The 57671-nt window shown below is 41.2% G+C and carries 52 protein-coding genes and 1 tRNA gene (2 of these 53 cut by a window edge); 15 read left to right on the top strand and 38 right to left on the bottom strand.

Annotated features, from left to right (window positions below):
* From AB1401_01720 to AB1401_01740, 5 genes are all read right to left on the bottom strand, one after another.
* Window positions 1–133 carry the beginning of an HD-GYP domain-containing protein gene (locus AB1401_01720; protein ID MEW6614174.1) on the bottom strand. 950 nt of this gene lie to the left of the window's left edge, so 133 of the gene's 1083 nt are visible here — the first part of the coding sequence; its start codon is at window positions 131–133; its stop codon lies beyond the left edge, outside the window.
* 11 nt (window positions 134–144) lie between these two features.
* Window positions 145–849: an AAA family ATPase gene (locus AB1401_01725; protein ID MEW6614175.1), complete on the bottom strand. Its 705-nt coding sequence runs from the start codon at window positions 847–849 to the stop codon at window positions 145–147.
* 324 nt (window positions 850–1173) lie between these two features.
* Window positions 1174–3795, bottom strand: a complete 2622-nt coding sequence (mutS, locus tag AB1401_01730; protein MEW6614176.1) for a DNA mismatch repair protein MutS — start codon at window positions 3793–3795, stop codon at window positions 1174–1176.
* Between the two features lie 89 nt (window positions 3796–3884).
* On the bottom strand, window positions 3885–4145 hold the full coding sequence (locus AB1401_01735) for a type II toxin-antitoxin system RelE/ParE family toxin (GenBank protein MEW6614177.1): 261 nt from the start codon (window positions 4143–4145) through the stop codon (window positions 3885–3887).
* Window positions 4138–4329, bottom strand: a complete 192-nt coding sequence (locus AB1401_01740; GenBank protein ID MEW6614178.1) for a hypothetical protein — start codon at window positions 4327–4329, stop codon at window positions 4138–4140. The genes AB1401_01735 and AB1401_01740 overlap by 8 nt, the downstream gene beginning before the upstream one ends.
* Before the next feature lie 443 nt (window positions 4330–4772).
* Here AB1401_01740 and AB1401_01745 point away from each other — a divergent pair, with 443 nt between their 5' ends.
* On the top strand, window positions 4773–5282 hold the full coding sequence (locus tag AB1401_01745; protein MEW6614179.1) for an L-2-amino-thiazoline-4-carboxylic acid hydrolase: 510 nt from the start codon (window positions 4773–4775) through the stop codon (window positions 5280–5282).
* A 101-nt stretch (window positions 5283–5383) separates the two neighbouring features.
* Here the strand turns inward: AB1401_01745 and AB1401_01750 are convergent, their stop codons facing one another.
* From AB1401_01750 to AB1401_01880, 27 genes are all read right to left on the bottom strand, one after another.
* Window positions 5384–6397, bottom strand: a complete 1014-nt coding sequence (locus tag AB1401_01750; GenBank protein ID MEW6614180.1) for an adenylate/guanylate cyclase domain-containing protein — start codon at window positions 6395–6397, stop codon at window positions 5384–5386.
* A 179-nt stretch (window positions 6398–6576) separates the two neighbouring features.
* Window positions 6577–8799 carry an ATP-binding protein gene (locus tag AB1401_01755; protein ID MEW6614181.1) on the bottom strand — a complete coding sequence of 741 codons (2223 nt, stop codon included), beginning with the start codon at window positions 8797–8799 and terminating at the stop codon, window positions 6577–6579.
* On the bottom strand, window positions 8799–9734 hold the full coding sequence (locus AB1401_01760) for a UDP-glucuronic acid decarboxylase family protein (protein ID MEW6614182.1): 936 nt from the start codon (window positions 9732–9734) through the stop codon (window positions 8799–8801). Before AB1401_01760 ends, AB1401_01755 begins: the two co-directional genes overlap by 1 nt.
* Window positions 9735–9784: 50 nt before the next feature.
* Entirely contained in the window at window positions 9785–10939 is a 1155-nt protein-coding gene (locus AB1401_01765; GenBank protein ID MEW6614183.1) for a transglutaminase domain-containing protein, read from the bottom strand.
* A 47-nt stretch (window positions 10940–10986) separates the two neighbouring features.
* Window positions 10987–12084, bottom strand: coding sequence for an LPP20 family lipoprotein (locus AB1401_01770; protein MEW6614184.1), 1098 nt, complete (start codon window positions 12082–12084; stop codon window positions 10987–10989).
* Between the two features lie 21 nt (window positions 12085–12105).
* Window positions 12106–13083: a lysylphosphatidylglycerol synthase transmembrane domain-containing protein gene (locus AB1401_01775; protein MEW6614185.1), complete on the bottom strand. Its 978-nt coding sequence runs from the start codon at window positions 13081–13083 to the stop codon at window positions 12106–12108.
* A gap of 42 nt (window positions 13084–13125) precedes the next feature.
* A complete protein-coding gene (rfaQ, locus tag AB1401_01780; protein ID MEW6614186.1) occupies window positions 13126–14250 on the bottom strand; it encodes a putative lipopolysaccharide heptosyltransferase III in 1125 nt (374 codons plus the stop codon).
* Between the two features lie 288 nt (window positions 14251–14538).
* Window positions 14539–15759: an ATP-binding protein gene (locus AB1401_01785; protein ID MEW6614187.1), complete on the bottom strand. Its 1221-nt coding sequence runs from the start codon at window positions 15757–15759 to the stop codon at window positions 14539–14541.
* 177 nt (window positions 15760–15936) lie between these two features.
* Window positions 15937–17091, bottom strand: a complete 1155-nt coding sequence (locus AB1401_01790) for an AAA family ATPase (GenBank protein ID MEW6614188.1) — start codon at window positions 17089–17091, stop codon at window positions 15937–15939.
* A gap of 179 nt (window positions 17092–17270) precedes the next feature.
* Window positions 17271–17483 (bottom strand): DUF2283 domain-containing protein, encoded by a 213-nt coding sequence (locus AB1401_01795; GenBank protein MEW6614189.1) that lies wholly within the window; start codon window positions 17481–17483, stop codon window positions 17271–17273.
* A gap of 322 nt (window positions 17484–17805) precedes the next feature.
* A complete protein-coding gene (locus AB1401_01800) occupies window positions 17806–18939 on the bottom strand; it encodes a Fic family protein (GenBank protein ID MEW6614190.1) in 1134 nt (377 codons plus the stop codon).
* A gap of 426 nt (window positions 18940–19365) precedes the next feature.
* Complete coding sequence (locus AB1401_01805) at window positions 19366–19581, bottom strand: DUF2283 domain-containing protein (protein MEW6614191.1); 216 nt, start codon at window positions 19579–19581, stop codon at window positions 19366–19368.
* A 125-nt stretch (window positions 19582–19706) separates the two neighbouring features.
* On the bottom strand, window positions 19707–20150 hold the full coding sequence (locus AB1401_01810; GenBank protein MEW6614192.1) for a HEPN domain-containing protein: 444 nt from the start codon (window positions 20148–20150) through the stop codon (window positions 19707–19709).
* Entirely contained in the window at window positions 20134–20673 is a 540-nt protein-coding gene (locus AB1401_01815; GenBank protein MEW6614193.1) for a nucleotidyltransferase domain-containing protein, read from the bottom strand. Before AB1401_01815 ends, AB1401_01810 begins: the two co-directional genes overlap by 17 nt.
* A 274-nt stretch (window positions 20674–20947) precedes the next feature.
* Window positions 20948–21187 (bottom strand): BrnA antitoxin family protein, encoded by a 240-nt coding sequence (locus AB1401_01820; GenBank protein ID MEW6614194.1) that lies wholly within the window; start codon window positions 21185–21187, stop codon window positions 20948–20950.
* The gene (locus AB1401_01825) at window positions 21184–21477 is read right to left on the bottom strand and encodes a BrnT family toxin (GenBank protein ID MEW6614195.1); all 294 of its coding nucleotides are present in this window, start codon (window positions 21475–21477) and stop codon (window positions 21184–21186) included. Before AB1401_01825 ends, AB1401_01820 begins: the two co-directional genes overlap by 4 nt.
* Before the next feature lie 465 nt (window positions 21478–21942).
* Complete coding sequence (locus AB1401_01830) at window positions 21943–23022, bottom strand: Fic family protein (protein ID MEW6614196.1); 1080 nt, start codon at window positions 23020–23022, stop codon at window positions 21943–21945.
* A gap of 336 nt (window positions 23023–23358) precedes the next feature.
* Entirely contained in the window at window positions 23359–23892 is a 534-nt protein-coding gene (locus AB1401_01835) for a nucleotidyltransferase domain-containing protein (GenBank protein MEW6614197.1), read from the bottom strand.
* 271 nt (window positions 23893–24163) lie between these two features.
* Window positions 24164–27076 (bottom strand): TrlF family AAA-like ATPase, encoded by a 2913-nt coding sequence (locus AB1401_01840; GenBank protein ID MEW6614198.1) that lies wholly within the window; start codon window positions 27074–27076, stop codon window positions 24164–24166.
* 252 nt (window positions 27077–27328) lie between these two features.
* Window positions 27329–30682, bottom strand: coding sequence for a TaqI-like C-terminal specificity domain-containing protein (locus tag AB1401_01845; protein MEW6614199.1), 3354 nt, complete (start codon window positions 30680–30682; stop codon window positions 27329–27331).
* Window positions 30683–30739: 57 nt separating this feature from the next.
* A complete protein-coding gene (locus AB1401_01850; protein ID MEW6614200.1) occupies window positions 30740–33937 on the bottom strand; it encodes a helicase-related protein in 3198 nt (1065 codons plus the stop codon).
* Between the two features lie 239 nt (window positions 33938–34176).
* A complete protein-coding gene (locus AB1401_01855) occupies window positions 34177–35088 on the bottom strand; it encodes a glycosyltransferase (protein MEW6614201.1) in 912 nt (303 codons plus the stop codon).
* Window positions 35088–35933, bottom strand: coding sequence for a glycosyltransferase (locus tag AB1401_01860; GenBank protein ID MEW6614202.1), 846 nt, complete (start codon window positions 35931–35933; stop codon window positions 35088–35090). The genes AB1401_01855 and AB1401_01860 overlap by 1 nt, the downstream gene beginning before the upstream one ends.
* Window positions 35933–37132, bottom strand: a complete 1200-nt coding sequence (locus AB1401_01865; protein MEW6614203.1) for a glycosyltransferase family 4 protein — start codon at window positions 37130–37132, stop codon at window positions 35933–35935. The genes AB1401_01860 and AB1401_01865 overlap by 1 nt, the downstream gene beginning before the upstream one ends.
* A gap of 97 nt (window positions 37133–37229) precedes the next feature.
* Entirely contained in the window at window positions 37230–37982 is a 753-nt protein-coding gene (locus AB1401_01870) for a glycosyltransferase family 2 protein (protein MEW6614204.1), read from the bottom strand.
* A gap of 1 nt (window position 37983) precedes the next feature.
* Window positions 37984–38787, bottom strand: coding sequence for a polysaccharide deacetylase family protein (locus AB1401_01875; GenBank protein ID MEW6614205.1), 804 nt, complete (start codon window positions 38785–38787; stop codon window positions 37984–37986).
* 12 nt (window positions 38788–38799) lie between these two features.
* Window positions 38800–38973: a Trm112 family protein gene (locus AB1401_01880; protein MEW6614206.1), complete on the bottom strand. Its 174-nt coding sequence runs from the start codon at window positions 38971–38973 to the stop codon at window positions 38800–38802.
* Between the two features lie 472 nt (window positions 38974–39445).
* On the opposite strand from AB1401_01880, the gene AB1401_01885 reads away from it, so the two are divergent.
* The 14 genes from AB1401_01885 (at window position 39446) to AB1401_01950 (ending at window position 51602) form a co-directional block, all read left to right on the top strand.
* Window positions 39446–39694, top strand: coding sequence for a glutaredoxin family protein (locus tag AB1401_01885; protein MEW6614207.1), 249 nt, complete (start codon window positions 39446–39448; stop codon window positions 39692–39694).
* Complete coding sequence (locus tag AB1401_01890; GenBank protein MEW6614208.1) at window positions 39694–40017, top strand: ferredoxin-thioredoxin reductase catalytic domain-containing protein; 324 nt, start codon at window positions 39694–39696, stop codon at window positions 40015–40017. The genes AB1401_01885 and AB1401_01890 overlap by 1 nt, the downstream gene beginning before the upstream one ends.
* A 6-nt stretch (window positions 40018–40023) precedes the next feature.
* Window positions 40024–40869 (top strand): purine-nucleoside phosphorylase, encoded by an 846-nt coding sequence (locus AB1401_01895; protein MEW6614209.1) that lies wholly within the window; start codon window positions 40024–40026, stop codon window positions 40867–40869.
* Between the two features lie 3 nt (window positions 40870–40872).
* Window positions 40873–42216, top strand: coding sequence for an amidohydrolase (locus AB1401_01900; GenBank protein ID MEW6614210.1), 1344 nt, complete (start codon window positions 40873–40875; stop codon window positions 42214–42216).
* A gap of 449 nt (window positions 42217–42665) precedes the next feature.
* Window positions 42666–43868: an ABC transporter substrate-binding protein gene (locus AB1401_01905; GenBank protein MEW6614211.1), complete on the top strand. Its 1203-nt coding sequence runs from the start codon at window positions 42666–42668 to the stop codon at window positions 43866–43868.
* Between the two features lie 181 nt (window positions 43869–44049).
* Complete coding sequence (locus tag AB1401_01910; protein ID MEW6614212.1) at window positions 44050–45258, top strand: ABC transporter substrate-binding protein; 1209 nt, start codon at window positions 44050–44052, stop codon at window positions 45256–45258.
* Window positions 45259–45408: 150 nt separating this feature from the next.
* Window positions 45409–45484, top strand: a tRNA-Arg gene (locus AB1401_01915).
* Window positions 45485–45563: 79 nt separating this feature from the next.
* The gene (locus AB1401_01920; protein ID MEW6614213.1) at window positions 45564–45890 is read left to right on the top strand and encodes a hypothetical protein; all 327 of its coding nucleotides are present in this window, start codon (window positions 45564–45566) and stop codon (window positions 45888–45890) included.
* A 179-nt stretch (window positions 45891–46069) separates the two neighbouring features.
* Entirely contained in the window at window positions 46070–47215 is a 1146-nt protein-coding gene (locus AB1401_01925; protein ID MEW6614214.1) for an acyl-CoA dehydrogenase family protein, read from the top strand.
* 27 nt (window positions 47216–47242) lie between these two features.
* On the top strand, window positions 47243–47986 hold the full coding sequence (locus tag AB1401_01930) for a nucleoside phosphorylase (protein MEW6614215.1): 744 nt from the start codon (window positions 47243–47245) through the stop codon (window positions 47984–47986).
* 207 nt (window positions 47987–48193) lie between these two features.
* The gene (locus AB1401_01935) at window positions 48194–49231 is read left to right on the top strand and encodes a DUF1786 domain-containing protein (protein MEW6614216.1); all 1038 of its coding nucleotides are present in this window, start codon (window positions 48194–48196) and stop codon (window positions 49229–49231) included.
* 16 nt (window positions 49232–49247) lie between these two features.
* The gene (locus AB1401_01940; GenBank protein ID MEW6614217.1) at window positions 49248–49526 is read left to right on the top strand and encodes an acylphosphatase; all 279 of its coding nucleotides are present in this window, start codon (window positions 49248–49250) and stop codon (window positions 49524–49526) included.
* Between the two features lie 325 nt (window positions 49527–49851).
* Window positions 49852–50508 (top strand): methyltransferase, encoded by a 657-nt coding sequence (locus tag AB1401_01945; protein ID MEW6614218.1) that lies wholly within the window; start codon window positions 49852–49854, stop codon window positions 50506–50508.
* 212 nt (window positions 50509–50720) lie between these two features.
* Entirely contained in the window at window positions 50721–51602 is an 882-nt protein-coding gene (locus AB1401_01950; GenBank protein MEW6614219.1) for an amidohydrolase family protein, read from the top strand.
* Between the two features lie 17 nt (window positions 51603–51619).
* Here AB1401_01950 and AB1401_01955 read toward each other — a convergent pair whose 3' ends face one another.
* The 6 genes from AB1401_01955 to lpxK form a co-directional block, all read right to left on the bottom strand.
* Window positions 51620–52558: an NAD-dependent epimerase/dehydratase family protein gene (locus tag AB1401_01955; protein ID MEW6614220.1), complete on the bottom strand. Its 939-nt coding sequence runs from the start codon at window positions 52556–52558 to the stop codon at window positions 51620–51622.
* 17 nt (window positions 52559–52575) lie between these two features.
* Window positions 52576–53694: a glycosyltransferase family 4 protein gene (locus AB1401_01960; GenBank protein ID MEW6614221.1), complete on the bottom strand. Its 1119-nt coding sequence runs from the start codon at window positions 53692–53694 to the stop codon at window positions 52576–52578.
* Between the two features lie 76 nt (window positions 53695–53770).
* On the bottom strand, window positions 53771–54829 hold the full coding sequence (locus AB1401_01965) for a glycosyltransferase family 9 protein (GenBank protein ID MEW6614222.1): 1059 nt from the start codon (window positions 54827–54829) through the stop codon (window positions 53771–53773).
* 173 nt (window positions 54830–55002) lie between these two features.
* Window positions 55003–55602 carry an HAD family hydrolase gene (locus tag AB1401_01970; protein ID MEW6614223.1) on the bottom strand — a complete coding sequence of 200 codons (600 nt, stop codon included), beginning with the start codon at window positions 55600–55602 and terminating at the stop codon, window positions 55003–55005.
* Window positions 55603–55612: 10 nt separating this feature from the next.
* On the bottom strand, window positions 55613–56749 hold the full coding sequence (gene waaF / locus AB1401_01975) for a lipopolysaccharide heptosyltransferase II (protein MEW6614224.1): 1137 nt from the start codon (window positions 56747–56749) through the stop codon (window positions 55613–55615).
* Window positions 56688–57671 carry the 3' portion of a tetraacyldisaccharide 4'-kinase gene (lpxK, locus tag AB1401_01980; GenBank protein MEW6614225.1) on the bottom strand. 189 nt of this gene lie beyond the right edge of the window, so the window shows 984 of its 1173 coding nt (coding positions 190–1173); its start codon lies beyond the right edge, outside the window; it ends in the stop codon at window positions 56688–56690. The genes waaF and lpxK overlap by 62 nt, the downstream gene beginning before the upstream one ends.

The raw sequence follows: 57671 nt of genomic DNA on the forward strand, positions 1-57671 counted from the left end.
CTGTTGTGAAAATAGCCATAGAATCATGGTCAGATTCAGGTTGGAAAGGAGGGGATTTTTTGGTTCTTTTCTTTTCCGGTTTTACCCCTTTCGATTCTATTTTCTCTTTAATAATGTCCTTGAATTCAACCATGATGTTACACCTCAGGTTTGTTCATTAATTGATTCCTGTACCACTATGGAATCAATTTCCTTCACCTTTGTGCTGTAACCTACCAGAAGGCTAAGATCGCAGATATTATTGATCTTTCTGGGGATTCCTTTACTATATTCATATATCTTGCTTATGGCTTCCTGGGTAAAGATGTTTTTGGATAGCCCTGCGGTCTTCAGGCGGAATTGTATATATTGCTCAGTCTCAGACGAACTAAGTGGTTTCAGGGTATATCTTATGGCAATCCTCTGTTCCAGTTGAGGTATTTGTGAGATCCCTTCTTTTAACTCTGGCTGGCCAATCAGGATTAGAGTCAACAAAAATCGGTCATCAAGTTGAAAATTAAGGAGAAGTCGAATCTCTTCAGAAATTGATTTGTTGCCAATAATCAGGTGTGCTTCATCAATGACCAGTATGGTATCCTTCCCTTTTTCTAAATTATTCAATATCTCATTATTTAAGAGATGCAGTAAATCTACCTTCAACCTGTGAGTGGTTTTAATTCCCAGTTGATAAACAATTTCCCGGAGAAAAGAAACAGGGGGCAGGGAAGGATTTGATATAAGGGCAACTTTAAACTTTTCATCTATCAACCTCTGGACAAAAACACGGCTCAAGAGTGTTTTACCACACCCTATCCCCCCGGTCAACATTGCTGCACCTTTTTGTCCGTTTGCTGCATAGAGCAGCCTCATCAGAGCTTCTTCATGTTTGGGCGACAGATATAAAAAGTGAGGATCAGGAACGTTTTCAAAGGGGGATAATTTCAATCCCCAGTATTCTTTGTACAACGCTTTATCCCTTATACTTTGTCATTTCGACTGGAAGGAGAAATCTTATAACTTATTGATAAATAATAAAATTGCCATGTCCCCTTCACTTCGCTCAGAGCTTCGGCTCACCCGCTCTTCGCAATGACAGTTTGTATAGACTTTCAAAGCTTCCAGTTGATATTAGACATAATAAGCTCTATTTAATTTGCTGTCAAGTATAAATATCTGGGTAACTATCTGAATAGATTACTCTTTCACAGCTTTTTCCCTTAATTCATTCAATTTATTCAACGCCTCCAGGGGAGTGAGTGTAGATATGTCCAGTCTTTTCAACTCTTCACACAGATAATCTGTACTTTGATCCAACAGACTCAATTGATAATTCTCCAGTTTGTTCCTATAGCGTTTTGAAAGGGCAATTTTGGGAATTCCAACCTCGTTTAATTCTCCCCTCTCAAGATTCACAAGGATTTCTTTGGCACGGTCAATAACTTCCCCTGGAAGCCCGGCCAGTCTTGCTACCTGAATACCATAGCTTCGGCTGGTTCCTCCCTCAACAAGCTTTCTTAGAAAGATAATCCTGTCATTCCACTCCTTGACAGCGATATTATAGTTTTTAACCCTTTCCTTTGTTAGAGCCAGCTCCGTAAGCTCATGGTAGTGGGTAGCGAATAGCGTCTTTGCCCGAAGATTTGGCTGATCATGTATATACTCAGCCACTGCCCACGCAATACTCAGGCCATCAAAAGTACTTGTACCCCTTCCGATTTCATCCAGAATCACCAGACTCTTATTTGAGGCATTGCGTAGTATGCTGGCAGTCTCGTTCATCTCTACCATAAATGTACTTTCACCTTTAGCCAGATTGTCTAATGCCCCGACACGGGTAAATATCCTATCAACCAGACCAATAGCAGCATCTTTTGCAGGAACAAAACTTCCTATATGTGCCATCAGAACAATAAGAGCCACCTGCCTCATTATGGTGGACTTTCCGGCCATATTGGGGCCGGTAATTATTATCAATTGATTCTCTTTACTGTCGAGGCTTATATCGTTGGGGACAAACCTGTCCCCCAGGTTCATCTGCTCGATAACCGGGTGCCTGCCATCGATGATATTTATGCGGTCTTCCTCATTGATTACAGGTTTAACATAATTGTATCTGTCGGCCACTTCAGCAAGGGCAAGCAATACATCAAGTTCAGCTACTAAAGAAGCTGTATGCTGTATTCGCCTAGTTTCCATAGCGATATGTTCTCTAATCTGGTTGAACAACTGGAGCTCCAATTCAACCTGCTTTTGTTCGGCTTCCAATACAGTCGATTCATACTCTTTCAGTTCTTGAGTAATGTACCTCTCTGCATTGACCAGAGTTTGTTTTCTTATATAATCTTTGGGCACCAACTCTAAATTCGTTCTGGTGACTTCTATGTAATAGCCGAAGACCTTGTTGAATCCAACCTTCAAAGAATTTATTCCGGTTTTTTTCCTCTCTTTAGCCTCCAGGCTTACAATCCAACCCTTCCCACCTTTGCTGATTTTTCTCAGCTCATCCAGATTCCTGTCGTACCCCTCTTTAATTACCCCCCCTTCCCTGATGGTAAAAGGTGGGTAGTCAGTGATGGATCTCTCTATCAGATTGTAGATGTCTGTCAGCTCATCGAGTTGTGAAAAGATTCCCTGAGCCAGATTGGAAGTCAATTTTCCAAGGTGTCCTTTAATCTCCGGAAGATATTTAATGGACGTCTTTAATTGAATCAGATCTCTGCCATTGACAGTAATCAAAGAGACTTTGCTATTGATTCTCTCAAGGTCACGGATTTCTTTCAGGAGATTCCTCATATCTGTCCGAAGTATAGTCTCATCTTTTAATTCTGATACTACATCAAGCCTTTCCCTTATTTTATCAACAGTTAATAGAGGATAATTCAACCAGCTTCTAATTTTTCTCCCCCCCATGGCTGTCATGGTTTCATCCAGTATGCCTATCAGTGAACCCTTTTTAGACCTATCCCGTATTGTACAAAAAAGTTCAAGATTCCTCTTGGTAGACTCATCCACAACCATATATTCATTAACCTGGTAGAAGGAGAGGTAGTTGATATGGCAGAGTTCTGCTTTTTGGGTAACTTTGATATAATGAATTATGCCGCCGGCAGCTTTAACTGCCTCTTTCATATTATCAGAATCGAGGTTCTTAAAGGACTCTCTGCTTATCTGCTTTGAAAGCAGCTTAAGGGATTTCTCATAGTCAAAGATATCATCATCTATGGGTGTCAGCACATATTTGTTCATGGATTTAAGAAGAGCCTGAAAGGAATCGTGCTCACTGAGAAATCTGGGGACGAGTATTTCTCTTGGACCAACTCTAGATATCTCTTCAGGCAACACACGATAATCTGTAATTTCTGTAGCACTGAATTCTCCTGTAGACATGTCCAGAAAGGCTATACCCCAACTCTCTTTGTTAAATGAGATACTCATCAAAAAATTGTTCTCATTAGCTTCCAGGGTATCTGTATCTACGACCAATCCAGGGGTGATAATTCTGGTAACTTCCCTCTTGACAATCCCAACAGCATTTTTCGGATCTTCCACCTGTTCACAGATGGCCACTTTGTATCCCCTGTCAATCAATTTTGAGATATAGGGCGAGACTGAATGATACGGAATACCACATAAAGGGACACTGTTCTCTTTGTTTTTATCTCTTGAGGTAAGGGTAATATCCAAAATTCCCGATGCTATCTCAGCATCTTCAAAGAACATTTCATAAAAATCACCCATCCGGAAAAAGAGTATAGCCTCTTTATGCGCTTCCTTTATCTCCAGATACTGTTTAATCATCGGTGTAAGATTTGACATTGGTGCTCGCTAATATCAATTTTTTCTGAATTTTGTCCAACTATACTTGAAACATTATTATCTGCCGTTGCGGGCAAGGCATATAGACTTCATTTATAAACATCTTTTCTGTGGCGTACAGCTATAATATCCACAATGTTTTTATCATCGTAAATAGCATAAACCACCCTGTAATCACCAATCCTAATCCGCCAAAGATGTCTTTCGCCAATCAGTTTGCGGCAACAAGATGGATAAGGGTATTTTGACAATGCTTCAATTTTAGGGAAAATCCGGTTCACAATCTTTTCCTCAAGTGCCTCAAGCTCTTTGCGAGCAGAACGTGCAAAGGTTATGGTGTAATTAGACATGCAATTTTCCTTGTTTTTTTAAGCGTTTTCTAACCGATTCAAGTGATTCTCTTGGCTCTTTAGCCCTTTGCTGTGCAAGCAGACTATCATAAAAGTCCTCCCAAAGCTCACCAAACTTTTTGAGGTTAATTTGTACTGCTACTCTTTGCCCTTTTTCATCTGTAACAAACTGAATACCCTCCATTTAAAAGCCTCCTTTCTTCCGCCTGTTAATTTCTACGGGCAGCTTTATTGCCTAATTATTCCAGCCGACCGTTACTACACAACAACTGTCCATCTTTCCTTTTATCCTGTGGAATATGTTTCTAAGTTTTACATAGTGAACATCTCTACTCGAGGGAGGAGAATAAGATATATAATCAGATTAAGTTCGTATAGTTTAATTATTGTTTAAATCTATAGTAGTGTCAAGGAGTTTCTAACACATGCCCCCTTCCCTCCTTCAAGGAAGGTTAAAGGTATCGCGGAAAATTGGAAACAGTCTTCTTTGAGATGTTATTGAGGAAAGGAAAAGGGAAGGCTTTATTTTTCTTGACACAAAACTCGATTCGATTAAGATGGCAGCGTGTCAAGAACAACAAAATTAGTTCAATCCGTCAGCAAAAATAATATCAAGGGGGAAATACAATGGTTAGTCAGGGGCAGAAAAGGGACATTTTTAAGGTGGATTTAAAAGAGCTTAACCAGGAAGAGCGGTTGGCCTTTGGTCAAACCATCTCATGGGAAATCCTTGGGCGGGTCTTCGACGCTGTTGAAGAGCGGTATGGAAAAGAGGGGAGAGAACTACTCAACAAGGTAGTGAGAGACTATATGCGTGAGATCACACCCCGCATAGCTCAATCCCTGGGTATTGTGGGAAATGATATGGCAAGTGTGCTAGAGGTTATCAACTGGCACGATGTCAACCTCTGGCCCCTTATGGATGAAGATATTGCTAAGAGCGAGGAACGGGAGGGGATGCTGCGAATCAATAATTGCTTCCTGAAGGACCGCTGGACTCCACATGAATGTAAGATCGGTATCCCCTATGTTGAAGGGATGCTGGAAGCCCTCAACCCCAAAATTAAGTATAAGGCTACCAAACTGCTCACCCTGGGGGATGACTGTTGCGAACTAGTGATGAAGCTGGAGGACTGAACGGGCAACACTTGCTGTGTTAACGGGAAATTGAGCCTTTTGGCTTAGCCTGGGGAAGCAAGGAGAGGGAAGCAGATAGAATCTATAGGCGGTCACATTACTTAAAGAGAATTATGGGACTTTATTCCTAACACATTGTATATATTTATATTTCTTCCAATTCCTTTCATGCTCACAGCATCCAGTTTCTCTACTTCTATTTTATGATGAACCTCCTGGAAGGTATCCTCTGCAATTAAAATCTGGCCCGCTTTGGCAATCTTTTCTAACCTGGCTGCAACGTTAACCGCTGATCCTATAACAGTGTATTCCTTCTTCCTGGTAGACCCAAAGATTCCTGCCACTACCTCACCAGTGTTAATGCCAATACCTATGGGTATTGACACCGGACCAGAAGCCCCCAACTTTACGCTTACCTCGACTATCCTTTTTTGCATTTCTATGGCTGTCAGGACTGCACGAAGAGGGTCGTCATCGTAGGAAATAGGTGCCCCGTAAATAACCATTATACTGTCCCCTATGTGTTTATCAAGGGTTCCGTTATGCTTAAATACAATATCACTTAATGGCGTGAAATAATAACGGCTTAAAAATGCCGCCAGTTCTTCTGGGTCTACCCCTTCTGAAATTGAAGAAAAGCCTCTTATATCTGCAAACAAGATAGTTGTCCGTTGCTTTCTGGGTTTAACCGTACTGGGGTCATTCTGTAATTCCTGCAGTATCTGGTCGGATACGAATTGTTTCAAGTGTTTCTTCAGGAAATACTCTCTTACCTTGGCCCTTATCTCAATGTTATCAAAGGGTTTTGTCAAAAATCCATCGATACCTTCGTTGGTAGCCTGAATAGCACTTTCCATTGTGCCATATCCTGTTAAAACAATGCGTGTTATCTCCGGATTAATATTGCCAATAGCCGATAGAGTCTCAATACCATCAATACCAGGCATTTTAAGGTCTGATATAATGATGCCAATCTTATCTATGTTTTCATCAACTATCCTTATAGCTTCATTTCCATCTTTCGCCATAAAAATAGAATAGCTCTCGTTTTGAAATGCCTTATTGAGAGCCCTCCTGATACCCTCTTCATCGTCAACTATTAGTAGCCCATTCATGGTATTACTCCTATAAGAAAGCTCCTATTTTGTTAATTCTAGATTATTCGCAACTATTCAGCCATAACTAGGCAAAGCTGTCATTTCGAGCGTAGCGAGAAATCTTATGGTATATTGACATTTTAGATTTCTCCCTTTGGTCGAAATGACAAAAAATGGGGTTTCCGTTCAGCCACTATTTATGAGTCAACAGGCAACTCAACCCGAAAGGTAGTCCCCTTGCCTGGCGTGCTAAAAACGAAGATATCTCCCCTGTGCCTTTTTACAATCTCGTGAGAAATATACAAACCAAGTCCAGTACCTGTACCCACCTCTTTTGTGGTAAAGAAGGGTTTAAATATATCTTTGATTGTTGACGGGGGTATCCCCTTACCTGTATCAGTACATTCAAAGATTACCCTGTTGCTCTTTTGGTCAAAACCTGTTCTTAAGGTTATATTCCCGGCGTTCCCTTTAACTTCCTGGATAGAGTTCTTTATTATATTCAGACATACCTGCCCCAGATTGGCAAAGTTCCCTTTAATCTCCGGGATGTCTTCATGGAACTCTTCCACTATTTCTACCTCGTATCTTTTATATTGATTATAAAGTACCCGCAATGCATCCTTAACAACCGTGTTTATATTCACTGGCTCTGTATACCCTTGGGTCTGACGTGATATATCCAGGAGACTGGCAATGATCTCCTTTGCACGCATTAACTCTTTTAATGTAAACCGAAGATCGTCTATAATCTCACCTTCATATTCCCTTTTAACATCCTTATCTTCCAAATATTGCACAGTAGATTGAATAAGGCTCGATACACTTGAGAGGGGATTATTCAGTTCATGTGCCACCCCGGCTACCAATTGTCCGACAGCCGCCAGACTCTCTGATCGGATAAGCTGTTCTTGTGTTTTTTCCTTCTCTAACAAAGCCCTCTCCAGCTCTTTTGTACGAGCCTGTATCTTCATCTCAAGGTTCTTATTTAAGTCCTCGATTATCCTGTACGACCTGGCATTTTCTATTGAAATACTGCTTTGATTTGCTAAGGTTTGCAGTAATTCCATGTCTTCCGAGGTATATAGATCGCCCGATTTTTTGTAACCAAGGCCGATAAAACCTTTTACAGAATTATTAAAGATCATAGGAACTATTAAACTTGCGTGCAGATACCCCAATTGCCTGAGGCACTCTCTTTTGTTAATTATCCACTCATTTCCTTCTTCAATATCATGCTTGGATAGTTCTCTTTTTTGGCTCATCAGCAGGGCAATCAATGGGCTTTCCGGCACTAACTCTATTTCTTTTACATTTTTTTCGAACTCTCCCTTTACACTGTGGACTCGAAAGGCTTTTTCTTCCTCACTCCACAAAACCACTGATACGCTGGTTACATGCATTGAATTTATGACTGTGTCAATAATGCGATTTACTATCTCATCTATATGAAGGATAGACCTCATAGCCTGACTAACATCTCTTAATGTTTTCTGATAATCGTATTTACCCTTAAAGAAGATTCTGTCGATAACCATTTGAACCTTTTCTTTCACGGGGATAAAAACAAACAGAATGATGAGGAAAAGGAAGACAGGAAAGAGAAAAGAATCAGAAATTTTGAAGCCCTTAAAAATCATATCAAATGCTACTATTAAAAAGGCATAAAACGCCATTAGGAAGGCAGTAATCGATGAATAAACCATGCCTTTTCTTATGAGAAATCCCATATCCAGAAGATCGTGCTTTAAAACTCCAAAAGCGAGGATTATCATGGATATAAAACCAAAATTGCCGAAGGGGTAGATTTCTATCCCGCTCATTGGAAGAACGTTTAGCAGTGCCAATATGGTATATGTTCCGAACCCCAGAAAGACGTACTTAATCTGATTACGTTTTACAGGGTTTATCTCTTCTTTTATCTGTTTGTAGGAGAGATACAGACAGTATAAAAGCACTAAAGAATTCACGGAGAAAAACAGATAAAAAAGTGGCCCGCCTTTAGCAAAAAAGCCGAAGTAATACCTATAACTGCCGATAAGATAGAATTGGGATTGGGTGAAAAACATCAATGAAAAACTGAACAGGTAGGCTACCGGGACCAGCCATCTTTTTTTGTTTATAGAAAAAAAGGTATGAACAAAGTGGAGGTATATGGGAATATTATAGACCAATAACAGGTGATCATATCTGCTGATTTTAAGGGCTATATCTCCTTTTGTTACGATAGTCATCAGTGCCACATCTATATTCAAAAAGACCCCAATAGTGCACAGACAGGCAAAGAGGAGATTTGACTTTCTGCCTTTTCCCTTTATAAAGGCCAGCAAAGCCAACCCCAGCGTTGTCAGGAGACCCAAAAAAGGGGGGATTATGTAAGGGGAAAACCCTTGATGGATGTTAAAAAGGTTATGTAACATCAAACCCTTTCTTTAAAATACTCCAGTGTCATCTTTAACCCTTCGTCAAGGGATATTTTGGGTTCCCAGTTAAGCAGCTTTTTAGCCTTGCTAATCTCAGGTTGTCTTACTTTAGGATCATCCTCAGGCAGGGTTGTAAAGGTTATTTTGCTTTTACTATCTGTTAATTCCAGTATCTTCTCCGCAAACTCCAGGATAGTTATCTCGCTGGGATTGCCCAAATTTACAGGTGGGATTTCATCAGACATCAGCAGTCTGTAAATACCCTCGACCAAATCTGAAACGTAGCAAAAGCTTCGGGTCTGTAGTCCGTCTCCAAATACAGTAAGTTCCTCCTTACGCAATGCCTGGCATATAAAGGTAGGTAAAGCTCTGCCGTCATCCAGCCTCATTTTAGGACCATAGGTATTAAATATTCTGGCAATCCTGGTTTCAATACCATGGTATCTGTGATATGCCATGGTTATGGCTTCAGCGAATCTCTTGGCTTCATCATAAACCCCACGGGGACCAACCGGGTTAACATTGCCCCAATAATCCTCCGACTGGGGGTGAACCAGAGGGTCACCGTAGCACTCTGAAGTTGAGGCCAATAAAAAAGTTGCCTTCTTTGCTTTAGCCAACCCTAAAGCCTTATGAGTCCCCAGGGAACCTACCTTTAAGGTCTGGATCGGCAACTTCAAGTAATCTATAGGGCTTGCAGGGGAAGCAAAATGTAGAATAAAATCTAATTCTCCTTCTACATATATATATTCGGTCACATCGTGTTTTATGAACCTGAAATGGTTATTACCAAAGAGATGGGCAATATTGTCCATGTTCCCGGTAATAAGGTTGTCCATGCAGATAACAAAATGACTCTCTGCAATCAAACGATCGCACATGTGGGAACCGAGAAATCCAGCTCCTCCGGTAATTAAGGTTCGCTTTACCATCTCTATGCACCTCGTCTTTAGCCCGTTAGATAGCAAGCATCTAACGTGATTTACCTTTTGTCATCCAGCTTTATGTTAACATTGACTATTTCTTTATCCTTAATTGTGATGTCCTTGTCAAGTCCACTATATCCATCTGCCTCAAAAGCAATCCTGTAGTTTCCTTCCTTAAGTCCGATTATCGAATATTTTCCTTGTTCAAATAGGAAAATACGACCCTTAGACCCTTTCCATAAGGTAACTTTCCCTTTAGGAATTATCTTTTCATCAGCACCGATTACAGAACCATAAATAGTCCCAAACTGTTGAGCTGCCCTTTGCCTGCCCAGGATTGCCTTTCCAGGGGATGGAAGCTGGTCTACCGGCAAAGTAGTATTTTCCTCTTTAAATATCGTATAAGTTGTTGCATTTTCCACATCCATCTCTCCACCTTTATAGTAACGAGGGGTATGTTCAACTCCATCAATGTACCTCAGGATATGGAAGGGATCAACAAAATCCTTAGAGTGTTCCAGGTCAGAAAACGTCCAGCCAATATCCGGGTAGTATACCTCTATCCAGGCATGGAATCCACCGCCGTTAATCTTAATTCCCCAATATTTCTTTGAAATTCCCCAATCATAACCTGGCGGCAAGTAACCATGGGCATACCTGGCTGGGATTCCGACACTCCTCAGCATAGCGATAGAAAGACAAGTAATGCCTACACAGGACCCTCGTTTCGTTGTCATTACTGATCTGGCATCCTGGCGCACACCGGGACCTGCATCATAACTAACAGTATCGATTAACCAATCGGCAATAGCAGCAAATGCTTCATGTACATATTTAGCCTCTCTAACCAGTTCTCTTGCCTTTTCTGAAATCATCGAATCGTTTGTTTGAATATTTTGCTCGGCGGTTAAAAATTTTTGCATATTGTTGGGAAGTTCCTTTAATGCTATGGGAAACCTGGCAGATGAGTTCAGAGGACTGAGGTCAATCTCAATTATTAGTCTTTTGCTGAATTCATCAGAAGCAAGTACTTCCTGCTTATAGAATTTATTCGAATAGTTTGGCAGGTACTCAACACCCAGAGGGTTTACAATATCGTATATAACAATATGCTTCCCCTTGAGTATCTTTGTTTCTGCCTTGAGGGAATTTTGAGGAATCAAAACTGAAATTAAGAGAAAAAAAAGGAAAAAAAAGTTTGGCCGTTTCAATTGATAATTACCTCCCTTTGAAAAGTGATGAAGCCGTAAAAAGTTCATCAATCATAGACTAAAAGTACTCTTCCATTTTTCAAATAGTTTGTGTATTTATCTGACCCCTGAATGATATTCGCGTCCCGATCGTTGATCACCACATCTGTCCTCTTCTGACCTGTAGCCTGGATTCCTTTTATGACAAAGGGATTTTCAGTAACCCGCTGGTTCTTTTTAGCTGCATCTACGTCTTTGGCATACCCTACTACTCCCATCTTTACAGCGTCTTTTTGTAGTAAATTTGCATCACTGTATATAAGTTCCCCCTTTTGATCCATAATCTTTGGTATCAGGGCAGGACGTATTTGAAGCTTCCTGGCATCGACTACCAACCCTGAGTAGTTGAGCTTGGTCAGATCTATATCTCCCGAAATTTCTTCCTTCCTGTCCTCCTTTTTAGCCTCCTTTACTTTTACTTCTAACGCGGGTTCGGGCGGCGGCTGTACAGGCTTTGTTTGTGGAGTTTCAACAGATGGTGGTTTAGGTGGTTCTTGTATTTTTGCTTCCAACAGCGGCTTGGAGGGAACTGGAGGCGTTGGAAGCTTTGTTTGTGGAGTTTCAACAGACGGTGGTTTAATAGTCGGAGGGACCTCCTTCCTTGGGATTAGCGCAGGGGCAAGAGCTTTTTTTTGCTCTCCGGTTTCTTCCAGCATCAACTTTAACAGATCCCCTCTCAGGTCCATTTCTACGGTAACCTCTACTGCACCGTCACTCATATACCTGGTATTTATAACCCTTGACAGCTTTACTATACCGCTTACCTTAGTTACCACAATGTCACTGGTTGTCATAAAATTCTGCACTGTTGTCTGTGCATCTACTGTAACCCCTTTAACCGTTTCCAGTAAGTTACGGCGGGCATCCAGGACCGCTGCGCGTTTAGCCATCAATCGGGCCTGAGCCGGATTGCCTACAGAAGAAGGAGGGGCACCACTTCCGGTAGCAGTTATAATGCCTCTACTCCAGTTGATTGTTCCGCTGGGAAGATTCTCTGTCAAATCATTGCCATTAGCGGCAAAAAGGAAACATGGAGAAAGAGACAACAGGAGCAGTAGCATAACAAATAAAGAAAAGGATTTCATATAAAATTTTGAAGTTAGCATCTTTAACCCTCCATTAAAAAATTAAATTTTTTCACTTCTGATTTCCTTAAAAGAAATATTGTCCTTCCAGAGGTAAAATAGTCCTAAGAAGGTTACAGGAAAATATTGGCTTGCATGATAAACCAGTGAGAAACCCAGAGCATCGCTCTCTTTGATACCCCAAAAAGCCAGTCCAGTTACACAGAAAAATTGGTAAGTACCAATAAAGCCAGGGGAAGAAGGGATCATTACACCAAAGGTCAGGATCACAACGAGAAGAAAAGGGGCATAAACCGGGAGATTAAAATTAAAAGATATGAAAACCAGTAATGTTAAAACAGCATATGTTATCCATATGGAAAAGGAATAAAACAAGATTAATGCTATCTGTTTTTTGCCCTTCAAGACATCAAAACCGGCTACAAAGGATATCAAAAATTCAGTGGTCTTTTGAGATAGCCGTTTGGAAAAAGGTGATAATAGATATGCAGAGAACTTCAGCATATTTTCTTTGTATCTCTTTAAGAGTACAAAAAAGGCAATAATCAATAGATAGAAGATAAATGCCGAGATCCCTGCCTTTTTTAGCCAGCCAGGCAAGGGGAAAAATATAAGTATCGCCAATAAAAATGCTAACAGGGTAAAACCATCCAATATCCTTTCAACAACAATAGTTGCAAATGACAAACTCTTGCTCAGATTCTCCTTTTTGCCAATAGCATATGCCCTGACAAACTCCCCTATCCTGGCAGGCAATACATTATTGGCCATAAATCCTATCATTACTGCGGAGAACAGACTATGATTTTTAATCCTTTTTATGGGCTCCAGCAAATAACGCCACCTTATAGCTCGAAGCCACATAGTAAGCAATCCTAGAAGAATGGCGGGGATTAAATAGAGGTAATTTGCCTTTTGCAGTGAAATCAGCAGGTTTTCATAACTCACATTGCGAAGGGCAAGATACAGAAAAACAAGGCTTATTACTATACCCACAAAGAGTTTTATTTTCATTTTCATAAATAGTTTGTTTGCCTTAACTTATTCAAACCCAGGGAGTTTCTATTCTGCCAGACACTCCTTAACAGCGTTAAAAACTGTGTTTACTTCAATACTTTCAATACATTCGCTTTTTTTGCTGCCTCCGCATCCATCCTGACCGCAGGGCCGACATGGATGAGAAGCCGATCTCAAAATCCTGTGCCCCTGTCCCCAGGGCCCCCAGTCCAGCTCACTTGTGGGACCGAAAAGTGCTATAATAGGAGTTTTAACAGCAGCCGATATATGCATTGGGGCTGAATCCACTCCAATAAACAACCTGGCTCTGCGAATCAGTGCCCCAAGTTCTCTCAAATTCAATATGCCTGAAAAATCTATCACATCATGCAGGGTTTTACTCAAAATATTTTTTGTATGTGCTATTTCTGAACTGTCAGGCCCTGATGTTATAATTACAGGAGTTTTAAGCTCTCCCTGAATTAAAGCTATCAAATCGGCAACCTTTTCATCAGGCCAACATTTAAACAACCATCTGGATGTCGGATGAACAACAGCATAGGGAACGCTATCTGAAATACCTGCTTTTCTGAGTAACTCATTGACACGAAACTTTGCCTGTTCCCCTTCAAAAAATGTTGGAGATTTTAAATTGCCGTAAGGGAATATACCAATCCTCCTTAAACAGTCAAGGTGTCTTTCAACATAGTGCCGATGTGCCGGGGCAAGTCGTACCGGGATAGTTAAAAACTTCCATTTCCCGCGTAACGGCTTTCTTTTTGAGTCAACGCCAACCCTTATTTCAGCCCCGGAGACAAATCCAAGGTATCTCCCTCTATCGCCTGTTCTTAAATTGATTGTCATGTCATATCTTTTAACACGAATTGCCCGAACAAGTCTGATTTCTTCTTTTATACGGTGAATTTTCCCGGCTTCCAGTGCTTGCCTGTTAAGGACATGAATGAAGTTGACATCGGGATTCTCTATCAAAACTTCTTCACTTCCGCTGTTTACCAAGGCATCCACCAATACTCCGGGAATTGTTTTCCTCAACACGCTGAATATAGGGGATGATAGAATTACATCACCGATATTTGCAAAGTTTATAACCAATATTTTTCTTACAGTAGAAAGATCAGGGTAACCACCATAATTCAATTCTTTTAAAGCCTGCTCAGTTGAATTATTCAATTCATTTTGTCCCATAACAACAAAGCTTATCTGCACCTTAGATTACAGCATAATAGTGGCAAGGGCAGTGTTAAATTATAAATAAAAAAGCCTATAACTTATAACAATAATTTCTTCCATGTTTAAAGGCTTTTTTAGGAGAAATTTATCTATGAATACCCACAACAATGGGCTTTAGTCCATTGTTCCCCTTCCCGTTGCTTCAGACAGACAGCTGAAGCTGTCTGTTGTATCCAAACGAGAGAATCGGTCATCTCCACAATCTTTATCCAGAAACCAACCCTTTGCTTAGGGTAAGCTCGAAAGCCACTGATATGCGGGAGCGATAAGTATATATCGGTCTCCGTTTGACATCATACGGTAACCTCTGCTTTCCTCGACAAGTTGAGTTGCGGGTATTTTCAAAACACCCTGGAACTTCTTAAGAGCACTGGAAGGCTCTGTATCTGAAAGTTTAGCCTCAATCAAAACAAGTGGCTCACCATCGTTTGCGATGAGAAAGTCTACTTCCTGTTGTTCCTTATTCTTAATAAAATGCAGGGAGAATGAACCATAACCCATATCATTCCATGCTGTAATCGCCCTGTACAACTCCAATGCCACCATATTTTCAAACCTGGCCGCTGGTTCTTTTATCCTGGGCGCATCCCATAGATACACCTTACGCTCTTTTTGGATTGCCCGTGCAACTTTCATTGTCCATGGGGGAATACTAAAAATCAGGAAAAATCTTTCAAAAACAGATAACCAACTCCTGACAGAATTATAGGATACTTTCAAATCACCTGCCAGTGAGGGTATTGAGATAGGATTCCCCACCTTAGATGGTAACAAAAGATAGAGCGTTTCCATATCCGCTACAGATTTCACGCCGGTCAGGTCACGAATATCCTCACGTATTAATTGCTGGGAATAAGTGTTTGACCATCGGCGGTAGGTCGTTGTTTTCCCTGCCAGGTACGGTTCTGGAAATCCACTTAATTCAGCCAGACCCGACCATATCTCTTTCAGTTCATCAGTACGCTCCATTTCTATTTGCAACGGGTCATCGAGAAAAGAACCAATCCTTTTATTCCTATTCCCCAACTCGGCAATCGTAAAAGGCCACAGGTGAAACAGAAAGTAGCGCCCGGCCAGCGAATCCCCCCTCTTCTGATAGAGATCCAGCCTTCCACTCCCTGAAACAAGAAACTGGTAATTATCATGAAACAGGTCATAGATGCCTTTGAGATAGTTTTTCCAGTCACTGTATTTATGGATTTCGTCAAGAACAATCAGTGGAGTGGATGAATTCCGGCGCTCTAAGGTTTCGAAAAAAATAGGATTTTGAATGAATTTTGTCCTGTGTCCGGCAATATCCCAATTGAAATAGAGACTATTTGCAAAAGAACCGGAAATGATTTGGGCAAGAGTGGTCTTTCCTGTTTGACGTGGCCCTACAAGGAATATCATGCTTTTATCAGCAGCAAGGTCCTGCCAGATTCTGATATACGGGGCTCTATTTTCCATATTGACCATTATTCACAATAATGAAAAATAGTCAAGACCATTTTGAAATAGGCTGAAAAATAGTCGAAGGGGCTCCCCTCCCCTTTTCTTCAGACAGACAGCTAAAGCTGTCTGTCGAGCATGGATGAGAGAATCAGTCATCTTCGTCAGGGCATGTAAGTAGTTCAAGAAGTTGAGTTAAATAATATCGCCATTCCAGAGCATTTCGCAAAAGGTTTTCCAGGGCAACACTGTTATATCTGAGGTTATTCTTCTCGGAACAGGGTCTCTTGAGATAATGAAAGCATTTTTACATTTGAATTCCTCTTTGAACAGATGGATACCCTTTGTTCTGTCACCTGCATTTTCAGATGATTTGATCTCTATAGCAACTTCTGCGTCGCCAAGTATAAGATCTACTTCCGATCCTCCGGCGGTCCTCCAATAATGAATAGGAAAATCCAAACGGCTGTAATGCCTGTATGCCCGGCATTCCTGGAATATAAAATGTTCAAAGGCGCGTCCGAAATTATCAGTGGCAGGATGGAGCGTCTTATAATGTAAAAGCGCAGCGACAATCCCTGTATCAAAAAAATAAAACTTAGAAGTCTCTATCAACCTTCTCTTTTTTGATTTATTCCATGATGGCAATTGATATCCTATAAGCGTGTCTTCGAGTATCTGGTAATATTCCCTTATGGTCTTGACAGAGACCCCCGCTTCCCGGGCAGCATTTGAATAGTTAAGCAGCATACCGTTCATGGCCGCAGCAGAATCCAGGAATCTGGAAAAGGCGGGTATATTACGGGTAAGTGCCTCTGCCTGTATTTCCTCTTTCAGATAATCAAAAACATAGGACTTTAAATCCATTTCACTGTCGGTTGAAAGGTAATGGGAAGGCAGAAGTCCATGAAGAAGGGCCTTTTCGAGATGAAATTTTTCCTTGAGTTCATGGGTGACAAGGGGATAAAGCTCAAAACGCCATGCCCTGCCGCCAAGTAGATTCGCTGTTGACCTTTTCAGTTTCCTTGCGCTGGAGCCTGAAAGTATGAACCGGTAGTCCCTGTTTTCTATAAGCCAGTGGATTTCATCCATGAGATTTGGGATCTTCTGCACCTCATCAATGACAGCAAGTCTGGAAGATTGCGCTTCCAGAACCTGACGCAGGCTGGTGGGTTTCCGGCTGAGGGCTAAAAAGATGTCGTGATCCAGAAGGTCTATCCAGCAGGCATCAGGAAACTTCTGTCTTAAAAGGGTGGTCTTACCTGTCTTTCTGGGACCCCAGAGGAAAGCCGATCTATCAGACGGCAATTTAATGTCTTGAATCCTTTCTATTATGAGGGTCTTTTCCATAGGTTTTCTTATATGACAATTTGGAGCATAAGTCAAGTTATTTGTGATAATTTGACCTGTAGTACAAATTTATTGTTACCAATGTCGGATACTTCAAAACCATCCATTGCTCATTTAGTCTTTGCTTCAGACAGACAGCTGAAGCTGTCTGTTGTATCTGAATGAGAGAGTCGGTCATGTTAAGCTACTACTAACTCGACAGGCAATGGTTGATTTATACCGACTGTTTTACTTACATAGAGCTTTTCAATACCAATGGTCTTTCCATTTTTATCTTTTTTCAGAATAATACCCTCTCCTGCCTCTTCACATATAACCTCATCTTCGGGATTTCCAAACCATATATCCATTGTGTCTGAATCCTTGTGATAGTAAACAACTACCTTGCCCATATTACATCTCCTTCCTTTACCTTATCGGTAGGAGATGCTCTCCTCTCTACAATCTTTATCTACAATGAAAATTTTGCTCCTCAAGAAAAGTGGTTATCTCGGTACGCCCCGGTTCACGGTTCGCAAATAGCCATGAACACCCACAACAATGGGCTTTAGCCCATTGGCCCCCTACCCTTTCCTTCAGGCAGACACTTGAAGCTGTATGTATTCAAAAGGTTAAGCATCTTCTTTACACTATCGGGATTTAATGTAAATAAAAGGGTATTAAGTTTACATAAATAGGTTTAAATGTAAAACAAGAAGCGGTATTTTACATGTGTCAATCTAAAAATAATGCGAAATAACGACCAAAAATATATGTCTGGCTTCGTCCTGTTTTTTCCCATTTTTTCAGGATATTGAGGGACTCGAAATCTCGTATTAATGAACTTGCAGACTGATGGGTTGTGCTGAGCATCTCAGCGACTTCTTTTGGCGTTATAATCGGTTTGCTGTAAAGATAATTTAGCAACAGGTTAGCGTTTCTAGCCTTTTTGCCTAAGGATAGAATTGCTTTTTCAACCTCATTACGAATCTCAAGTATTGACTGAAAGGTCTCTTTCCCCTTCTGAGCAGTATCCCGAACCGCTGTCAACATGAAACGTACCCAATGCCCAAGGTCATTGGATTCCCTAACATGATTCAAGGCATCATAATAAGCGGCTTTGTGCTTTTCGATATAAGCCGACAGATAGAGCGTAGGCTTTTTAAGGATACCTTTACTCACAAGATATAAAGTAATCAACAAACGTCCAATGCGTCCATTGCCGTCGAGGAACGGATGAATGGTTTCAAATTGGTAATGGGAAATGGCGATCCGAATCAGATGGGGAACATGGATGGTGTCATTGTGCAGAAATTTTTCCAAATCGCTCATCAAGTCCGGCACTTCCGTATGCTGGGGTGGAACAAAGGCGGCATTTGACGGGCCGCTGCCCCCGATCCAATTCTGGCTTTTACGAAATTCACCGGGGAGTTTCCCTTCACCGCGTACTCCCTCAAGGAGGGTTTTGTGTGTTGCTTTAAGCAGGCGGTTCGATAGCGGTATCTGTCCTAATTGTTCAATGGCCTGAGTCATAGCCTTGATATAGTTTTGGACCTCTTGCCAGTCATCCCGACGTTCCGGCGCGATCATTTCTTTTGGCTTAAGGGCTTCATCGATTTCTGTTTTCGTGCCCTCAATCCGGCTTGACGTGTTTGCCTCCTTTAGTACATGCATTTGTATAAAGAGATCAACATCGGGAACAATCAGGGAAAAGGCATTCAGTTCTCCGATGGCCTGCATGGCTTCTTCCAAAAGAGTGTTGATTTGGGGATCACTCCATGTCCATTCAATGTTTATATGCACAGGCAAGAAACTTTTATATTGATATTGCTGAATCCATTGTCCAGCTTTGAAGTCCTTTAAATTCATGTCAGAGTATCCTCCTATTCAACCTCTATTTCAAATTGCCGTTGATTCCCTTTCAGTTAGGAGTTCTTTTGCAAGAAATCCTTCTCCGGCTCCGTCCGCCTGCATATTATATCCCGAATTTCAAGCCTCTTATCATCAACAGTAAAAGACAACGGCTTTTCATTTGCTTTATATCCAGAGTATGAGGTAACCTCGTTGACGCGAATACTCACAACAATGGGCTTTAGCCCATTGCTTGCTCCCTTTTTCCTTGTTTCAGATAGGCAGCCTTCCTTCAGACAGACAACCTTGCCTTAGACAGACAACTAAAGCTGTTTGTTGTATCTGGATGAGAGAGGCGGTCATCTATTTTTTAAGGCCAAAATCAAGCCCGATCTAAAATCCCTTCATATTCTTTCCATACATTTAACTCGGTCCGATTCAGGTTCAGCCGCTAGTGGATATCTCCATAGCCTCAAATTCTATTTTTCGCGTCTGGGTCACTCGCTTTGAGGCATCCAGAATTTCAAGTGAAACGAGGTCACCTTCGTGGTCATAATCCAGGATCACACCCGGCTTATCCTCATCGCTTTCAGCGACCGTGCTTTCTTCTTTAAATATTACTGTAAGTGTGTCCGTTATTGGATCATAGAAAACTTTCATGGCTCATCCCTCCAATAACGTAGAGTTGATACACCATCCGGTCAATCTCCCGTTTCTTTGTTCAAAGGGTCGTTTTTTGCCCTGTAACACTCTCGGCTAAGAAACTATAGTGCCCCCTTTGTGACCTATTTCAGAATAGTCTTAAACAGACTTTCCATTGTCGCGAAGAAGTTCTTAGCAGATTTAAGGGCATTTTCCGCATCCTCTTTGGTCGAAAAGAAACTAAGGTCATACTGGTCATTATGCCTTATTTCCCTGCTATGGTCTAACAATTCTACCCATTTGTTATCCAGCTTACCGGTTTTAACGTACTTCTCTTCAAGATATCTTGCCACACAGGCATGGCTCTTTTCCCGGAAGCCATCAAAAAACAGGATAGTCCTGGCTGCATGAAACATTACCATATAAGAAGCTAGAATTGACGAGTTAAACGCATCTCCCATTAAAGAATTCTCCGCTTCCTTCAACCACTCTCGTGCCTTTTTTAAAGATTGCATGGCCTTACCTTTTGAAGGCGGGATTTTTCTAAGCAACCCTTCTCTCATACAATCATTATAATTGAATGGCATCTTTTTCACCGTAAATGACGATTGAACCAAATGCCAATGAGTGGTAGAAAAGCTCGTCGTCTTCTTTCATTTTCTCAATCTTCTTGGTAGTTAAGAATAGAGGCTTTACATTCTTTATTTTCTTATTCATTTGGGCACTTAAAGAAGCGACTTCCTCATCGCTTACGTCCTTAATCTTTATCCAGAGGTCCACGTCAGACTCATCTGCATTTTCGCCTTTGGCGCAGCTTCCATAAAGGCCAACGGCTTCCACAAAGTCAAACTTTTTAAAAATTTTTACATCAATACCAGTTATATTCAATAAAATTTTGGTGGCTTTTGTGACTGCCGAATTAGTAACAAGGTATTTACCATTCGACCTTCTGGCGATTCCCTCTTTAGCCAAAATATCAAGATATTTAGAAACCAGCCCTTTGCTTATATTAAGCCTGGCGGCAATGACATTGACACTGATAGACTGCTCGCTAAAGATAACAGACTTCAGTATCTTGATCCGTTCTTTTGTAGAAAAAATGCTTTCCACTCTTGCCTCCTGACAAATGTTCACAATATATGAACGATTTGTTCACATTTTATGAACATCTAAGCAGATTGTCAAGGAAAACTCACAAAATAGCTGTGAATACTCACAACAATGGGCTTTAGCCTATTGTTCTTCTAGCACAGACAGCTGAAGCTGTCTGTTGCGTCTGAATGGGAGGATCGGTCATGTTAAGCTTTTACATCTATTCATTATAGTGTCGTCCAATGCTTAGGTTAAGAGGCAGGAATGAAGCACAGAAAAATGAGTATCCTTCTCAAACCTGTTGCTCCCCATTTTCAGTCTGCCATTTCATGTGCAGTTTTCGGTGATTAACGGCACAATCACGAAGATAAAGGTTTATTAAGTTTTGGTAAGGAATACCCGATTCTTCCGACATAGACTTGAAATATGAAACAGTGTCACGGTCGAGCCGCATAGTAACCGGTTGTTTTAAATATTTTATATAGGGATTTTTAAGTCCCTTCATTTTGGAAAAATCGTAATGGTCTCTCATCTTCTATGCCTCCAGTATTCATTTTCTTCATCGCCATCTGCTTTTCTTGCAGAAATAATTCTAATAACCGTGTTGCTTTCCCGAAAACAATGACAGACGACGAGAACCCTAAGTCTAAAACTTATTCCAAGCAGTATGAAACGGTCTTCATCATTGGAATGGTCAGGGTCAAAAAATTGAATCGCATTTTCATCGTAAAAAACTGTGCGAGCTTCATCGAAAGAAATGCCATGTTTTTTTATGTTAGCCTTTTCCTTCCGTTTATCCCATTCAAACTGTAGCTCAGTCATATGTACATTGTACTTATAATTATGAAAATGTCAAGATTTCAGTTCGTTGACGTGAATACCCACAACAATGGGCTTTAGCCTATTGTTCTTCTAGCACAGAGAGCTAAAGCTGTCTGTTGCAGCCGAGGATAGACAGCTTCGCTTCAGACAGACAACCTTGCCTCAGACAGACAGCTGAAGCTGTCTGTTGAGCCTGTAGAATAAGTCCCTTTCTAAGATTTTTCAAAAAATAATATTCAATAAAAACAGTAGGTTACAAAATGCCTAGGTATTGATTTATGGGTTTTTCTACAGACTCGTTATGTCCGAATGAGAGAATTGGTTATCAGTCTCTTCCTTCCACAATCGCAATTTTCTCCTCGGTCAAACCGCAGAGCTTATAAACAAGCTGGTCAACTTGTTTTTCGTATTTTTTGAGCCCATAGTCATTATAAAATGTCCCCTGATAATGTCCCTTATTGTCCTTTAACGATGTCCCTTAATGTCCCTTATTTTTTCTATCACTTTCGACGATAGGATATAATAAGTGCCTTTCCTCTCGCCAATCTTTTTAAGTATATCTTTTTCAACAAGTCCCGTTAAATCTCTCGTGGCTGTTCTTTTGGTGCTATTGCAAATTTTTTGACACAGCGAGTTATCTATTCGCTCATTAATTACCAAATACCGAATAATCTTTTCCTGCCTTATATTTAATCTCATGTCCTTTAATAATTTGACAGTTTTATCAGTAATGATAATCTGCTTGCCCCTCTCGTAAATTTCTGCCATCTGCGATCTTAAACCGTCCACAAAGTATTCAAGCCATGCTGTCATATCCATGTTGCTTTCCCTAACGGATTGAATCGCTTTGTAGTATGCCGGACGGTCTTTGTCGTAGTATTCTGAAATTGTAAACAATCTTTTAAAATCGTAACCGGTTTTATAAAGAATCATTGTGGATAGGAGCCGGGCTGTTCTACCATTGCCATCAATAAATGGATGAATATGCACAAATTGAAACTGAGATATACCGGCAACAAGAATAGGCGAGATATCCCCTGCTTCATTGAGCCATTCTATAAACTCACGCATAAGGTGCGGAACCTCAAGAGGTGCAGGAGGGGTGTATATAACCTCACGGGTCCGGGAATTAACGACATAATTCTGTACCTTGCGATAATTACCTGGGTCCGCTTGGCCGCCACGAACACCTTTCACAGTAACCTTGTGAAGTTCACGGATTATACCTTCGGTAACCGGATCATCCCTGCCGAGATATTTTGAGATAAAATCCATTGCTTTCTTGTAATTTAAAAGCTCTTTTTCGTCATCCCGGTTAATGCCTTTAAGTTTTTTACCTTCTAAAATACTCTTTGCTTGTTCAAGGGTTAATGCCGTGCCTTCAATGTGTGTGGAATGGTGCGACTCAAGAATTAATGCGTTTTTTTGCATATCAGCAATCCATTCATCCTTGAGTTTCACCGCATCAAGAAATCCACGCACTCGCTCTATTTCAACAAGCGCCTTATTCATCTTTGGAGTTATGGCAAATTCAGGTTTAAACATTTTATTTTTTGCCCCCACAATCTTTATCTACGATGAAAATTTTGCTCCCCTACACTTTGCTTGAGACAGACAACTTTGCCTAAGACAGACAGCTGAAGCTGTCTGTTGCGTTTCCTTTCATACTATTTCTAGCTAGAGAGTTAGCTCAGCCTGATTCCTATTCGTCAATTGATCGAAAAAGTTTTTTAGAATTTGAAGGACGTCCCCCTTCTTCTCTCTTTTAAAGAATTCTCCGCTTCCTTCAACCACTCTCGTGCCTTTTTTAAAGATTGCGTGGCCTTACCTTTTGAAGGCGGGATTTTTCTAAGCAATCCCTCCCTCAGGCAATCGTTATAATTAAATGGCATCTTTTTCTCCGTAAAGAACGATTGAGCCGAATGACAATGAGTGATAGAAAAGCTCGTCGTCTTCTTTCATTTTCTCAATCTTCTTGGTAGTTAAGAATAGAGGCTTTACATTCTTTATTTTCTTATTCATTTGGGCACTTAAAGAAGCGACTTCCTCATCGCTTACGTCCTTAATCTTTATCCAGAGGTCCACGTCAGACTCATCTGCATTTTCGCCTTTGGCGCAGCTTCCATAAAGGCCAACGGCTTCCACAAAGTCAAACTTTTTAAAAATTTTTACATCAATACCAGTTATATTCAATAAAATTTTGGTGGCTTTTGTGACTGCCGAATTAGTAACAAGGTATTTACCATTCGACCTTCTGGCGATTCCCTCTTTAGCCAAAATATCAAGATATTTAGAAACCAGCCCTTTGCTTATATTAAGCCTGGCGGCAATGACATTGACACTGATAGACTGCTCGCTAAAGATAACAGACTTCAGTATCTTGATCCGTTCTTTTGTAGAAAAAATGCTTTCCATTCTTGCCTCCTGACAAATGTTCACAATATATGAACAATTCGTTCACATTTTATGAACATCTAAGCAGATTGTCAAACAAAACCCACAAAATAGCTGTGAATACCCACAACAATGGGCTTTAGCCCATTGCCCCCCTACCCTTTCCTTCAGGCAGACAGCTTTGTTTGAGACAGCTGAAGCTGTCTGTTGCGTTTCCTTTCATACTATTTCTAGCTAGAGAGTTAGCTCAATCCGACTCCGGTTCAGGTTCATAATAGTCTTATCTATAGAATTACAAATTATATCTCTGTCGTCTAACTCGAAATGCTTCAGCACCACCCTCCATAATTTCTATAACAGCTCTAACGATATCATCGTTATCAATAGAACCATGTCTGAGAACTTCCGCCTTTCTATCACTAATTGCATTTAGTACGATGACTTGTTCTGCGTCTCCTGATACAACAATATTCGGATTATGTGTACAGACTATAATTTGACGCCTTTCCTTGAGTGCCGCAAGGATATCGGTAAGGACTTTACCGATTAATTTATTATCGAGATTATCTTCTGGCTGGTCAATTACAAGGGGTGTAGTTTCAGATAAAGCAATCAAAGGCAACATTGCGCTTGACCTCTGGCCCGGCGAGAGTTCACTTACAGGACGATCATTCAAAAGTATACTCACTTCATCATCCCATTCGACTTCTTCTAATTCTATAAGGTGTAGAAGCTTATCACCATTTTCGACTAGGCAATCAACATCCGCAGCATCATCTCTTGACCATGGTGTGCACGTATCCATTGCCTTTTTGGCTTCTGCGTTTGAAATTGTTATAGTTGTATCATTTATAGTGACCTGTCCTTCTAATAAGCTTGGCTGATTATCTATAAAAACACGTGATAGAGTGACTGGATTAAATTTTACACCAAAAAATTGTGGTATCTGCCGCGCTTTGTAATTTTTAGCAATACATGATGCAATCTTACTGGACCTATTTATTAGCTCGTTAGTGTCGCCACCAGCGATAAATCTAAGAGAAACTTTCATTTCAGCACCAAAGAAATGATTCAGTTTCTCTTCAATGTTATTATTTTGTCTAGCACGTATGCCTGCGATACGATCTTGGCAGTTAATTAGATCATCGCCAATTGCCCGGTTAATACCTATAGTTTCCTTAAGCTTACTCCATACTTTTAGATATTCGTCTCGAAGTGCTGATGCCTCACGAAGTCGCTTCTCAGCGTTTGTTCGGAGGTCAGCAATACGCTGCAACGAAGCATCTTCTGAAAAAGCCGTTCTTATATTTGCATGAGTACGAGAGATGTCTTCGTCAATTAATATTGTATGCTGATTAATTAGAGTTGACAGACTTTCAAGTGTTTTTATTGCTGCAGTGATATACTTTTGAATCTCAGCCTCATTCTCTACAATCTTTAATTTGGTAATTTCGTCTGTTAACCACCAGTCCCCTAATTCTTGTTCTGCCTGGCTCAAAATGTCATCAATGTTATCTCTGAATGTCACTTCAGTAATATCAATTATTTTATTTAATAGTTTTGATATGTTTGAATTGACCTGTTCGAGAACTCTCTTTTTATTCTGCGCTAAATCTAAGGCCATGAAATATGTTTTAATTTCCGTTGTATTGAGTTTATCAAATGCTGCTTTGTATTCAGTGTAACGTTGGATAATTCCATTTTTTTGTATAAATTTATCTTTAAGTTCATTAATGATTTTTTCAATTTCCTTCCTATTGGATCTTAACTTAGCGCGAATGTTATTCCGCTCATTAATAATTGACGCCAAATCAGGTATTAATCTGTCCAAAAGATCTCTCTGCCTTGCTGATTCACGGCCCAATGTTTCAATTTCACTCCATCCAAAAAGACGTAAGGGGTATTCTCCACTCGTCTCAATATCTGAAATGTTTAAAAAGTCACCTGATTCAGAAAAAACCTTACTTGCATAGTCCTCATTTGGATCAAAAGTGGCTTCAAGAACGCACCTCTCCTTGTTAACTGTCTGGTAAGCTACCCTTATTAAACATCCTGAAAGATTTGCACGCTGTAAACTCTTGATTCGATCTGAAAGCCTATTTGTTGTATCCAGTTCACTAAGTGTCCTATTGTAACCGAATACATAGCGCAGTGCTTCTACAATTGTCGATTTTCCCGAACCGCGAGGACCTATTAGACAGTTCAGATTTTCTGCAAGGGCTATATGAATGTTTTTAAACAAAGAATTATTTGTACCAACAATTTCAACCCCAACTAAGCGTGGGTTAGGTGGAACAGGAAGGTCTATTGAGAACCGAACCCTAGTTTCTGCAAATTGAAGTGCTTCTCTAAGTCCTTTCACACTTAGATTAGTCATCTTGACCCAAGTAATTCGATCAAGGCGGTTGAAATCCTCCACTCTATGAGCATCAAAACTCATGATGACTGGAATACTCACTTCTATTCCATCACATTTCGATATCCATCTGTAATGACGTTGATCTGATGCTTTTGCGACTTCAATTGCATCGAAGCCAACGGAAAAAAGATATTCCTTCAAAATATCGGAAATTTCCTGTTCATTTTCTTTACTTCCTGCTGTACCGGGAGAAACCAAGCTTATTACTTCACGCCCGGTTTGTCTGAATTGACTTCGGATTCCTTGTTGCGAATTTACATGGGCTGCAACACATAAACCTTTTTCTTCATGAATCCTTTTAATGAATTCTTTCAATCCTAGATTAGTTATAAGCTCATTACCTGTTCGCTGAGCATCATCTGGTATGCCTGACAAACCTGAAAAGAGTCTAGAAAATTTTTCAGGAGATGATGATTCCGGCAGAATGGCTAGAATGTGCAATCTAGCACTACTTACAGCAGCTTCTGGCTGAATATTAATTTCCATTCCAGGTACTGCTAAAAATTCACCATATGTTTGGCTCAGACGCGAGACTTTACTTGCATAACCACATTTCATATGATCTGTAATTGCTACAAGATCGATATGAGGTTTTAGGGCATCAATAAATTGCATCTCACCATTCTCTGCAAGATACATATCCCGATCATTGAGTGCTTTATCACAAGGCTGATCTGCCCAATCGCAGCTCTCTGGCGAATGGAGGTGCAACGCCACACGACGAAAGCGTGCTGTGCGTTTCCTCAAATCATCTAATCTTTTGAAAAATTGGTCGTAGGATGACATTTTTACCTCCTACCCTTTAGGTTACAGTTACTTTTCCGGATTAGATACTCTTTCGATCAACATAATTTTTAGGGAAATATGCATTTTCTTGAAAGATTGTCTTTACTGGAAGGCAAACAGCCGTAGCTTTCCCAGTAATTACCGAGAATGTATAAGCCAAGATCCTGCGCATGTTGCAATACATTGTTATCCAGAAATATTCTGCCGGGAATGAGATGGAAACGGGTCAAATCATCCCGCAATTTTATCTGTTCAACGAGCTATTTCGTTTACACCTTCCACTATTTTAATCTCCTCCTCGCTCAGGCCGTAGAGTTGATACACCAACTGGTCAATTTCCTTCTCCCACGTGGACGTATCCGCCTGCAAATTTGTGCGCTTGGCCGCCAGGATGTGGTCCACCAGTTTTGTGAGTAACCTTTCTGCTTCAATAGGTATAGTTAGAACAGGAAGTTTTCCAACTGTGTTTGCTTGAATTTCAGAAAACACTGTTTTAGTGGATTTGAATTTTCTCTTGTAAATATAGTTCATCAATCGTGAGTTTAGCAGCGCGAGCAGGCACTTAAGATTATTTACTGTAGCAGACTCTCTCAAATTCACAACTACTAATGTGTTCAATGCAAAATATTGTTCGTTATCATAGGCAAATATCAAGTCTTCTGAAACGCGTCTAAAAAACAGTTTTTCTTTGGTAAGAAAAATGTCTTTTGTTTTACATGAGTGTATTCTTTTCAAGTCCCAATCTAGATAAACGCCATCCCATTGAATGTGGTACTTGCCAATATTTCTACCATCTAGTTTCTTGTAATACTTACCTTTAGGGTTTGATGTATATAAAGAAAGGCTTCTGTCTCCTTTGAGAGCAATGGCTTGATTTATGTAGCAGAACTCATCAAGTGGGCGTACATCAAGTGAATATATCTTGTCAATAAGATTGTCTGAATTGACATTGATAGTAAAGTTGGGATTAGCCAAGAATTTGCTATTTGAGTTTCGTTCCACGAGATTCATCTTGTCTAAGTCATCAATAAAAATTTCTATTTCATATTGGTGTAGTGTTTCCTTGCTTGCAATAATTGTTACATTTTCAACAATTGCTTCCTCAAAGGGTAGTTCAGAATATTGAACAATTATTCTAAAGCGATTCTTTTTGAGTAGTAATTCTCTTGTTGCACTGTAATATTCTTGTGTAAGTATCGTGTTCGGGATAATAAATGCTAAATTACCTCTATTTTTTAGAATGCCAAATGCTAGGTGTATAAAGAAAATAAACGTGTTTAAACGACCACCAGATGTATTAAATCTGTTTTTGAGGAATTTTTTATACCAGTCAGGTGTGCCTGCAACTTTTGACAATTGGATGTACGGCGGATTCGCAATCATCACATCAAACCCACCCTTCCCATGAAACACCTCTGAAAAATGTGTATGAAAGTCAAAAGTAATATCCTGAATTGAAGGATAAACTTTTTTCATACTGTCTATCAACTTTAAAAACAGGTTGTTAATTATACCCCTGATTTTATTTTTTTCAGATGGGTTTGTAGAGTTAAAATATAGTTTCTTATTTTCCTCTAATTTGTTGCTAACTTCACAATCAATAAGTACACCATCAGGTAACCCCAACAAAGAATTCCCGCACACAATCTTATAATCCAGGTTCGGCAACGGTTTAATCTGCTTTATATCTTCTTCATCGACAACGAGCGACAGCCACAGCCGCAGTTTGGCAATCTCCACCGCACCCGGGTCAATGTCCACGCCGTACAGGGAATATTCGATGCAGCGGCGTTTGAGATTATATGTATTGCGTTCGTTATCAATTGAGCATGTAACAGCGGGCTTAAGCCCGCTGTTGTGCCCGCTGTTATTCAAATAAATCGACAGTACACTTCTCGCCTTCACGATCTCACCCATCATGCCAACAGGAAAGGCGCCGGAGCCAACTGCCGGATCACAAACGGTAATATCCGCCAATTTATCATCAATCAGTTTGGCATTTTTTCGGATACTTTCCGGCAGTTGATGGTAATAGGTCTTTGTCTCTTTTCCCTTACTCAACACCCTTACCTCGTTCTCACTTACCTGTTCGCCCAGGTGAATCAGGGTTACAATATCCTCCTTTGAAATCTCAGTATTTTTATGCTCAATCACTATGTCCAACTGTCCCTTTTTCGCTTCATTGCCTAACATATCGAGATTACTATCACCGAGCTTTTCATAACTGGTTATGCCGCTGTTCAGTTCAGTAAACAAGTAGTTTATCAAACTCTGCTGACACATGTAATGCACGATTTCACGCGGGGTGTAATAGACGCCGAACTGTTTGTTGAACTTGGTTTCATCGCCTTTTCTGCCGCTCTTCAGAGCCTTCTTGTATTCCTCAAAGTTATCGGGCCGGATGGCATTGAACTTCTCGTAGGCTTTACCAAGCAGTTCCGGGTCAATGGCAACCTCTTTTTCCAGCGGTTCATCCTCTTTTACAGTAAAATTGTAACGGTCAAAGATGTCCAGGATGCCGTCGCCGGTATCGCCTTCTTTGGTCTTATCATTGTTGGAAAACAGGCTGTCAGGAAGTTTAATATCGGTATGCACCCAGTCGTAATTGCCGATGGGGTCGAAGAGACCGCCGTTTAAGAAAGGGATTTTGCAGTTGAAACGGCTGTAATAATAATTGTCCTGTTTCCGTTCTTCTCCAACTCGCAGGGCTTCGTAAAATAGAGGCTCCAGAATATCGTTGAAGAAATTCTCGTAGCTGCTGTGCTTTTTCTCGAAGAGCTCTCTTAAAAATTGCTTGGAACCGTCACCCCAGTCGGCATCGCGGGCAACACCAAACCATCCCTTTTTCTGGAGAAAATAAAGAAACACAATCTGTCCCAACAGTTTCTTGGCAAAGTCAACGGTGTTCACACCTTTGGGCTCAAAGTCTGCTTTCATTCGGGTGTTTCCTTCAAGCTCTTTATCCAAAGCCTCTTTGGTGCGGATAAACAGATCGCGGTATTTAAGGAAGAATTCTTTGGTAACGGTTTCGATGTTGAAAGCTTCTTCCAGTTGTTTCAGTGTGGGATTACGATCAATGTCGGCAAGGATTTTGACCAACCGGCTCTGGGCGGTGTGGCTGTTTTCGTTGGCGCCAACCAGAAAGGACCAGCGCCGGGCAGGGGTAAACTCTTCTTTTACTTTTCCGTTTTCATCAAATTTATAATCCATTTTGACCAGTGAAAAGCGCCAGTCCATGTCATCGGGGGAGACAAATGCCGCCAGTGCTGCGTCCTTCAAGTCCCCGCCTCGACTGCCGTTTAAGTACCAGGCAATGAAATTCCTCTGCATGGTGCGAGCACGTTCGATGGAAGTTTCCTTTCTGAGATGGATAATCAGTATATCTATCTTATGTTCGCCGTCACTATACTTGGCGATTCTCTCAAGGGTGCTTATGTGCTGCTCAAATGCATCAGGGATGTAGTTGCCCTTATAGACAAAAGGCACTTCTTCAATACGGTTTAAGAGGTTCCTGATGAAATTGACAAATCTATTTTTATCGAAGGGCAGTTCAAATGTTTCTTGAATGATGCGTCGTGCCTGTTGTCTATCCATCTGTTTACCCATATTTATTCACACCTTCTTTTACGCAATAATGACGCATCAATGGCGCAATTGACGCAATTATTTACCTGTTAAATACAACGACAGAATTACTTCCCGTTTGCCAAAAACCGTAGGGGTCTGTTCCGCATAGTGTTCGTCCAGAAGTTTTACCGGAATATTAGTCTGAAGCGCTGCCAGCACCTTGAAGGGATTCATAATTTCGCTCTTAAGTCCTTCCAGTGCTTTTGATGTCTGCTTTGCCGTCTGTTTTGGCAGCCCGCCTTCCTCAAGCTGAATCAATACCTTTTTCAGGTATAGCTCTTGGTCTTCTGTCAGCTTCTGGGTGTTCTTAAGGGTTGCTTTTAAAACTCTCAGGATATTTGCCGCACTGTCGCGTCCGCCTCTTGTGGCGGCCTGTTGCGGCATTTCTTCAGTAGTTGCAAAAATGAAGGCCTCTTTGTTTTTATCCAGCAGGTCGTAGAAGTGCTCCGGCAATTTCTGCTTTTGCTCATCGGGATTGCTCTCCAGCAGTTTTGCAGCGGAGATGAAATCGAGTTCTGCTGTTTCCTGCTTAGTGCCGGCTTGAAAAAATTTTTGCAGTTTGCCCCGCCGAAAATAAGTAATAAGAGAATTTTCATGCCCGATGTTTTGCTTTGCGGTTCGTGCTTTTTTGGGAAGCCGTTTTACTTTCTCAAAAAGGTCAGGGTCTTTATCACGTATTTCTTTGATAGCATGGAGGTATTTCAATTCGCTTTCCTCCGCCCCGTCTTCACCTTCCAGCGTTTGTTTGGAAAATAATCGGTTAAAAAGCTCGTGCGAGCCGATGGGTTCACCCTCGGTCAACAGCTCGGCATCACCGCCCAGGAGGGTAAGAAAGGCATTGATCTTCGCTTCTGCTGCCTCTCTAAGCTTGATCTGGTCGTTGGATTGAACAGTGGGGAAGAAATTGAAGGTATAGATTGTGTCATGCCTTGTATCCACCCGGTTGATACGGCCTACCCGCTGCATCATGCGTGTAGGATTCCAGGGGATATCGTAGTTGATGACCGTATTGGAGCGGTGTAAGTTGACCCCTTCAGACAATACTTCTGTAGAAACCAGTATCCGGTAATCGTCTTTGGGATGTCTGGCACGGGCATCAAAGTTCTCGATGACCTTATCGCGCGTGGCTTCACCCGAATCGCCGGTATAACACAACACCCTGTCCGGGTATTTTTGATGTAAATTCTTAAACAGATAGTTAGCTGTCTCCTTTGATTCCGTAAAGATGATGATATGATTCTCTTTCAATGCCGAAGCCGTTGAAAGCTCACGCAAGAATTTTAGTAACTTTGGGTCGCGTTCAATATGCGTCCACAGTCTTTTGATCTCCAGCAGAATGTCACGGTCATTCTGCAAATCATCTCTAAAGCCTTCTCTAAAATCACCGCTGTCGTATCTTTCTGCTTTGCCTTCATCAATCAAGCATTGTACGGCTTCGTCGTCATCGTTTTCCAGAAGTTCAAAGATTTTATTTGTGTGCTTCTTACTCACATAGACATTGCCGTTGTCAAATTCCTTGATAAACATTTCATAGGAGTGCAGGAACCTGTCCACTGAATTTCGAAAAGCAAAGAAACTGCTCTCCAGCCTTTTCACCAACAGAATCTTCATGAATTTACCCATGTTTCGCTGGGACAATTCTTCAGGCTGAGTTACCTTACCTTTGTAGTAGAGCATTGGCGTATAGCGGGCATACCTGAACTTTTGCGTTATCAGCTCGATGGTTTTGTTGAATATCTCGTCCTCTTTCTCATTGAGTTCATAAAAGAGCGGAGTTGGCTTTTCAACCTCGGGGAATCTCAATCCTTGTTGGGTAATATCCTTGAAAAAATACTTTTCAATTTCGGTGCGGGTTCGACGCACCATCAAATATTTCAGAACCTTTTCCCTGATCTCCCGGGCATTCTCTTTTACGGTGCGGATGTATTTATCATAATCTTTCTGGCGATCCAGTCTTTTCAGTTTCTTGTCAAGACGGCTGAAAAAACCTTCCAGATCAGGCAGATTGGGAATCGTGCTTTTCCTGGCCGGTTGAAACAGTTTTAACAGGCTAAGAATATCCCTTGGTGCGTTGTTGTAAGGCGTGGCGGTAACCAGAACGACCCTTTTGCCGCGGCAGATTTCCGCCAGCTTCTCATAGGTAATTGTTGCTTCCGTTCTAAAGCGGTGTGCTTCATCTATAATTACATTTTGATATTTTTCAGTTCCGATGTATAGAAGATCGTCCAGTTTGCCAAGCGATTCAAAGCGTGTTTGCCTTACTCCGAAGTCTTCAAAAACATTAGTCCAGGAACCGGGGTTGGTTTTTTCGAGAAGCATCGGGGGTGCAATAACCAGGGTTCTACCTTCAAGCTGACCTGCCAGCATGGCTGAGATATAAGTCTTTCCTAATCCCACCACATCCGAAACAAAAACCCCGCCATATTCCAGCAGGATTTTTTTGGCGTTTAGAACTGCCTGTTCCTGGTATTCGAGCTTTTTAAACTCCTGGGGCAGATATTTCAAAAATAGCTCATCCGTCTGACTGAGTTCATCTTTGAAATACTCATAGAGAAATTTCAGATAAAGCTGATAGTGCGTGATATTCTGACTGAGCCATGTCTTTTCCTGTATGGTTTGAATGTACTTTTCGCTCACCTCCACCGCATCTTTCCAGAGTTCTTCAAACTTCTTCCTGGCAAATTCATAATCGCTGCGGTTTTTCAACTCCACATTGAATTCCAGATTGTCAATGAGTCCGGCCTGTGTGAAATTGCTGGAGCCAGTGATAACCCGCCCGGCATCTCTGTCGCCTTCAAAAAAAGTCATTATGTAAAGCTTGGCGTGGATGTTCTGTGAGGGATAAGCTCTGATTTCCAGCTTTTCGCCTCTGACCCATTCAATAAACTTATTGACCCCTTCTTCGACTTCCCTACGGTCTTCCGAGTCAGCCAGTTCCTCTTCTACGAGATTTTCTACTTTCTCTTTGGTTTCGGCATGTGAGAACTCTATGACCTGCTGCTTGGGCTTATCGCTATTGACAAGCAAATCGTAGGTCTGCCTGTCGGTGCTGATGCCAATCAGTATCCGGATTTTTTCTGTTTTCCCTAAGGATTTATACAGGGCATGGAAACCGCTGGTGTAGAAGTATCCAACCAGGCAGTCAAAAAAAGAAGTGTCTTTGATCAACACTTCAAATCTATCTTTCAGGCTTTGATTTTCTTCGTTGGTTATGAATGATAAATCGGTATCCATCGGAATCCTTTTTAGTTGCCGTTCACACCTTACTTAGTCCACACTGAAAAATGAAAAATTTCTTTTGGAGCGAACATGAGCAGGATTTTTGGGGCACCCATCTTGACGAAGCGGAAGATAGGCATTTTCAGGTGTTTGATCCGCCAGAGGCGGGGAGTTCCTGAAAATGCCTGGAGCAAGTCATAGATGGGTCAAAAAACCTTCACCAGAGAGCGGAAAAGGGAATTTTTCAGGATGAACTACTCACTTCTCTCCAAAACAGAAAGAATCTCTTTACATCTGTGTAAATACGTATGATTAGCCAGAATATGACGCTGCCCTTCCCTGGCTATCCTTGCTGCCTCCAGTGGATTGTTGGCAAAATATCTTGCTTTTTCAACCGCTTCATCTTCTGTCTTATATGTAACATAGTGGCGGTTTTCCAGAAATAAGTCCTCATAGCCGACATTTTCATAAGTATTCGTCAACAGCATAGCCTGACCATTGGCCATCGTCTCGAACACCCTCATATTTATATCTTTCCCCTTTTCTCCTGTGAACCCGGCACCAACGTTGAACCCTATAGTACAACGCCCTATTTCTCTGGTAGCGCTCTTACGAAATTTCTTTCTGAAATAGAAATTTGTTGAGAGACCATTTTTCCGGAAAAGTTTTTCAAATTGCCTTCTATGCTTATACGGAGCGCCACACATTCCTATATCATAATGGCTCTTTTTCAAGCAACATTCCCAAAAACCCTCTCCCTTCGCCAATTCAGGCCTGAATACATGTTCTTCTTCATCTGCCGCAAGCGGAAGCCAGGACGCCCTTGGTCCTAATCCTTCAGCTATATGTTTCTGTGCTACCCATATATAATCGAATTCGTTTTCATCGCAGTAATCTCTATGAATCTCGAGCTTATGACATGAATCTATACTGACAAATCCTTTGGGACAATTGTACTTCTTCAGGGAGGGAAAGCATACAGGCAGACCACAGTCTATTAACAACAACAGGTCTCCTTCAGGCAGAGGTTTATCGGGCTGTGGCTTATGGGGGTCAAATGGAACATCTATCAGCTCTACATTTAGAGACTTTAATGCCTTAAAATAATAATAAGAGGTATTATAAGGGACAATGGAATGTAAAAAAACAACCCTTAAGTTCTTCATTAGCCTTTTCTTATAACTCTATAATTTTCATCACTAATTTCAATTAAGGAACTTTTAATATTTTTGGCATCCTCTTGGTTCTTAATCCTCCTTTTTTTCTCAAAAAACATATCGGCTGATATGGACTTATCCTCCGGGATTTCATGCCCCAGATGGAATTCAATTGCAAGGCATCTGACAGACTCAAATCGGCAGCCTATGCTATGTAATCTCCAGGCGATATCCGTATCTTCTCCACCTCCACGGTGCTCATAGTCTTCGTCGAACCCATTAACCTTAAACAGGTCCGATTTGAAGGCTGAAAAGTTGCTGCCCACAAAATCCAGGTAACGCTTCTTTTTAAAGAAATACAGCGGCTTCAGGGTTTCTTCATAGTACTTAAAATCCTTTACCAGACTTCGATACAAACCCCAGAGGCTAAAACCATCGAAATAACCCCTGTCTATCATCTCCCTGCTCACATTAGCCGTATATTCCTTTTTAATCATCACCCTTCTGCCACCCAGAAATACGCCTTCTTTCCTCCTCTCCCAGTGAACCTTCAGAAAATCCCTGGCAACAACACAATCTCCATCAATAAAGACTATATACTCTGCTTTAGAGTGGACAAGAGAATGATTTAAGAGCTTGCACTTACGAAAACCTTTATTTTCCTGCCACAGATGGGTAACGGGAAAAGGGGCATTATAGGTCCCAAGCCAGTCCTCTATCTCTGGTCCGGATCCGTCATCCGCAATTATTACCTCGAAGTCTTTAAAAGACTGCCTCTCTAAAGACGACAGGCAGAGCTTCAACAGAGGCAATTTATTGAATATTGCTATAATAATGCTGATTGCGGGCATCATTAATTCCGATCTGTATTGGTTTTTTTCTCGGCTATTTCATCAATAACAGACAAAAATTTTCCTAATACTACCTCTTTATCGCACTGAAATGCAACTGTTCTCCTTTGCTCTCTTATTTGCTCGATAGTTCCTTCAGATTTATATACTTGCTCCTTTAAAGCGACATCCTTTATCAATTCTGCCAGACGAAATGGGTCTGCCGGAACATCGACAACACTGCCTATATTCTCCCGCTGAATCATAAATGAGACGCCGGCACCCCTGCCTATTATAACCGGCAAGCCAAATGCCAATGCCTCAACCGCAGAAATACAGAAGGTCTCAAAGAGTGAAGGGACAACAAATATGTCGGCAGTTGCATAAAACCGTCCTATGTCTGTTACCCCTCCTGCAAATTCCACATAACTTTCAATACCAAGTCGTCTGCTCAGCCTCCTGCACTGCCTGGTGCCATCTCTGTCAGTTCCAACAACAAGCAGCTTAGCATTATGCCAGCTCTTCAGTAAGATAGCGAGTGCCTCAATAGTATTTTTGAGCCCTTTAATACGAAACCCTGACCCGACATGTAAGAGCGTCAATGTTTCATTATCAATTCGGAGACTGGCTCTTTCCTGCGTTCTGTACTCCACGAGTCTGTTGTATTGAAAGCGGTTCAAATCCAATGCCGGAGGGACAACAACGAACCTTTCCTCCCTCACAGGATAGTATCGCTGAATCTGCTGAATGCTCAGACCTGAAAGAACAACAATATCACCGTTCTTCTCAGGGTTTTCAGCAAAGATGCGTTTTTCGATCCTGTTTATTACAGGATGAATTGGATTTATCGCTATAGAAATGAAATCTGAGATTCTTCCTGTTTTTTTTCTAAAGTTCAGCCATTCCCTGTGACAGGCATTTCCGGCACGGTAAATATCCATTACCAGGGTTCTGTCAAACGCTATTATGACATCAAATTGCTCCTTTTCTCGATTCAGATAACGCCTTGAAAGCAAAGCAAAGGAAAGAACCTTAAACCATGATGACAGTTTAATTATTTTTATCTTCTTAAATTTAATACCGGGCAAATTTTCATCTGTCCACTTATTGGTAAAAATGGTAACACTGTCACCCCGTTCAGCCAGGGTTTCTGCGAGTATAACTGCCTGACGTTCATACCCCCCAAATGGGTTATACTTCATTAAAACAATTGCTATATTCAAATCTTTCTCTTTCGCCCCAACTTTCCCAAAAATCATTTGTCAACAGGCTGTTGCCCAAACTGAAATTCCTTTGAACGGTCATCAAAAGGTTTTTTGCTCACAAATCTCTCCACATTTCTCTTAGTTTGGCATATTTCAGAAAGGTATAGTAAGAGTATAGTATTGCCAGGAGGAAACCATAATACCCATCCAGCATACCTCTTTGAAGAAAGAACATCTTAAAAAAGGTAAAGGGGGGCCTTAAAATCAACTGCTCCCAGGTGGTCTTCTTGCCCTTTTTATAACTGCCTTCTGCAAACAGAGAGGTATAGATATCCATTCTCTTTATAAAATCAGAAACAGAACTATATGTATAATGCTCTATAGGGTTTTTAAGATAACCAATCGGGCCTTCTACTTTCACTCCTTCATGGACTTCTTCATTTCCGAATCTGCCCTTTTCTCTCCTGAATAATCTGAGATGATAATCCGGGTACCAGCCCCCGTGTTTTATCCATTTCCCCCCAAAATAGGACTTAAAAGGAATAAGATACCCATCTTTAAGCTTTTCCTTATAAGCAAGGGTACTCTCAATCTCCAGGCGAAGTTCAGGGGTAAGGCGCTCATCTGCATCTAAATTTAAAACCCACTCCCCTGTGGTTTTATCAAGGGCACTCTGCTTTTGCCTCGAATAACCCTTCCATTCCTCTTTAAAAATTCTGTCAGTATATTCATTACAAATCTCGATGGTGTTATCATCACTGTTATCATCTACCACTACTATCTCACCCGCCCATTTAATACTCTCCAGGCAAGACCTGATATTTTTTTCCTCATTACGGGTAATAATAAAAACCGATAAACCCTTCATATTACAATCTGCTCTTCGCTTTTTTTAATTTGAGGATAAAGTCCAACATATTATCACTTCTCTTGACTATTATCCGTTTAAGCCTGTTGAGGTCATCCCCCCGATTATTTTTCCCTGGTTTGGTGGTAAAAGCTACTGAGTATCCACTTTTGTCCACCTTTTCCAGTGTACTCTCATTGAAGAGACCGAAGGGGTATGAAAATACCTTGATCTCCTGATGCAGCCCCTTTTCCAGAACCCTCTTTGATTCTTCAAGCTCAAAAGCCTGTTCCCTTTCTGAAATCTCTGTGAGGTTAGAGTGGCTATGCCCATGAGAGCCAAATTCGATACCGTATTCCTTCATCTCCAAAATCTCAGACCAGGATAATAGGGGTGTTACGGGTTCCCCTTTTGCTTTATCCCAGAGGTTTGAACCTCCTATATACTTCGTTACCAAAAATATTATGCTTTTAAAACCATACTGTTTTAAGATCGGGAATGCGAAGGTGTAATTATCCTTATATCCGTCGTCAAAAGTTATAATAGCGGGCTTAAAAGAAGGATCCCATCCATCCTTTAATATCGATAGAAATTCGTCAATTGTAACAGTAGAATATCCATGAATATGGAGATAGTTCATCTGTCTGGCAAACCTATCCGGGGTTACAAGTAGCTTCTTTAGCTTTGATTGGGGTTTTTCATCCGTTATCCTGTGGTACATCAAGACCGGGATGCCATCGAGAGTGCGTCGCCAGAATGTAAACCGTACAGAAAAGGCAATAAATAAAACTATAACCGGTAAAATTGCAGTAATAAATATTGTCATTCACCTCAAAATTCAATCTTCCAATTTTATGGCTTCATCTATCAACATAATCGGGATATCATCCTTAATCTCATACATCAGTTTACATGTATTACAGATAAGGCCATCTCCCTTTTCATTCAGGTAAATGTCACCTTTACATTTAGGACAAGCCAGGATATCCAGCAATTCTTTACTTATACCCATAAGTACCTCCACCTCTATTTGTCAAACTATAGCTTAATTAAATATTTGCTCTCTGTTTACAGACAAGGAATCTATACTAGACGCATATCGCCTTGTTTTTTTAATATAATACAATTAAGAATCTTAAACAACAGAATTTCTTTATATTTCAAAATTTTAACATCAGACCATGAGTTGAAGTTCAGAAAAGATGCTACTAATCGTTGACAATACTATACCTTTTTGTTAATGTCCCACCTAATCGAATAATGCGCAGAATCCACGTTTCTAAAATGCTTGAAGCAAGTCTTGGGTAGATAAAAAAGACTGCTTTAGAGAGCGGAAAAGGGAATTTTATAGAGCGAACTTATTAATAACCGGGGAGCTTCGGAAAGATTTCCCTTTACAAGAGAGACATGGCTTCTTAGTCCTTTCAGTCTTTAATGGCTGGAGGATAAACTTATGAAGGAAATAAAGAGAAAGGGCATAAAATATGCACCCTGTCAAACTATATACACTCAGTACCTGCAGCCATTGTAAGGCTGCCAAGAACTTGATGGACGACTTGAATGTAAAATATGAATTTACAGATGTGGACATGCTTTCCGGCAAAGAAAGGGCTGCCATTCTGGAAGAAGTTAAAAAATACAACTCTGCATGCTCGTTTCCAACTATTATTATTGGCAACAAAGTAATCGTTGGTTTTAAAGAAAAGGAGATAAAGGAGGCATTGGGGCTATAATGGATCTGGAACAGCTTTACGAGATTTTACGAAAGGCACAGGAGCCAAAAGGCTACTTTTTTAACGCGGATAAGGATAGGGTGGTAGGCCTTCTTAAGGGTCTTCTCATCAATAAAGACCGTTATGGCTATATGTCTTGCCCCTGTCGGCTGGCCTCAAACAACAAAGAGGAGGATAAGGATATAATCTGCCCCTGTATATACCGCACACCAGACGTAGCAGAATACGGAAGCTGCTATTGCAATCTCTATGTCTCAAAAGACTGGAACGATGGTAAAATTCCTCACGTGTATATACCTGAGAGGAGACCAGCAGAAAGTTAGAAAGGGATGCCATTATTAGAAAAGATTGAAGAAGCCAAAGAGTATATCATTGCCAAGACTAAAATTACACCCAGGATTGGAATTTTGCTGGGGACTGGACTTGGGGGATTGGTTGACAGGATAAATGTAAAAACTTCCATTCCTTATGAGGGAATACCGAATTTCCCGCGATCAACAGTGGAAGGTCATATGGGAAATCTGGTCATTGGTTCTTTGGCTGAAAGGGAAGTAGTTGTGATGCAGGGGAGGTTTCACTATTATGAGGGCTACTCCATGCAGCAGGTGACCTTTGCTATCCGTGTGATGAATGCCCTTGGTGTTGAAGTACTGATAGTATCGAATGCAGCCGGCGGGTTGAATCCCGAATTTAACCCTGGAGATATAATGATAATAACCGATCATATAAATCTTACAGGGGGTAATCCACTAATCGGTCCCAATATAGACGCTTTAGGTCCTCGGTTTCCCGATATGTCCCAGCCATATACTAAAGACATAGTTAGTCTTACAGAAAGGGTGGCATCAGAGGAAAAGATTCGTATTCAGAAAGGCATCTATGTCGGTCTTATGGGGCCAAGTCTGGAAACAGCTGCTGAAACTCGTTTTCTAAGAATGATCGGGGCCGATGCGGTTGGTATGTCCACTGTCCCGGAGGTCATAGTTGCCGTACATTCCGGGATGAAAGTACTGGGTCTTTCGGTAATCTCGAATCTGAACATACCGGACAACTTAAAACCCCATTCCCTGGAAGAGATAATTGATGTAGCCAATAACACAGCTCCCAGGCTGGTAAAGCTGATAGAAAGGGTGGTTCAAGAGATAGAAGTAATTGAAAGAAAGAAGAGAAAGTAAGATATGAACAATACAGGGCAAAATAAAAAAGTTGATTTTTTAATCTATTGTGACACCATACTTACAATGGTTCCGGGCAGGGAGATTATCAACAACGGCGTTATAGTTATAAAAGATGATTTAATAGAGTTCCTTGGTGAAGAGAATTCTTTAGAAGAATCTTTTAATGCTGAAGAGACTATAATTGCCAGGAGAAGCCTTATTATGCCCGGTCTGATAAATTCCCATACACATGCTGCAATGACCTGTTTCAGAGGTATTGCCGACGATCTGCCTTTGATGGAGTGGCTGACTGAATACATATTCCCGGTAGAAAGCAAGGCTGACGGAGAACTGGTATATTACGGATCATTACTGGCATGTGCCGAGATGATACTCTCCGGTACCACTACATTCTGTGATATGTATTTTTTCGAAGACAAGGTCGCTGAGGCTGCGAAGGCAGCCGGGATCAGGGCTGTAGTCGGTGAAGTCCTGTTTGATTTCCCATCTCCAAATATTAAGACTCACAAGGAAGGTTTGGAATATACTGAGTGGTTAATCAATAAATGGACAGGGGACCCCCTGATTACCCCTGCAGTTGAGCCTCACGCTGTTTACACCTGCTCTCCGGAATTTTTGATGGATACAAAGAGGCTTTCAGACAGGTATGGTGTTCCACTTATTATCCATCTTTCAGAATCCGAGAGTGAGGTCAGAGAGGTCAAAGAGAAATACGGGAAAAGCCCGGTTTACCTCCTGGACAGTATTGGTTTTCTGGGTAAAAACCTTATAGCTGATCATTGTGTCTGCTTGACAGAGGATGAGATGGATATTCTGAAAGAACATGGAGTAAAGGTTGTTCACATGCCTGAAAGCAATATGAAACTGGCGTCCGGAGTAGCACCTGTTCCAGAACTAATGTCCAGAGAAATTGCCGTCGGTCTTGGTACCGATGGATGTGCCAGCAACAACAACCTGGATATGTTTCAGGAGATGGATACCGCCGCTAAGATACATAAGGTTTACAGAGGTGATCCAACAGTGATGAACGCCAGGGAAGTGGTAGGGTTGGCTACTATTGGCGGTGCCAGGGTATTGGACATCAACAACAAGGTTGGAACCCTGGAAGTTGGGAAAAAGGCTGACTTGATAATAATTGATATGGACAAACCCCATCTTACGCCACTTTACAATATATATTCACACCTGGTATATACGGTCAGCGGAGCAGACGTTACAACTGCCATTATCAATGGAAAGCTGGTTATGAAAGACCGAAGGCTTCTGACTATTGACAAAGATGAAGTTATGGAAAAGGTTAGGCAGATTGCTTTGAGAGTAAAGGGTAGCTTGGACAGCCGCTGATTTTAATGCTTGCAAAAAAATTTACCAGAGAAAAAAACTGGATTTTCTCTGGTAATTAATGTATAGAGAAAAATATGGTTAAAAGGCAATGGTAAGTTTGTAGCCTCTAATTAGTTCATCCTGAAAAATTCCCTTTTCCGCTCTCTGGTGCAGGTTTTTTGACCCATCTATGACTTGCTCCAGGCATTTTCAGGAACTCCCCGCCTCTGGCGGGTCAAACACCTGAAAATGCTTATCTTCCGCTTCATCAAGATGGGTACCCCAAAAATCCTGCTCATGTTCGCTCCAAAAGAAATTTTTAATTTTTCAGGGTAGACTAATTAACACAGGGGTAATTATGAAAGGCGTCTTTCTCTGATTCCCAAAGTTACTGAGAAACCAGAGGATGGTGCCTTTTTTATTTGTTTGGAACTACGAGCCGTAAAAAATAAGAAAGGGGAAATATGAAAATGAAAAGAAGGCTATTCACGGCAATTGCACTGTTGGCAAGTATTTTTTTCATGGCGGATTCACCCGCTCAGGCAAAGGACGTCAGAGGGGTCACGGACACCTCGATAATAATCGGGTCAATAGGCGATCATACAGGGCCCACTTCGAATTTTGCAATTCCAATCGTTGCTGCCTGTAAGAACTTTTTTCTAGGTGTAAATGATGGGGGGGGTATCCACAGCAGAAAGATAAAATTCATCATAGAGGACTCTCGTTATTCTATCCCTTCGGCAATGGCTGCCTTTAAAAAGCTGGTGTCTAAAGACCAGGTACTGGCACTCTTAGGCCCTGTCTCTGTCGGCGAAACCAGAGTACTGTTTCGCCATATTAAAGAAAACAATGTTCCCTGTTTACCCTATGCCCCTGATAGGTCGATAATGGAGCCGTATAAACGTTACATATTCCCTGCAAACGGTTTCTATGATAACGAATTAGGTGTAATATTTAATCACATCTTTGATGAGTTAAAGGCTAAGAATCCGAAGATTGCTCTCTGCTACCCAGATGTGGAATCGGGAAAAGTTGTTAAGAGAGCAACGGAGGGATGGGGAGAGTCCTTTGGAATAAAAATTCATTTCGAGATTGTTCCTCTTAGCGCAATTGATGTTACATCCCAAATTTTGAGCATGAAGAAAGCTGGGATAACCCATATTTTAGTACATCACGTCGCACCAGGGGCTGCCGCCCTTCTCAACGGACTCAGGAGGTTCGGTTTAAATATCCCCGTTTTTGGGACATCTGCAACAACTACAGAGGATATCATAGGGATTAGCGGCGAAGCAGTAAAAAACTTTACAGGTGTGAGTCCTTACAGTTCGTGGTATGAGGAAAACCCTGGGATAGTAGATATGAGGAAGATAAGCATGAAATATAATCCGGATGCTGAAAAGTCTTACAGAATCAAAACCTATTCTATTGGCTGGGCTACGGCATACACTCTTTTTGAAGGACTCAGGAGAGCAGGAAAAAACCTGAATTCCGAAACCTTGGTGGATGCATTGGAGAGTATAAAAGACCTGGACACACGGGGTATATGTGGTCCTATAACATATACACCTGAAATTCATCACGGGTTGAATTACAATAAGCTTTTCAGAGCTGAGCCTGCAACCGTTAAACTTGTCCCCATAAGTGACTGGAGGTTGCCGCCTTCAAAAAAATGACAGTCTGGAGGCAAAATCAGATATTTAAATGTTGTGAGGGCAAACCCAAATCACACAGGGGTGATCATGAGGTTATCTTTATTCAATTTCCAAGGGTATAAAGGGAAAAAGGAAGGCGCTTTTTTATTAAGAATGGAGGAACGTTAATTACTTAGTTCTTACAAAAAAAGGGGGTATGCTTATGAAAAGAAAGGAAAGGTTTTTTGTAGCTGGAATTATCGTATTTTTTTTAATAACTCTTATGGCTTCTTCAAGCCCGGCACAATCAGTAAGAGGGGTCACTGAAAGCACAATACAGGTAGGTGCTATTTGGGATATGACAGGGCCAGTTGCCGGGATAATGATTCCTATCGTAGATGGAATCAGGACATATACGAGATATGTGAATGATCAGGGGGGGATTAATGGGAGGAAGATCAAGTTGATCCTGGAGGATGACCGCTACAGTATCCCTATGGCTGTGGCGGCATTTAAAAAACTGTTATTTAGAGATAAGATATTTACGCTGTTAGGGCCTGGTTCTAGTGGAGAAACAGCTGTTTTAATGAGACACATAATGGAACAAAAACTTCCTGCCTTTCCCCTTGCTGCGGATACAGAGGTCGTTGATCCTTATAAGAGATACCTTTTCTTAGCCATAGATACGTATGATAACCAGACAGGGGTTCTGCTTGATTGGATGGTTCAGGAATCGAAGCCTAAGAAAGCCAGGATAGCATGCATTGTTCTTGATATTGGTGCTAAGGTACAGTTTCTGAGAGCAGTCAAGAAGTGGTCTAAATTTTTTGATCTGGATGTTCCGGTTGTTATGACTGTATTAGGTGCTTTAGACCTCACCTCCGAGATATTGCTACTAAAAAAGGAAAAACCGGATTATGTAATACCATTTCTCACTACTGACGCAATAGTTGCGCTCCTCAGAGACTCAAAAAAACTCGGGCTTGACAGCAATGTATATGCAACGTATTCAGGAACCGGTGAGGATGTTGTCAACGGTGCCAAAAAGTTAGCGAATAAATTCTTTGGAGTTCATTTTTACAGTTCCTGGTACGATGACACCCCGGGAATGGCAGAGATGAGAAAGATAACACTTCAATATTATCCTGGAACGGAAAAACCCTACAGACCTAAAAATTATACCATCGGCTGGATGATGGCAACACTACTTTACGAAGGGATAAAGAGGGCGGGTAAAGACCTGGATAATGAGAAACTCATAGATGCATTAGAAACCTTTAAAAATTTTGACACGAAAGGGATAGGTGGTTCCATTACCTACACCTCGAAGAACCATGCAGGAATAACATACGATAAGATATACAAGGGCGATCCAGCTACAGGAAAGCTTATCCCGATAAGCGATTGGAGAAAGGCACCTGAAATCAAATAGAACCTGAATAAATTACCTTCACATTGCAATCTTCCAGAAGTTGTTTCCGTTTAGGGGTTTACTCATCGGTCAGGAGATGGTCGTTTAAATGACATCCGATGAATAGCATATTGACAGAAACTTTGAGACAGGCTATAAAGAAAAGTCACAGGGCGATTAGCTCAGAGGATAGAGCGTTGGTCTCCGGAACCAGAGGCCGTGGGTTCGAATCCCACATCGCCCGCCAATAACCCTATTTATAATTAAAAAACCCAGGATTATAAAGACCAAAACTTATACTCCTTCTAATAATGTCAGGGGGGAAAATGGCTTCCCAAATGGCATATGTAAATCACATTCGCAAAAGCAAGGGGTTGCCTGACCTCACTGAAAGCGATTTTGAGCTGATCTCTATCAATCAGGCTCGAAAAAAGGTAGGGTTGTCAGAGCTAATTTGTAAACAAAGAGAATGCATCGTTTGTGGAAAGGATTTCAAATCCTTCGATGCTTCCCATCGTGTATGTGATAAGTGTCGCCCAAAATGGGTAAAAAAAAGGGACGAGCTTGAAAAGGCATTCATAAATATCGAGAATACAGAAACATTCGAACTCCTGGATATAGAAGAAGTCAGCATCTTTGAAGTAATTGAATGAACATTTACAAACAGCCATTCTGTTTACTACATATACCGCCATATAGTATGTAACCCATCGATAGTAGGACAAAAATAACCAACTTCTGTGTTTTTTTGATTCATTGGTATTTTGATGTTAAAGCGGAAGGGATCCCGGAAAGTCTATAAAAAACTCAAGAGGAAAGGTAGAAGGTAAATATGGCAAATGATTTCTATCGGGAAGAACACAGAATCTTTCGCGAGACATTAAGGAAATTTCTACAAAAGGAAGTAGTACCACATATTGAAGAATGGGAAGAAACAGGCGTAGTTCCTCGGGAGATCTGGTACAAATGCGGTGAACAGGGCTTTCTTTGTCCGTGGGCAGATGAGAAATACGGTGGTTTTAACGCAGGGTTTGAGTATTCGGTTATTATTATTGAAGAGATAGCAAGGGCTGGTGCAGGTTGTTTAGGAGCAGGGATACATAACGATATCATTGCTCCCTATCTTGGTGACTATGGAAACGAGGAACAAAAGGCAAAGTGGATGCCTGGATGTACTTCAGGTCATTGCATTACTGCTATTGCTATGACAGAACCAGATGCCGGCTCAGACCTTCAGGCCATGCGCACCACGGCAATAAAAGATGGCAATTCCTATGTTGTTAACGGTCAAAAGATATTCATATCCAACGGCGTAAGCTGTGACCTGGCAATAGTAGCCTGCAAAACAGATCCAAAGGCAAACCCTCCCCATAAGGGGATTAGTCTACTCTTGATAGAAGACGGGACACCTGGCTTTAAACACGACAGGAAACTCCATAAGCTCGGCTTACGAGGCCAGGATACTGCTGAGTTGGTCTTCGAAGACTGCCGTGTGCCTGAGTCAAACCTCCTGGGCGAAGAAGGTATGGCTTTTGCCTATATGATGAAGAATCTCCAGCAAGAGCGGCTTGTGATAACAATTGGTGCCCAGGCAGATACAGAAGAGGCACTCAGGCAAACCATTGAGTACTGCAAAAGTCGAACTGCTTTTGATAGACCCATAAGTAAATTCCAGCACAATACATTCAAAATCGTGGAGTTAGCAACTGAAGTAGAGCTAGGCAGAACCTTCCTGGATACTCTAATAGCCGACCATATAGCAGGGAAAGATATTGTAAAAAAGGTTTCTATGGCAAAGTGGTGGATTACAGAAATGGCTAACAGGGTGGCATACCATTGCTTACAGCTCTACGGAGGCTACGGATTTATGGAAGAGTACTCTATAGCCAGAAGATACCGTGATGCCAGAGCATATACCATTGTTGGCGGCACCACAGAGGTTATGAAAGTCGTTATTGGAGGGCTTATTGGGCTTTAAACAAAGAAGGAGGATTGTGTTATTCACGTGAAATTACCATCTGAAGAACCAGTTATTATAGAGCCGAGAAAAGGCAGAACAGAGTCAAATGTGGAAGAAACGGTACTTTTGTTTTTCTCACCTACAGATCTTAAGATCGCCTTCAATGTATTAAATCTGGATGAATCACGAACAAGAAGATTGAATTTCGCCAAATTGTACGACCTGAATCTCAATGGCAATCGATTCTCCATTGCCGGTCCTGCAATGGGAGCTCCTATCGCTGTGATACTCATGGAGAGGTTGATTGCCATGGGAGCCAGAAATATAGTTGGCATAGGCTCATGTGGCTCTCTCCAAAAAGACATTCGTATAGGAGACTATATAATTCCTGCCGAGGCACTAATAGAGGAAGGGACATCCCAGCATTATCCTCTGGGTGAACCGATTCCCAAGGCCAGCAAAAAGATTTTGAAATACCTGAAGGACCGTTGTATGTCAAATAATCTTAACTTCACTATAGGCAAGGTATGGACAACAGATGCCCTCTTTCGGGAAACAATTGAAAAAATAACCACGTACCAAAATCAGAATGTCTTGGGGGTTGAAATGGAGATGTCAGCCCTCTTCACAGTGGGGACGTTCAGGGGAATTGATGCAGGAGGGTTATTGGTAGTTTCCGATGAACTGTTTACTTTAAAATGGAAATCTGGGTTTGGAGGGGACAAATATCTTTCAGCAATGAAAGCAGCCTGTGAAACTCTATTCTTCATCCCCACAGTTATGGTTTAACAAAGCGTCTCAAAAATAACATTCTAATGCTATCATTTCGAGTGAAACGAGAAATCTTATTGCCTCCTTTGGGGAATGGGACAAAAACCAAAAAATTCCCCTTTGATCACTTGACCCCTTTCTGCCTCTGGCGGACTTGAACCTTCAAGCTATACCGACAAGTCGGAATGATGGTTGACTTTCAAAAAGGTATAAGGAGAAAAAATATTGTCCAATATTAGAATCCTTGCTATCGACGTTGGAGGGGGAACACAGGATATCCTGCTGTATGAAGAGAGTAGCCCTGTGGAGAATTCCGTTAAGCTGATCTTGCCCTCTCAGACAAGGATCATAGCAAATCGTATTGCCAGGATAACACGAGATAGAAATGCCATCTTTCTGAAAGGGAACCTTATGGGAGGTGGCCCCTGTGTAATGGCAATAAGAAACCATATCAATGCCGGCCTCAAAGTATTTGCCACGGGGTTAGCAGCAAAGACCATCCACGATAACTTAACCAGAGTGGAGAAAATGGGAATAAAAATCGTTACTGACCCGCCCGAAGATGCAATACCAGTTGTACTGGGAGATATTGATCTAATTGCTCTTAAGAAGGCGCTATCCTGCTTTGACACGGAGCTTCCAGAGAATTTTGCAATTGCGGTTCAGGACCATGGTGAATGTATATATGGAAGCAATCGGAAGTTTCGGTTTCAACATTGGCAAGAATTTCTACAGAATGACGGGCAGATATCCCATTTAGCGTATCAGAGCCCGCCCCGGTACCTTACCAGAATGATGGCTCTGAAGAATGACCTTCCTGAGGCGATAGTCATGGACACAAGTACAGCGGCTATCATTGGAACCCTTTGTGACCCCTCAATAGAAAAAGAAAATAAAAAGGGGGTGGTCATTGTTAATGTTGGAAACCAGCATACTGTTGCTGCCCTGGTTAAAGACAGCAAAATGCTTGGGTTATTTGAACACCACAGTGGATCAATGACTCCAGAAAAATTGGAAGACTATATCCACCGTCTCTTAGAGGGAAGACTGACTAACGAGGAGGTATTTGAAGACGGTGGCCATGGGTGTTTTATCCAGCCTGGTTTCTCTCCGGGGAACGGATTTAAGTTAATATCTATAACAGGCCCTAAAAGAAGATTGGCAGAAGGTTTAGGGTACTACTTTGCTGTTCCCCACGGCGATATGATGTTAACAGGGTGTTTCGGGTTGGTAAGGGCTGCCATGGGATTTTTTGGTAAATAGTAAAAAAGGAGAGGTAATGCCAAAAACTAGAGCCCATGTTATAGTAAAAGGAAGGGTTCAGGGGGTTTATTTTCGTGCTGAAACCCAATATGAAGCAAGGCGACTAGGCGTAAACGGATGGGTGAGGAACCTGCGGGACAGAAGTGTTGAAGCTGTTTTTGAAGGAGAAGAAGACAGGGTTAAGAGTATGATTAAATGGTGTAATCACGGACCTGCAGGAGCAATAGTGGCAGATATTTCTATAGATTGGCAGGACTATAAAGGAGAATTTGACAGGTTTTCCATCACGTATTGAAACTGGTGAAAAAGCCTCACAGTCATCTTTTTGTTACACAAAAAATAAATATTAACAGCATAAATAAAATCAGTGAGGTACCATATGCCTGAATATTTACCATCGGCAATCTCTATAGTTTCAAAGCAGCGAAAGATATGATAACGATTATTCAAAATCTTCGAGATTTTGATAAGATTTTTACTGACACAAGTGAGCTTAAAGAACGCCTTATCGAGTCCATTGATAGTATTCTTTCCACAAAGGAGCAACTCTTGACGTTTCAAAATAGAATAATGGAACTCGAAAAGGAAAAAATCTCAGATAAACAGGGAGGGATAAGTTTATGTCTTCAAATCAGCAAAAAGGTTTTTGGCAGCATTTCTTCGACTCACTTACTATCCCGTGGGTGGACAAAACCATTGCCGTTCTGGCGGTGATGCCGTTTGTCTATATACTGTTTCGCATCATGATGCGCGGCGAAATGAACCTCCCCCGTGCCTCGATTGCGATTCAACTCCTTATAATAATAATAACAATGGTTATCCGCACCACGCCGATTCGCATAACACCCAATCCATGGTATTGGCTGCTGGCATTTGTAGTTACTTATTTCGGATTTTTTATCGCAGCATTTGCCCAGAAGGGAACTGCCCTTATCCCTGGTGTAATCCCGAATTTCCTTTCAATACTTGCCCTGGCTGTAGCTGTGTATGCACGTCTCAGTTTAGGTCGAAACATAGGTCTTGTTCCGGCTCAGCGGAATATCATCACACGCGGCGCGTACGGATTTGTCCGTCATCCAATCTATACGGGACTGATCCTCTCTTACGTTGGGTTCTCGCTTCGCATGTTCTCACCACGCAATGTGACGATGGCGCTCCTCGGTGTCGGCTTGATAGTGTTAAAGAGCTTCATAGAGGAAGGCTTCCTGCGGGAAGCTCCGGAGTATGCTGATTACATGGACCGTGTCCGATGGCGGTGGTTTCCCGGCCTGGCATAAGAACAAATGCCTGCATAATGCAGGAAGGAAGCTGAACAAAACAGCAACATTGGAAACCTCATGAGTTGAAACAACGGTATTAATGCCTGGCAGGAAAAATGAACTGCCTCGGCTAAATTAACAACCTGAAAAAATCTGAGCTGATCGGAGAACTAACTCTCTATCAAAGGGCTTTTTCTACAGGCTCAACGTTAAGGTACTAGGATAACATAATGATGGATTATGATGATTTCATTTATTTTGATGTACATACCCATTTCTTTCCTGAAAAATTATTACATGCTATTTGGGAATACATGGCTAGTCATTACTGGCCGGTTTATCTTAAAGACACGGCTAAAAATCTTGCTATGAAGCTGGTATCAAATTATAGGGTCAAACATTTTCTGATACTCAATTATGCTCACAAACCAGGTATTGCCAGTTCCATCAATGAATGGACAAACTCTTTTTGTTCTTCTCCCCAGTTGAAAGGTGTTGCCATACCATTTGGCACAATCCATCCTGGTGATACTGGAAACTCCGAAGAGATGGACCGAATTTTCTGTGATTTTGGCTTTGCAGGCATCAAACTTCAGCTGATGGTAACAGACTTTTATATCTCTGACCGGCGGATGAAAACTGTCTATGATAAAATAATAGAGTATGATAAGGTATTATTCGTTCATATTGGGACTTTTCCTTCCCACACAAATTACTTTCCAGGCTTAAAATTTCAGTTCCCTTACACAGGTGTAACCCATTTGGAACGTTTTATGGAAGAATATCCTGAAATGAAGGTTATTGTTCCCCACATGGGGGCTGATGAGTATGAAGAAATGTGGGAGCTCATAGAGAAGTATCCAAACCTTTATTTCGATACTGCGGGAATTGCGGTCAAAAACAATTCTCTTATTGATGATGGAATGCACTCTATCAACCACGAACAACTCTATGAGATTTCTGACCGTATTCTGTTTGGTAGTGACTTCCCGAACATCGGATGGGGATACCGTAACTCTGTTCTAGGGTGGTTGGAACGAGAAATGGACCGCACATTTTATGAAAAAGTATTTTATAAAAATGCCTCAAGGTTCTTTCGTGGATATATTTGATTTGTTTCCTTGTTTCCTCACTTCTCACCCTTCAACCATTCACATTCCCTCTTTAAGCCCTCGTAAAGCGTTACCTTATGCCGATAACCAAATATATTTTCTGCCTTCGAAATATCAGCCCATGTGTGACCTACATCTCCTTTTTGATTGTTTTTATATTCAATCTCTGCCTTAACGGATAAGATTTCCGTTAAGATTTTAAGCACAGAATTTATTGTTACTCTGGACCCTCCTCCAATATTAAAGATTTCACCGATAGAGTCTGACTTCATAGCAGAAATATTTGCCTCAACAAGGTCATCGATATACGTAAAATCCCTTGTCTGTTCTCCATCACCATAAACAGTTATCTCTTTCCCTTTTAACATAGAAGTAATAAATCTGTTAAATGCCATGTCTGGCCTTTGAGCAGGACCATATACAGTAAAGTAGCGTAAGGAAATCGTAGGTACTTTATAGTTTTTATAATACAGATAACACAAGTGCTCAGCCGCCAGTTTTGATACGCCATAGGGGGAGACCGGCCTTAAAATCGATGTCTCACGCATCGGCAGGTCCTCGGTATCTCCATACACAGAAGAAGACGAAGCAAAAATAAACCCTTTGATTCCGGAATTTATTGAAGCTTCTAGTAATCGTTGAGTGACCAAGATATTATTATCAGAATATATGCTAAAATTTTCTCCCCAACTGGCCCTTACCCCTGCCTGGGCAGCCTGGTGAAATATATAACTTACATCAGAAATCAATTCTCCAAGATCGATGGAAATCAGGTTTGCCTCAATAAATTTGAACTCCTCTCTTTTTTTTAACTCGTTAATATTCCTCTCTTTTAGTGCCCTTGGATAGTAATCTACGAAGCAGTCGATCCCTATGACCTCATAGCCTTCATTGATTAACCTTTTTGAAAGCTGGGAACCAATGAAGCCAGCAGCTCCTGTGACTAAACATTTCATAAGATTTCCGTAACCTCTCAATTAGTTTGGGGGTTTCTTCTCTTCTTCGACAGGATTGTCTCATACAAATTGGTTATTTTGTCTATCATCGTGTCGCAGCTAAATCTTTCTTCAACTAATTTCCTTCCGTTTTTGCCAATTCTCCGGGCAAATTCACTATCCTTAAGTAGTCGAAGAATGGCATTTGCTAATCCCTCTGCATCATTTGGCTCAATTAGTATCCCCGTCTGACCATCACTTATAACTTCTGGTATACCTCCCGCATTTGTTGCTACTACCGGTCTTGCCATTGCCATTGCCTGAATCAAGGCTTGAGGAACTCCCTCAGACGATTCAGAGGTTAACACTGATATATCCGAGACAGAAAGGATCTCCGGTATGTCTTCCCTGTAGCCTGTCATAATGGTAAAATCACTAATGCCAAGCTCTTCTATTTTTGCTTCTACATGTTTTCTCCTTGGTCCTTCCCCCACTATTAAGAATCTAGCTTCAGGGAAGTTTTTCAGTACCAATCTCGCTGCATCCAAAAAAATCTCATGCCTTTTCCAGCTTCTCAGAACAGCTACCATTGTAATAATCGGTGTTACACCATTTATTCCAAGCTCTTCCCTTAAATAATGTCCATCTATGTCAGGATCAAACTCTTGTAATTTAACGCCAGTGGGAATTGAAAAAATCCTACTATTATCAAGCTGATTTATCTTTACCATTCTCTCTTTTATAGATTCGCCAGTGGTTATTATGGCATCGGGAAGCCGATAGATGAAATTTAGAGGATTGGTAGATATTGGCACAGACAGATGTCGTGTTCTTATTAAAATTGGGCTCCTAGCTAATTTAACCGAAAAAGAAGCGATCCAGCTATCAACTGAACTATGAGTATTTACAATTTCAATCCTTTTTTCCTTTATCAGCCTGAATATTTTAAAAGACGCCGAGAGGTCGAAACTATGCCGCATAGGCATAGTGACAGTTGATATGCCTGCCTTTCTAGCCCTTTTATCTATCTCACTTTCTGGAGTAGATGCCAAGACTACGTAGTGCCCCCTCTTCTGAAACTCGGTAGCCTCCAGTAATATCCTCTTCTCCTGGCCACCCCAGCCATCAGACCATTCCGTATGCAGTATCTTATACAATTTTACTCCTTAGACTTTTTCACTTGAACCCCCCAGCCCCCCTTTCCAAAGGGGGGTGAAGGGGGGGGTAAATGTTTCATTTTTCAGGATGAACTATTTGGGTTAATTTCTGTGCTGCTAAAGAGAACACATCATCAACAGTTATTTCAGCCATACATTTTTTTGTGTCGCATTTTTTCTTGAAGCACGGGCTGCAGGCAACACTGCTTCTTATAACCGTATGACCATTACCATAAGGCCCGGTCCTCCATGGTGCTGTTGGACCAAATATGGCTATTACAGGCGTCTTCATCGCTGATGCAACATGCATGGGTCCTGTATCAGTCGTAATCATAAGGTCTGCTAAACTTAAAAGACATGCCAGCTGCTTAAGATTCATCTTGCCTGTGGTATTAAGTGCAGGGCTTCGCATTCTAGAAGATATGGCATTTATCGTCTGCAGATCATTTTTGCCCCCGGTAAAAACAATTCTTGCAGGAAGTTCATCGTTAATCCTATCGCACAAAAGGCTAAACTTCTCCCCCTCCCATAATTTAGTCTCCCATCCTGAAGCAGGATTGACAGCAATTATCCTTTCATTTTCATCTATTTCATTGTTCCTTAAAAACCCCTTAACATACTCCATATCTCTTTTGTCAAAGGGAATTAAAAACCTGGGGTTGTTGACCTCAACCCCTAGATATTTTATAAGATTCAGGTATCTTTCAACAGCATGCAAATCAGGGTTATAGGGGGAAACCCGTTCATTTAGAAAAAAATAACTAAACTCCCGGGTCTTATCATAGCCTAGTCTTCTTTCTCCACCACTTAACAAGGTTAGGATCCCACTTTTAAAAAGCCCCTGGAAGTCTATAACAAGATCATAATTCTTTTCTCTCAATCCTTTAATAAGAGACATGATCTCTCCAAAAGTCCGAAGGCAGGTAGATGGCTTAAAGATACTTTTCATCCATGTCTTCCTTTTAGATACTATTATGTTATCCAGACATGGGTGATTTCTAATTATCTGCTCTGCATCCTCTTCAATCAGCCAGGTAATGCGGCTATCAGGATATGCAGCACGTAAAGCCTCAAGAGAAGGAAGGGTATGAACCACATCTCCGATAGCACTTAATTTTACAATTAGGATTTCCATTGTTATTGTCTCACTCGGGGATTAGGAGAAAAACCCTCGCCTTTAGGCGAAGACTTCAGTTCGATCTTTTGCGCCGCAAGGGTTCGAGGATTCCAGGATTCGATAGTAGTAAAGAAAAGATTCTCCCTTGATCACTTGACCCCTTGAATCCTTGAACCCTCAAGCCATCGGCTTTAGCCGATGGTAGTTGACTTTATGTTTAAGTGTAGATCATGCAATATCCAGTTCACTGCCTCAAGTATATCCCTGGCAATGTAATGTGGCTGTCTCTTTGATCTTTCATTAAGGGATTCCATCTGGTCTTTGCCATAACCGGTCAAAACAAGAATTCCCTTAGCACCGACCTTATAGGCAGGCTCAATATCAGTTAGCTTATCTCCAATAACATAAGAATGAGAAAGGTCTATTTCCAGTTCGGCAGATGCCATGTTCAGCATTCCTGGAGCCGGTTTCCTGCAATTGCATTTTTTGCGATACTCGGGAGGTCCAATCTCTGGATGATGGGGACAGTAATATATGCCATCCAGGTAAACACCATTTTCCCCAAGTAATTCCCTCAACCTCACATGGATTTTTTCCACCATTTCTTCAGTGAAATATCCTCTGGCTACTCCTGACTGATTAGTAATAACAACTGCCTTAATCTGGTTTTCATTGATCAGTCTTATGGCATCAAGAGCGCGGGGCAATATGTTCAAATCACAGGGGTCCTTCAGGTAACCTGTCTCCTCATTTATAGTCCCATCCCTGTCCATAAAGACAGCTATATTCATTTTAGCTCACTCAGCATGATCTTATAACCACCCTGTCCGTTAAAATCTGCCTTGCATGTTCATAAACCTCACCAACCTCAATCAATCTCATGCATTGGTGATCTGTGGGGCATTCTCTCTTCAGACATGGACTGCAAGGCACTTTTTTTCTAATAATTATACTACTGGTTCCAAGGGGAGAAGTAGTAACAGGGTCGGTTGACCCAAAAATCGCTATAAGCGGAATCTTTAAAGCGGCGGCTAAATGCATTAATCCGGAATCATTCGTTATAAAAAGACTACATTTCTCTATCAAAGCCATAGTCTCTAAAAGGGATGTCTTACCAGCAAGATCTATGACATCTGAGTTAGCAATGCCCAGTATCATTTCAGATATTACTTTTTCCTCTTTACTGCCAAAAAGCAATATCTTGCCTCTAAAATCTTTATGTATCATATCCGATAATAAGGCATATCTTTCAGGAAGCCATCTTTTTGCAGAGCCAAAATATGCCCCCGGGTTTATACCTACCAATAATTCACCGTTCTGTATATTGAGGGGACCCAGTATTTCTGTTGCCCTCTTCCTTGCCTCATCAGAAACTTTAACCAGAGGGTCCTCATCTACGATGTCCATCCCCAGAGCCTTTAACATCTCCAGGTAGTAATAGACCTGATGCTTTCCAAGCACTGTTTTATCTAATATTACTTTATTAGTCAATAAATGTCCCCTCATATCACTGTTATACCCTGCCCTGATGGGAATTCCTGCCAGCAAGGCTATCAGGGCAGCATCAAAAGCGTTCTGGAGGAGAACAGCCAGATCGAACCTCTTTTCTCTCAGAGCTTTCGCCAGCCTGAGCCTTCCCAATACACCATTGTGTATTCCATTATGCTCGTAGATAATAACCTCATCCACATCAGGATTATTTTCAAGTAAAGGAGCTACCCAGGGTCTACTCAAAATCGCTATATAAGATCTGGGGAAGTTCTTCCTAATGGTGGCTATAGCCGGAAAGGTAAGGATAACATCACCAATCCAGTTAGTTGACCTGATAAGAATCTTATCAATACTATTAACGTCTATCCTTTTTTTATTCTTTACTCTAATTTGAAAATACCTCTCTGACAGGCGAGACGCCTGTCCTACTGTTTGTGGATGCCTCACTCACCCTCTTCAACAAAAAATCTTTAAACTCTTCTTCTCTCTCCAGACACAATTCTATACTCAGGGCAAAGGTCTTAACATTGCTCAAAAAGGAGCTGTCTATCTTCACCATATCCTTTTCTGTAGTTACAGCAAAATTGACCTCTCCTGAAATCTCCCCTATCCTCTTATAGTCTTTTGATGAGTACCAATGATGGTCAGGGAAGATCAATTCCTCTACCACTATTGCCCCCAGCTCCTTCAATGAAGCGGTAAAGTGTTCTGGATTAGCGATCCCCGAAAAGGCCAACACCCTTTTATCCCTTAAATAATCCAAACCTTTCCTCTCTCCAAAAGGGTCTATCAGATGTTTAGCCTGAAAATAACCATAAAAGATTTCAGCGTCTTTTTTAATGCTCCTTATTGTGCGTGTCAATTCCCTTTGTTTATCTGAGCTTTTTGCCCTTGTAACCAAAAAGACATTTGCCCGTTTCAGGTTCATTAATGGTTCCCGAAGCACCCCTCTTGGAAAGAGATAATTATTACCGGATACTATCCGTGAATCCAGCAAGAGAATATCTAGGTCTCTTTTAAGCCTTATATGTTGAAAACCATCATCTAAAATCAATACGTTACTGTTAAAACGCTCGATCACATATTTCCCCCCCTGATATCTATCCTTCGAGGTTAGAACCGGAATACCCTTCAATTTCTTTGCCAGCATGTAGGGTTCATCACCTGCTTCCCTCGGACTCAATAAAACGTTATCCCCTTCCGATACAAGATTTACCTCATCAGTTCCCTTGCCCCTGTATCCTCTGCTCACTATTCCGACCCGGAAGTCATTTTCTTTCAGTAATTTGGCAATATAGTGAGTTGTAGGGGTTTTTCCTGATCCACCTAAAGAGATGTTCCCAACGCTAATGATTTTGCAGGGAAGTTT

Source organism: Thermodesulfobacteriota bacterium (genome assembly GCA_040757775.1).
Taxonomy (GTDB): Bacteria; Desulfobacterota; UBA8473; order UBA8473; family UBA8473; genus UBA8473.

Coding starts and splice junctions, on each gene's coding strand:
- AB1401_01725 (MEW6614175.1), bottom strand. CDS start 849: ATGAGGCTGCTCTATGCAGCAAACGGACAAAAAGGTGCAGCAATGTTG.
- AB1401_01910 (MEW6614212.1), top strand. CDS start 44,050: ATGAAAAGAAAGGAAAGGTTTTTTGTAGCTGGAATTATCGTATTTTTT.
- AB1401_01955 (MEW6614220.1), bottom strand. CDS start 52,558: ATGAAATGTTTAGTCACAGGAGCTGCTGGCTTCATTGGTTCCCAGCTT.
- AB1401_01965 (MEW6614222.1), bottom strand. CDS start 54,829: ATGGAAATCCTAATTGTAAAATTAAGTGCTATCGGAGATGTGGTTCAT.
- AB1401_01770 (MEW6614184.1), bottom strand. CDS start 12,084: ATGCTAACTTCAAAATTTTATATGAAATCCTTTTCTTTATTTGTTATG.
- AB1401_01890 (MEW6614208.1), top strand. CDS start 39,694: ATGGATCTGGAACAGCTTTACGAGATTTTACGAAAGGCACAGGAGCCA.
- AB1401_01925 (MEW6614214.1), top strand. CDS start 46,070: ATGGCAAATGATTTCTATCGGGAAGAACACAGAATCTTTCGCGAGACA.
- AB1401_01945 (MEW6614218.1), top strand. CDS start 49,852: ATGTCTTCAAATCAGCAAAAAGGTTTTTGGCAGCATTTCTTCGACTCA.
- AB1401_01790 (MEW6614188.1), bottom strand. CDS start 17,091: ATGGAAAAGACCCTCATAATAGAAAGGATTCAAGACATTAAATTGCCG.
- AB1401_01785 (MEW6614187.1), bottom strand. CDS start 15,759: ATGGAAAATAGAGCCCCGTATATCAGAATCTGGCAGGACCTTGCTGCT.
- AB1401_01940 (MEW6614217.1), top strand. CDS start 49,248: ATGCCAAAAACTAGAGCCCATGTTATAGTAAAAGGAAGGGTTCAGGGG.
- AB1401_01900 (MEW6614210.1), top strand. CDS start 40,873: ATGAACAATACAGGGCAAAATAAAAAAGTTGATTTTTTAATCTATTGT.
- AB1401_01835 (MEW6614197.1), bottom strand. CDS start 23,892: ATGGAAAGCATTTTTTCTACAAAAGAACGGATCAAGATACTGAAGTCT.
- AB1401_01830 (MEW6614196.1), bottom strand. CDS start 23,022: ATGTTTAAACCTGAATTTGCCATAACTCCAAAGATGAATAAGGCGCTT.
- AB1401_01850 (MEW6614200.1), bottom strand. CDS start 33,937: ATGGATACCGATTTATCATTCATAACCAACGAAGAAAATCAAAGCCTG.
- AB1401_01750 (MEW6614180.1), bottom strand. CDS start 6,397: ATGAATGGGCTACTAATAGTTGACGATGAAGAGGGTATCAGGAGGGCT.
- AB1401_01800 (MEW6614190.1), bottom strand. CDS start 18,939: ATGAATTTAAAGGACTTCAAAGCTGGACAATGGATTCAGCAATATCAA.
- AB1401_01795 (MEW6614189.1), bottom strand. CDS start 17,483: ATGGGCAAGGTAGTTGTTTACTATCACAAGGATTCAGACACAATGGAT.
- AB1401_01885 (MEW6614207.1), top strand. CDS start 39,446: ATGCACCCTGTCAAACTATATACACTCAGTACCTGCAGCCATTGTAAG.
- AB1401_01735 (MEW6614177.1), bottom strand. CDS start 4,145: ATGTCTAATTACACCATAACCTTTGCACGTTCTGCTCGCAAAGAGCTT.
- AB1401_01950 (MEW6614219.1), top strand. CDS start 50,721: ATGATGGATTATGATGATTTCATTTATTTTGATGTACATACCCATTTC.
- AB1401_01970 (MEW6614223.1), bottom strand. CDS start 55,602: ATGAATATAGCTGTCTTTATGGACAGGGATGGGACTATAAATGAGGAG.
- AB1401_01775 (MEW6614185.1), bottom strand. CDS start 13,083: ATGAAAATGAAAATAAAACTCTTTGTGGGTATAGTAATAAGCCTTGTT.
- AB1401_01845 (MEW6614199.1), bottom strand. CDS start 30,682: ATGGGTAAACAGATGGATAGACAACAGGCACGACGCATCATTCAAGAA.
- mutS (MEW6614176.1), bottom strand. CDS start 3,795: ATGTCAAATCTTACACCGATGATTAAACAGTATCTGGAGATAAAGGAA.
- AB1401_01745 (MEW6614179.1), top strand. CDS start 4,773: ATGGTTAGTCAGGGGCAGAAAAGGGACATTTTTAAGGTGGATTTAAAA.
- AB1401_01840 (MEW6614198.1), bottom strand. CDS start 27,076: ATGTCATCCTACGACCAATTTTTCAAAAGATTAGATGATTTGAGGAAA.
- AB1401_01760 (MEW6614182.1), bottom strand. CDS start 9,734: ATGGTAAAGCGAACCTTAATTACCGGAGGAGCTGGATTTCTCGGTTCC.
- AB1401_01880 (MEW6614206.1), bottom strand. CDS start 38,973: ATGGGTATAAGTAAAGAATTGCTGGATATCCTGGCTTGTCCTAAATGT.
- AB1401_01905 (MEW6614211.1), top strand. CDS start 42,666: ATGAAAAGAAGGCTATTCACGGCAATTGCACTGTTGGCAAGTATTTTT.
- AB1401_01825 (MEW6614195.1), bottom strand. CDS start 21,477: ATGACTGAGCTACAGTTTGAATGGGATAAACGGAAGGAAAAGGCTAAC.
- AB1401_01805 (MEW6614191.1), bottom strand. CDS start 19,581: ATGAAAGTTTTCTATGATCCAATAACGGACACACTTACAGTAATATTT.
- AB1401_01860 (MEW6614202.1), bottom strand. CDS start 35,933: ATGATGCCCGCAATCAGCATTATTATAGCAATATTCAATAAATTGCCT.
- AB1401_01810 (MEW6614192.1), bottom strand. CDS start 20,150: ATGCCATTCAATTATAATGATTGTATGAGAGAAGGGTTGCTTAGAAAA.
- AB1401_01920 (MEW6614213.1), top strand. CDS start 45,564: ATGGCTTCCCAAATGGCATATGTAAATCACATTCGCAAAAGCAAGGGG.
- AB1401_01875 (MEW6614205.1), bottom strand. CDS start 38,787: ATGACAATATTTATTACTGCAATTTTACCGGTTATAGTTTTATTTATT.
- AB1401_01895 (MEW6614209.1), top strand. CDS start 40,024: ATGCCATTATTAGAAAAGATTGAAGAAGCCAAAGAGTATATCATTGCC.
- AB1401_01855 (MEW6614201.1), bottom strand. CDS start 35,088: ATGAAGAACTTAAGGGTTGTTTTTTTACATTCCATTGTCCCTTATAAT.
- AB1401_01870 (MEW6614204.1), bottom strand. CDS start 37,982: ATGAAGGGTTTATCGGTTTTTATTATTACCCGTAATGAGGAAAAAAAT.
- AB1401_01820 (MEW6614194.1), bottom strand. CDS start 21,187: ATGAGAGACCATTACGATTTTTCCAAAATGAAGGGACTTAAAAATCCC.
- AB1401_01755 (MEW6614181.1), bottom strand. CDS start 8,799: ATGTTACATAACCTTTTTAACATCCATCAAGGGTTTTCCCCTTACATA.
- AB1401_01740 (MEW6614178.1), bottom strand. CDS start 4,329: ATGGAGGGTATTCAGTTTGTTACAGATGAAAAAGGGCAAAGAGTAGCA.